At 61.4% G+C, this 57,286-nt stretch carries 53 protein-coding genes and 1 pseudogene (1 of these 54 cut by a window edge); 22 read left to right on the plus strand and 32 right to left on the minus strand.

The window, feature by feature from the left end; genetic code table 11:
* A partial coding sequence (locus VMA09_13910) for an amidase family protein (GenBank protein ID HUA34698.1) occupies positions 1–907 on the plus strand: 907 nt, incomplete at its 5' end.
* A gap of 9 nt (positions 908–916) precedes the next feature.
* The gene (gatB, locus tag VMA09_13915) at positions 917–2,353 is read left to right on the plus strand and encodes an Asp-tRNA(Asn)/Glu-tRNA(Gln) amidotransferase subunit GatB (protein ID HUA34699.1); all 1,437 of its coding nucleotides are present in this window, start codon (positions 917–919) and stop codon (positions 2,351–2,353) included.
* Between the two features lie 249 nt (positions 2,354–2,602).
* On the opposite strand, the gene pgi is transcribed toward gatB, so the two are convergent.
* Both pgi and VMA09_13925 read right to left on the minus strand, forming a co-directional pair.
* Complete coding sequence (gene pgi / locus VMA09_13920) at positions 2,603–4,234, minus strand: glucose-6-phosphate isomerase (protein ID HUA34700.1); 1,632 nt, start codon at positions 4,232–4,234, stop codon at positions 2,603–2,605.
* Between the two features lie 83 nt (positions 4,235–4,317).
* Positions 4,318–5,553, minus strand: coding sequence for a dienelactone hydrolase family protein (locus VMA09_13925; protein HUA34701.1), 1,236 nt, complete (start codon positions 5,551–5,553; stop codon positions 4,318–4,320).
* A 217-nt stretch (positions 5,554–5,770) separates the two neighbouring features.
* Between VMA09_13925 and VMA09_13930 the strand changes: the two genes are divergently transcribed.
* Positions 5,771–7,102: an MFS transporter gene (locus tag VMA09_13930; GenBank protein HUA34702.1), complete on the plus strand. Its 1,332-nt coding sequence runs from the start codon at positions 5,771–5,773 to the stop codon at positions 7,100–7,102.
* On the opposite strand, the gene VMA09_13935 is transcribed toward VMA09_13930, so the two are convergent.
* Positions 7,099–7,599: a gluconokinase gene (locus VMA09_13935; GenBank protein ID HUA34703.1), complete on the minus strand. Its 501-nt coding sequence runs from the start codon at positions 7,597–7,599 to the stop codon at positions 7,099–7,101. The genes VMA09_13930 and VMA09_13935 overlap by 4 nt on opposite strands.
* A 21-nt stretch (positions 7,600–7,620) precedes the next feature.
* On the opposite strand from VMA09_13935, the pseudogene VMA09_13940 reads away from it, so the two are divergent.
* Positions 7,621–8,487 (plus strand): annotated as a pseudogene (locus VMA09_13940) (alpha/beta hydrolase).
* A 148-nt stretch (positions 8,488–8,635) separates the two neighbouring features.
* On the opposite strand, the gene VMA09_13945 reads toward VMA09_13940, so the two are convergent.
* The 6 genes from VMA09_13945 to VMA09_13970 form a co-directional block, all read right to left on the minus strand.
* Entirely contained in the window at positions 8,636–9,271 is a 636-nt protein-coding gene (locus tag VMA09_13945) for a DUF1566 domain-containing protein (protein HUA34704.1), read from the minus strand.
* 46 nt (positions 9,272–9,317) lie between these two features.
* Positions 9,318–9,941, minus strand: a complete 624-nt coding sequence (locus VMA09_13950; protein HUA34705.1) for a DUF1566 domain-containing protein — start codon at positions 9,939–9,941, stop codon at positions 9,318–9,320.
* 165 nt (positions 9,942–10,106) lie between these two features.
* Complete coding sequence (locus VMA09_13955; GenBank protein ID HUA34706.1) at positions 10,107–12,101, minus strand: membrane dipeptidase; 1,995 nt, start codon at positions 12,099–12,101, stop codon at positions 10,107–10,109.
* A 919-nt stretch (positions 12,102–13,020) separates the two neighbouring features.
* A complete protein-coding gene (locus tag VMA09_13960; protein ID HUA34707.1) occupies positions 13,021–13,398 on the minus strand; it encodes a hypothetical protein in 378 nt (125 codons plus the stop codon).
* 3 nt (positions 13,399–13,401) lie between these two features.
* Complete coding sequence (locus VMA09_13965) at positions 13,402–14,463, minus strand: alpha/beta fold hydrolase (GenBank protein ID HUA34708.1); 1,062 nt, start codon at positions 14,461–14,463, stop codon at positions 13,402–13,404.
* The gene (locus tag VMA09_13970; protein HUA34709.1) at positions 14,450–15,025 is read right to left on the minus strand and encodes a hypothetical protein; all 576 of its coding nucleotides are present in this window, start codon (positions 15,023–15,025) and stop codon (positions 14,450–14,452) included. Before VMA09_13970 ends, VMA09_13965 begins: the two co-directional genes overlap by 14 nt.
* A 310-nt stretch (positions 15,026–15,335) precedes the next feature.
* On the opposite strand from VMA09_13970, the gene VMA09_13975 reads away from it, so the two are divergent.
* The 5 genes from VMA09_13975 (at position 15,336) to VMA09_13995 (ending at position 20,914) form a co-directional block, all read left to right on the plus strand.
* On the plus strand, positions 15,336–15,932 hold the full coding sequence (locus VMA09_13975) for a Crp/Fnr family transcriptional regulator (GenBank protein ID HUA34710.1): 597 nt from the start codon (positions 15,336–15,338) through the stop codon (positions 15,930–15,932).
* Between the two features lie 20 nt (positions 15,933–15,952).
* Positions 15,953–16,786, plus strand: a complete 834-nt coding sequence (locus tag VMA09_13980; GenBank protein ID HUA34711.1) for an alpha/beta hydrolase — start codon at positions 15,953–15,955, stop codon at positions 16,784–16,786.
* A gap of 200 nt (positions 16,787–16,986) precedes the next feature.
* Positions 16,987–18,444: an FAD-dependent oxidoreductase gene (locus tag VMA09_13985; GenBank protein HUA34712.1), complete on the plus strand. Its 1,458-nt coding sequence runs from the start codon at positions 16,987–16,989 to the stop codon at positions 18,442–18,444.
* Positions 18,441–19,277: a hypothetical protein gene (locus VMA09_13990; protein HUA34713.1), complete on the plus strand. Its 837-nt coding sequence runs from the start codon at positions 18,441–18,443 to the stop codon at positions 19,275–19,277. Before VMA09_13985 ends, VMA09_13990 begins: the two co-directional genes overlap by 4 nt.
* A 347-nt stretch (positions 19,278–19,624) precedes the next feature.
* The gene (locus VMA09_13995; protein ID HUA34714.1) at positions 19,625–20,914 is read left to right on the plus strand and encodes an LLM class flavin-dependent oxidoreductase; all 1,290 of its coding nucleotides are present in this window, start codon (positions 19,625–19,627) and stop codon (positions 20,912–20,914) included.
* Positions 20,915–21,073: 159 nt separating this feature from the next.
* Here VMA09_13995 and VMA09_14000 read toward each other — a convergent pair whose 3' ends face one another.
* From VMA09_14000 to VMA09_14010, 3 genes are read right to left on the minus strand one after another with little or no spacing between them, the layout of a single operon-like run.
* The gene (locus tag VMA09_14000; GenBank protein ID HUA34715.1) at positions 21,074–22,090 is read right to left on the minus strand and encodes an alcohol dehydrogenase catalytic domain-containing protein; all 1,017 of its coding nucleotides are present in this window, start codon (positions 22,088–22,090) and stop codon (positions 21,074–21,076) included.
* Between the two features lie 55 nt (positions 22,091–22,145).
* The gene (gene gloA, locus VMA09_14005) at positions 22,146–22,529 is read right to left on the minus strand and encodes a lactoylglutathione lyase (GenBank protein ID HUA34716.1); all 384 of its coding nucleotides are present in this window, start codon (positions 22,527–22,529) and stop codon (positions 22,146–22,148) included.
* A gap of 1 nt (position 22,530) precedes the next feature.
* A complete protein-coding gene (locus VMA09_14010) occupies positions 22,531–22,815 on the minus strand; it encodes a UPF0175 family protein (protein HUA34717.1) in 285 nt (94 codons plus the stop codon).
* A 159-nt stretch (positions 22,816–22,974) separates the two neighbouring features.
* Between VMA09_14010 and VMA09_14015 the strand changes: the two genes are divergently transcribed.
* Both VMA09_14015 and VMA09_14020 read left to right on the plus strand, forming a co-directional pair.
* The gene (locus VMA09_14015) at positions 22,975–24,159 is read left to right on the plus strand and encodes an acyl-CoA dehydrogenase family protein (GenBank protein ID HUA34718.1); all 1,185 of its coding nucleotides are present in this window, start codon (positions 22,975–22,977) and stop codon (positions 24,157–24,159) included.
* A gap of 37 nt (positions 24,160–24,196) precedes the next feature.
* Complete coding sequence (locus tag VMA09_14020; protein ID HUA34719.1) at positions 24,197–25,378, plus strand: acyl-CoA dehydrogenase family protein; 1,182 nt, start codon at positions 24,197–24,199, stop codon at positions 25,376–25,378.
* Between the two features lie 208 nt (positions 25,379–25,586).
* Here VMA09_14020 and VMA09_14025 read toward each other — a convergent pair whose 3' ends face one another.
* Positions 25,587–26,912, minus strand: a complete 1,326-nt coding sequence (locus VMA09_14025) for an aminotransferase class I/II-fold pyridoxal phosphate-dependent enzyme (GenBank protein HUA34720.1) — start codon at positions 26,910–26,912, stop codon at positions 25,587–25,589.
* Positions 26,913–26,943: 31 nt separating this feature from the next.
* Here VMA09_14025 and VMA09_14030 point away from each other — a divergent pair, with 31 nt between their 5' ends.
* The 5 genes from VMA09_14030 to VMA09_14050 all read left to right on the plus strand — a co-directional run bounded on the left by VMA09_14030 (position 26,944) and on the right by VMA09_14050 (position 30,642).
* Positions 26,944–27,624 (plus strand): pyridoxamine 5'-phosphate oxidase family protein, encoded by a 681-nt coding sequence (locus VMA09_14030; GenBank protein ID HUA34721.1) that lies wholly within the window; start codon positions 26,944–26,946, stop codon positions 27,622–27,624.
* Positions 27,621–28,055, plus strand: a complete 435-nt coding sequence (locus VMA09_14035; GenBank protein HUA34722.1) for a GNAT family N-acetyltransferase — start codon at positions 27,621–27,623, stop codon at positions 28,053–28,055. The genes VMA09_14030 and VMA09_14035 overlap by 4 nt, the downstream gene beginning before the upstream one ends.
* 16 nt (positions 28,056–28,071) lie before the next feature.
* The gene (locus tag VMA09_14040) at positions 28,072–28,689 is read left to right on the plus strand and encodes an FMN-binding negative transcriptional regulator (protein HUA34723.1); all 618 of its coding nucleotides are present in this window, start codon (positions 28,072–28,074) and stop codon (positions 28,687–28,689) included.
* Between the two features lie 124 nt (positions 28,690–28,813).
* A complete protein-coding gene (locus tag VMA09_14045) occupies positions 28,814–30,010 on the plus strand; it encodes an acyl-CoA dehydrogenase (protein ID HUA34724.1) in 1,197 nt (398 codons plus the stop codon).
* Positions 30,011–30,090: 80 nt separating this feature from the next.
* Complete coding sequence (locus VMA09_14050; GenBank protein ID HUA34725.1) at positions 30,091–30,642, plus strand: GNAT family protein; 552 nt, start codon at positions 30,091–30,093, stop codon at positions 30,640–30,642.
* Here the strand turns inward: VMA09_14050 and VMA09_14055 are convergent.
* Together VMA09_14055 and VMA09_14060 are read right to left on the minus strand one after the other, a co-directional pair.
* Positions 30,626–33,874: an Ig-like domain-containing protein gene (locus VMA09_14055; GenBank protein HUA34726.1), complete on the minus strand. Its 3,249-nt coding sequence runs from the start codon at positions 33,872–33,874 to the stop codon at positions 30,626–30,628. The genes VMA09_14050 and VMA09_14055 overlap by 17 nt on opposite strands.
* A gap of 191 nt (positions 33,875–34,065) precedes the next feature.
* Positions 34,066–34,983 carry a glutathione S-transferase family protein gene (locus VMA09_14060; protein HUA34727.1) on the minus strand — a complete coding sequence of 306 codons (918 nt, stop codon included), beginning with the start codon at positions 34,981–34,983 and terminating at the stop codon, positions 34,066–34,068.
* A 121-nt stretch (positions 34,984–35,104) separates the two neighbouring features.
* On the opposite strand from VMA09_14060, the gene VMA09_14065 reads away from it, so the two are divergent.
* Positions 35,105–35,758: a nitroreductase family protein gene (locus VMA09_14065; GenBank protein HUA34728.1), complete on the plus strand. Its 654-nt coding sequence runs from the start codon at positions 35,105–35,107 to the stop codon at positions 35,756–35,758.
* An 80-nt stretch (positions 35,759–35,838) separates the two neighbouring features.
* On the opposite strand, the gene VMA09_14070 is transcribed toward VMA09_14065, so the two are convergent.
* Positions 35,839–36,915: a lysophospholipid acyltransferase family protein gene (locus tag VMA09_14070; protein HUA34729.1), complete on the minus strand. Its 1,077-nt coding sequence runs from the start codon at positions 36,913–36,915 to the stop codon at positions 35,839–35,841.
* Entirely contained in the window at positions 36,915–38,150 is a 1,236-nt protein-coding gene (gene glgC / locus VMA09_14075; protein ID HUA34730.1) for a glucose-1-phosphate adenylyltransferase, read from the minus strand. The genes VMA09_14070 and glgC overlap by 1 nt, the downstream gene beginning before the upstream one ends.
* Positions 38,151–38,512: 362 nt before the next feature.
* On the opposite strand from glgC, the gene VMA09_14080 reads away from it, so the two are divergent.
* A complete protein-coding gene (locus tag VMA09_14080; protein ID HUA34731.1) occupies positions 38,513–38,818 on the plus strand; it encodes a hypothetical protein in 306 nt (101 codons plus the stop codon).
* Positions 38,819–38,943: 125 nt separating this feature from the next.
* Here the strand turns inward: VMA09_14080 and VMA09_14085 are convergent, their stop codons facing one another.
* From VMA09_14085 to rpsF, 6 genes are all read right to left on the minus strand, one after another.
* Positions 38,944–39,585, minus strand: coding sequence for a glutathione S-transferase family protein (locus tag VMA09_14085; GenBank protein ID HUA34732.1), 642 nt, complete (start codon positions 39,583–39,585; stop codon positions 38,944–38,946).
* Positions 39,586–39,596: 11 nt separating this feature from the next.
* Positions 39,597–40,052, minus strand: coding sequence for a 50S ribosomal protein L9 (rplI, locus tag VMA09_14090; GenBank protein ID HUA34733.1), 456 nt, complete (start codon positions 40,050–40,052; stop codon positions 39,597–39,599).
* 40 nt (positions 40,053–40,092) lie between these two features.
* Positions 40,093–41,046 carry a DUF2232 domain-containing protein gene (locus tag VMA09_14095; protein HUA34734.1) on the minus strand — a complete coding sequence of 318 codons (954 nt, stop codon included), beginning with the start codon at positions 41,044–41,046 and terminating at the stop codon, positions 40,093–40,095.
* A gap of 13 nt (positions 41,047–41,059) precedes the next feature.
* Positions 41,060–41,290 (minus strand): 30S ribosomal protein S18, encoded by a 231-nt coding sequence (gene rpsR / locus VMA09_14100; GenBank protein ID HUA34735.1) that lies wholly within the window; start codon positions 41,288–41,290, stop codon positions 41,060–41,062.
* Positions 41,291–41,474: 184 nt separating this feature from the next.
* Entirely contained in the window at positions 41,475–41,774 is a 300-nt protein-coding gene (locus tag VMA09_14105) for a single-stranded DNA-binding protein (protein HUA34736.1), read from the minus strand.
* The gene (gene rpsF, locus VMA09_14110; GenBank protein ID HUA34737.1) at positions 41,755–42,246 is read right to left on the minus strand and encodes a 30S ribosomal protein S6; all 492 of its coding nucleotides are present in this window, start codon (positions 42,244–42,246) and stop codon (positions 41,755–41,757) included. The genes VMA09_14105 and rpsF overlap by 20 nt, the downstream gene beginning before the upstream one ends.
* Before the next feature lie 257 nt (positions 42,247–42,503).
* Here rpsF and VMA09_14115 point away from each other — a divergent pair, with 257 nt between their 5' ends.
* Positions 42,504–43,643 carry a cyclase family protein gene (locus tag VMA09_14115; protein ID HUA34738.1) on the plus strand — a complete coding sequence of 380 codons (1,140 nt, stop codon included), beginning with the start codon at positions 42,504–42,506 and terminating at the stop codon, positions 43,641–43,643.
* 59 nt (positions 43,644–43,702) lie between these two features.
* Here VMA09_14115 and VMA09_14120 read toward each other — a convergent pair whose 3' ends face one another.
* Both VMA09_14120 and VMA09_14125 read right to left on the minus strand, forming a co-directional pair.
* Positions 43,703–44,884 carry an NAD(P)/FAD-dependent oxidoreductase gene (locus VMA09_14120; protein ID HUA34739.1) on the minus strand — a complete coding sequence of 394 codons (1,182 nt, stop codon included), beginning with the start codon at positions 44,882–44,884 and terminating at the stop codon, positions 43,703–43,705.
* A gap of 99 nt (positions 44,885–44,983) precedes the next feature.
* Positions 44,984–46,276 carry a DUF1329 domain-containing protein gene (locus VMA09_14125; GenBank protein HUA34740.1) on the minus strand — a complete coding sequence of 431 codons (1,293 nt, stop codon included), beginning with the start codon at positions 46,274–46,276 and terminating at the stop codon, positions 44,984–44,986.
* Positions 46,277–46,443: 167 nt separating this feature from the next.
* Here VMA09_14125 and VMA09_14130 point away from each other — a divergent pair, with 167 nt between their 5' ends.
* The gene (locus VMA09_14130) at positions 46,444–47,733 is read left to right on the plus strand and encodes an MFS transporter (protein HUA34741.1); all 1,290 of its coding nucleotides are present in this window, start codon (positions 46,444–46,446) and stop codon (positions 47,731–47,733) included.
* On the opposite strand, the gene VMA09_14135 is transcribed toward VMA09_14130, so the two are convergent.
* The 5 genes from VMA09_14135 to VMA09_14155 form a co-directional block, all read right to left on the minus strand.
* The gene (locus VMA09_14135; protein ID HUA34742.1) at positions 47,711–48,820 is read right to left on the minus strand and encodes a hypothetical protein; all 1,110 of its coding nucleotides are present in this window, start codon (positions 48,818–48,820) and stop codon (positions 47,711–47,713) included. The two genes, VMA09_14130 and VMA09_14135, sit on opposite strands and share 23 nt — an antisense overlap.
* Before the next feature lie 113 nt (positions 48,821–48,933).
* Complete coding sequence (locus VMA09_14140) at positions 48,934–50,442, minus strand: choice-of-anchor Q domain-containing protein (GenBank protein HUA34743.1); 1,509 nt, start codon at positions 50,440–50,442, stop codon at positions 48,934–48,936.
* Between the two features lie 125 nt (positions 50,443–50,567).
* Positions 50,568–51,449, minus strand: coding sequence for a DNA-binding domain-containing protein (locus VMA09_14145; GenBank protein ID HUA34744.1), 882 nt, complete (start codon positions 51,447–51,449; stop codon positions 50,568–50,570).
* On the minus strand, positions 51,361–52,251 hold the full coding sequence (locus VMA09_14150; protein ID HUA34745.1) for a DUF692 domain-containing protein: 891 nt from the start codon (positions 52,249–52,251) through the stop codon (positions 51,361–51,363). The genes VMA09_14145 and VMA09_14150 overlap by 89 nt, the downstream gene beginning before the upstream one ends.
* Positions 52,252–52,288: 37 nt before the next feature.
* Positions 52,289–52,549 carry a hypothetical protein gene (locus VMA09_14155; GenBank protein HUA34746.1) on the minus strand — a complete coding sequence of 87 codons (261 nt, stop codon included), beginning with the start codon at positions 52,547–52,549 and terminating at the stop codon, positions 52,289–52,291.
* A 217-nt stretch (positions 52,550–52,766) separates the two neighbouring features.
* On the opposite strand from VMA09_14155, the gene VMA09_14160 reads away from it, so the two are divergent.
* Both VMA09_14160 and VMA09_14165 read left to right on the plus strand, forming a co-directional pair.
* On the plus strand, positions 52,767–53,342 hold the full coding sequence (locus VMA09_14160; GenBank protein HUA34747.1) for a sigma-70 family RNA polymerase sigma factor: 576 nt from the start codon (positions 52,767–52,769) through the stop codon (positions 53,340–53,342).
* A gap of 90 nt (positions 53,343–53,432) precedes the next feature.
* Entirely contained in the window at positions 53,433–54,242 is an 810-nt protein-coding gene (locus VMA09_14165) for a zf-HC2 domain-containing protein (protein ID HUA34748.1), read from the plus strand.
* Between the two features lie 35 nt (positions 54,243–54,277).
* Here the strand turns inward: VMA09_14165 and purF are convergent, their stop codons facing one another.
* Both purF and purL read right to left on the minus strand, forming a co-directional pair.
* On the minus strand, positions 54,278–55,747 hold the full coding sequence (purF, locus tag VMA09_14170) for an amidophosphoribosyltransferase (protein HUA34749.1): 1,470 nt from the start codon (positions 55,745–55,747) through the stop codon (positions 54,278–54,280).
* A protein-coding gene (purL, locus tag VMA09_14175; protein ID HUA34750.1) for a phosphoribosylformylglycinamidine synthase subunit PurL crosses the window boundary here: on the minus strand, positions 55,740–57,286 show its 3' portion. The gene runs 685 nt beyond the window's last position; the window shows 1,547 of its 2,232 coding nt (coding positions 686–2,232); the start codon falls outside the window, past its right edge; the stop codon is at positions 55,740–55,742. Before purL ends, purF begins: the two co-directional genes overlap by 8 nt.

A 57,286-nucleotide genomic window follows, 5' to 3' on the forward strand; every position in this document is an offset into this window, starting at 1 on the left:
GTTCTGCGGCGTGGTCGGGATAAAGCCGACCTACAGCCGCGTCAGCCGCTTCGGCGTCATCGCCTACGCCTCGTCGCTCGACCAGGTCGGCCCCTTCGCGAACACTGTCCGCGATGCAGCGATCATCCTGCGCACGCTGGCGGGCGTCGATCCGATGGACTCGACATGCTCAGCGCGCCCGGTGCCCGACTACGAGAAGGCGCTCACCGGCGACGTGAAGGGACTGCGCATCGGCGTGCCGAAAGAATATTTCATCGACGGGATGGCGCCCGAGGTCGAGCAGGCCGTGCGCGCCGCGCTCAAGCAATACGAATCGCTCGGCGCGACGCTGCACGAGATTTCGCTGCCGCATTCGAGCTACGCGATCGCGGCTTACTATCTGATCGCAACCGCCGAGGCGAGCGCCAACCTCGCGCGCTACGACGGTATCCGCTACGGCCTGCGCGCCGAGGCGCCCGATCACATCACGCTTTACGAAGAGACACGCGCGCAGGGCTTCGGCGCCGAGGTCAAACGCCGCATCATGCTCGGCACCTTCGCACTTTCGACCGGTTACTACGATGCCTACTATCTGAAGGCGCAGAAGGTCCGCACGCTGATCCGCCGCGACTTCGAGCGCGCCTTCGAGAACTGCGATGTGATCATGACTCCAGTCGCACCGACCACGGCATTCAAGCTGGGCGAAAAGATGGACGATCCGCTGACTATGTATTTGTCCGACATCTTCACAATCTCAGTAAATCTCGCCGGGCTGCCCGGGATGTCGATACCGTGCGGCTATGACGGCAAAAATCTCCCGATCGGACTGCAACTGATCGGGCCGCCATTCAGCGAGGAAACGATTTTGCGCGCCGGCGATGCCTACGAGCGCTCCGGCGCCTTCACCAAACGCGAGCCCGCGATCTGAGTAATGACTATGGCGACGAATCGCGAAAAATATGAAGCGGTAATCGGACTCGAAGTCCATACTCATCTGCTGACCAGGTCGAAGATGTTCTGCGGATGCTCGACGGAGTTCGGCCGCGAGCCCAACGCGAACACCTGCCCGGTGTGCGTGGCGATGCCCGGCGTGCTTCCTGTTTTAAATGAAGAGGTGGTAAAAATCGCGATTCGCGCAGGCCTCGCGGCGCATTGCGAGATCGCGCCCTACTCCATCTTCGATCGCAAAAGTTATTTCTATCCCGATCTGCCCAAGGGCTACCAGATTAGTCAGTACGAAACGCCAATCTGCAAAGGCGGCTACGTCGACCTGCCGACTGAGAATGGCGACTCGCGCCGGATTCGGCTGGTGCGTATCCATCTCGAGGAGGACGCGGGAAAGAACATCCATGAAGAAGGCGCAAGCCTCGTCGATCTGAATCGCTCCGGCGTACCGCTCGTGGAAATCGTCAGCGAGCCTGATATCCGCACCGGCGCGGAGGCTGCCGCGTATGTGCAGGAGCTGCGTGCGATCCTGCGCTATATCGACGCCTCCGACGGCCGCATGGAAGAAGGCAGCTTACGATGCGACTGCAACGTCTCGGTGCGACCGCGCGGACAGAAGGAATACGGCGTCAAGACTGAGATCAAAAATCTCAATTCGTTCCGTTTCGTTGAAAAAGCGATTGAGTATGAGATCGATCGCCAAATTGACGTTATCGAATCCGGCGGCAAGGTAACGCAGGAAACGCATTTATGGGACCCCGTGCGCGAAGTGACGCGCCCGATGCGCTCGAAGGAGTATGCGAATGACTATCGCTACTTCCCCGAGCCCGATTTGCCGCCGCTGGTTGTGGCGCCAGATCTGGTCGAGGCGATTCGCACTGAGATGCCCGAGCTGCCGGCCGATCGCCGCGCGCGCTACGTCAAAGAAGGTCTGACCGCATACGAAGCCGGAGTGCTGACCAGCGAGCGCGAGGTCGCTGACTATTTCGAAGCGGCGCTGCCGGGACTCAAGAACCGCAAGACCGCGGCCAACTGGGTAATGACCGAAGTGCTGCGCCTTCGCGAGCCGGGCAAATCGCTGGCCGAATCAGTTCCTGCCGCGAAAGAAGTAGGCGCCCTGCTCAAGATGGTCGAGGAGGCAAAGATCAGCCTCAACGCCGCCAAGACTGCCTTCGCCGCGATGGTGAAAAACGGCAACTCAGCGGAAGCGACGGTTAGCGAGTTCGGTTTGCTGCAAGTAAGCGACGAAGGCCCGATCATCGAAGCAATCGACAAGATAATCGCATCGGAGCCCGCCAAGGTCGCCGAGTATCGCGCTGGCCGCGACAAGCTATTCGGCTTCTTCGTAGGCCAGGCCATGAAAGCCATGGGCGGCAAGGCCAATCCCAAGGTGATTAACGATCTGATGAAAAAGAAACTCGCGGGCTGAGCCGTTCGCTCATAACCAACAGTCACACGCACAACCCGCTCCTGGTCTGATCCCCTCTCCTTATCCTAGGAGAGGGCTAGAGAGAGGTGAAACACTGGAATCCTCACGCGCGCGGGCCTTCCAGTAAAATACAGACTACCCTCACCCGGCATCGAAGGCGCGCAGCGCGCCGTCTTAATGGCGGGCAGGGACGCCCGTCGGGACGCCCGCCCCACTATATTTTCTCAGTCAGTCAGAAATTAGACAGCTTTATGCCGATTTGCTCGCCCGATATCTTCTAATCAACGTGTTCGTCGAGCTGTCGTGCTTTAGATCTGGATCGCCCTTGCTCTCCAGCTCGGGGATGATTCTTTGGGCCAGCACTTTGCCGAGCTCCACGCCCCACTGATCGAACGAATCGATGTTCCAGATCGCGCCTTGCGTGAACACGCTGTGTTCGTATAACGCGACCAGCTTGCCGAGCATCTCGGGTGTTAGCTGATCGGCGAGAATCGTCGTCGAGGGGCGATTGCCTTCGAACACGCGATGCGGCACGAGCTTATCTGCCGTGCCTTCGGCCTTTACTTGTTCCGGAGTCTTGCCGAAGGCGAGCGCTTCGGCTTGCGCGAATACGTTCGATAACAACAAGTCATGATGGCGTCCGACGTGGTTCAGCGGTTTGCAGAAGCCGATAAAATCGCACGGGATGATTTTGGTGCCCTGGTGGATGAGCTGGTAGAACGAATGCTGTCCGTTGGTCCCCGGCTCGCCCCAGAAAATCGGCCCAGTCTGATAGTCAACAGCGGTGCCGTCGAGGGTGACGTGCTTGCCGTTCGATTCCATCGTTAGCTGTTGCAGATAGGCCGGAAACCGCTTCAGGTATTGCTCGTACGGCAGCACCGCGACCGTCTGCGCGTCGAAGAAATCGTTGTACCACAGCGCGAGCAGGCCCATCAGCACCGGCAGGTTGCGATCGAACGGCGCGGTGCGGAAATGCTCGTCGATGGCGTGAAACCCCGCGAGCATCGCGCTGAAATTCTCCGGCCCGACCGCGATCATCGTCGAAAGCCCGATCGCCGAGTCCATCGAATAGCGCCCGCCGACCCAGTCCCAGAAGCCGAACATGTTCGCGGTGTCGATGCCGAACTTGGTCACCTCGGCCGCATTGGTCGAGACCGCGACAAAATGCTTCGCGATCGCTTTTTCATCCTTGAGCGTGCCAAGCGCCCAGCCGCGCGCGGTGTGCGCGTTGGTCATCGTCTCGAGCGTGGTGAAGGTTTTCGACGATACGATAAAGAGCGTCTCGGTCGGGTCGAGATCGCGCGTCGCCTCGGCGAAGTCGGTTCCGTCGACGTTGGAGACGAAGCGCACCGTGAGATTGCGATCGCTGTAGAAGCGCAGCGCCTCGTACGCCATTACCGGACCGAGGTCCGAGCCGCCGATTCCAATGTTGATGATGTTGCGGATGCGCTTGCCGGTATGCCCCGTCCACGAACCGTCGCGGATACGCCGCGAGAACACCGCCATCCGATCGAGCACTTCGTGCACGTCAGGCACGACGTCTTTGCCATCGACAAGGATCTTCTCGCCGCGCGGCGCGCGCAGTGCAACGTGCAGCACGGCGCGATTCTCAGTGATGTTGATCTTGTCGCCGCGGAACATCGCGTCGATCTTCGCGCGCAGGCCGCATTCTTCGGCGAGCGCGATGAGCAGCTTGATGGTCTCGCCGGTGGCGCGATGCTTCGAGTAGTCCATATAGAGCCCGACCGCTTCCAGAGCCATCGTCTCGCCACGCTTGGGATCGTCGGCGAAGAGCTGGCGCAGATGCGTGTCGCGAATCTTGCCGTGATGCGCCTGAAGCGCTTTCCATGCGGAACGTTGCGTAAGCGGCGTCGAGGCCATCGTTAGCTCCTTTGCGTCAGGCGGACTTCCGACCCTTCTGATCTACTCCGATGCCATCCGCGTCGCACGTTTTAATTGCATCGCTACGGCTTCCCTTCGCTTTCCTTCCACCGCGCCAGCATCTGGTTGGACGCGGGGCTGTTTTCGTCGCGTGCCTTATGCGCGCATTCGATGCCGGCAATCGGCAAATCGTTTCGCTCGAGCAGACCGATCTGTTTGAGGGCCGTGCCCATGTCCCAATAGATGTGCTCGTGCGCGATTTTATCGCCGCGGAACTGGATGATCACGACGGTTGGAACTTCGATGTACTTGCCGGTCGGCGCGATGCCCGGCAGGAGCCAATCGATCTCGCGATCGTGGGTGCAGCAGAACAGCAGCTCATCGACGACCGAGTCGGGACCGACGGTGCGCGAGATCGATACGATCCGCGTGTCAGCCGGGAGCGTCGCGATGAAATGATATTTGTAAAATCGATGCAGCTGGCGGCGTCCGATGCCGCCGGTGAGCGTCGGGATATGATTCACGTACGGCTCCGCGACCATCGTCGCGATCGTCGCATCGGCATCGCGCGTGGCGAATTCGTAGTCGCCGTGAGTTTCCCAGATTGCGTTGAGATCGTAGCGCGGTCCCATCACGCGCCGTAGCAGTCCGATCGTGCGCGAGCGCGCGAGCTGCGCCGCGACGCGATCGTAATTGGGACGCATCGAATTGTTGAAGGCGTGATCGGCGCCGCGATAGACAAAAAACTCCGCGTCGTCATGAGCTGCAAAGGCGGCCCGAATCTTCTCGCGAAGCGGCGCGGGCGCGAAGCGGTCGTTTTCCGGAAAGTGAAACAAGATTGGACAGTTGATTGCGGCGGCTTCATCGAGATGCGCGTCGAGGCTCACACCGTAGTACGAAATCGCCGCATCGACATCGAGCCGCGCCGCCGACAAATACGCCATCAGCCCGCCGAGGCAGTATCCGAGCGCCGCGGCCTTGCCGCGCAACTCGGGACGCGCGCGCAAAGCGGCCAGCGCCGCGCCTATATCGCGAACGCCCTGGTCGATGTCGAACTGGGAGCGCAGCTCGCGAGCGCGCGCAACGCTCGGGTCGTCGTAGCCGAGCTGCACGCCCGGTTGCAGGCGCCAGAACAAATCCGGCGCGATCACGACGTAGCCTTCCTCGGCGTATGAGTCCGCGACGTTCCGCATATGCCCGTTCACGCCGAAGATTTCCTGCAGCAGCAGGATGCCGGGACCGCTGCCCGCAGGCGGAAGACTGAGATACGCATCGAATGATCCGTGGTTCGTTTCAACCTTGATGGTTATGCCGTTCATCGATTTCTCCCCGCGCTGTTCGTTGCGATTTGCTCTAGCACGCAAAGCGGCCACGCCCTATTCCGGCGCCTCGCTCGAGAGACTTCCCCCTGGACGAGCAGTGCCTCCCGTAATTGAATGATAAACCAGGTTCCGCCGAAGGCAGCTTGCGGAGCCATCCTTAATTTGAGAAAGCTTATCGGCGTCTTCACGTCGTCCGAGGCGCAGTAGTAGCTCAATGCGCGCAGCACAATCAGATCTGGACAACGCTCCGCTTCCTGCAGGCTTCACGCCTCCGACGCGCCGCTACCTCTACGCGCTGTTCGCGATGCTGATGTCGGCCACGATCTTCGAGGGCTACGACATCACGATTTTCCACCTCTGCACGCCTGACATCGCCAAGACGTTCCATCTCAGCGATCCCGTGATCGGCCTGATGGCGACGGTCGTGCGCATCGGCGGGATGGTCTCGTTCTTCGTCGTGATCCTCGCCGATCGCCATGGCCGCAAGCCTATCATCTCGGCGACCGTCCTCTGCTACAGCCTGTTTACGCTCCTAACCGCGCTGTCAACCGGCGTACTTGGGTTCACCATCTTCCAAAGCTCAGCCCAGGTTTTCCTCGCCGCCGAGTTCGGCGTCGCCGTGACGATGATCAGCGAGGAGTTTCCCGACGAGCTGCGCGGCCGTGCGCTCGGCGGACTGCATATGGTCGCGTTCTTCGGCGTGACCGCCGCGGGGCTGATTTATGGCGTGATGTCGGAGTCGCGCTGGGGCTGGCGCGGGATGTACCTGCTCGGTCTTGCGCCGCTTGCTCTGATCGCCTTCCTGCGCCGCGGGATGCGCGAAACGGCCCGCTTCCGCGCGGTGCAGGAAGAGCGTACGGCGGCAGGCTATGAGATGCCGGAGTTTTGGGCCTCGATCCGGATGTGCATCAAGCCGTTCCTCGGCCAGTATCGCGGCCGCCTGTTGCTCATTTCGACGATGTGGAACTCGATCGGTCTTATCGGAGGTCCGACTGTCACTTACTTCAGCCTCTACGCGCGCCGCGATCAGCATTGGACCGCGCCCGAGGTCAGCACCGCGTTCATCCTTGCCTACGTCGCCGGGTCGATTGGTTCGATGTTGTCAGGGTTCCTGATGGACCGCGTCGGGCGGCGCTTCACGACCGCGGCTTTCTACATCGGCGCGGGCGCCTCGATGTACGTGCTGTTCCAGAGCACGGACTATTGGACGATGCTCATCGCAGAGATGGCGACGATGTTCGCGTACCAGGCGGCGCGCACCGCGACATCGGCACTATCGACGGAGCTGTTCCCGACGGAGATTCGCGCGACCGGCTATTCGCTGTGCGTGCAGGTCGTGGGACAAATCGGCTGGGCGCTCTCGCCCGTCGTGATCGGACTGCTCTCAAAACCGATGGGCGGGCTCGGCAACGCGGCGTCCGTGCTCGCATTCGGACCGCTGGTTGGCGTGGTCCTCGTCTTTGTCGCGGTGCCTGAGACGCGGGGCCGGACGCTCGAAGAGCTGTCGCCGTCAACGCAGATCATCGCGCGCCGCCAGCCCGACTAGATTCCCAGCTTCGCTCTGATATCAGCGACCGCCTGCTCCGGCGTGTGCGAGACGTCGATCGTGATCGCGTCGTCAGGCTCTTCGAGCGTCGCAAACTGACTGCCGAGCAGTGCGGAATCGAAGAAGTGCCTGCTACGCGCCGCGAGCCGCTGTGCGATCAGCTCGCGCGATGCTTTCAGGTAAGCGACTTTCACCCGCACCGCGTCGACGACGATCTCGTGGCGATAGGCGCGCTTCAACGCCGAGCATGCGACGATCAGATTCGTGTCGTCGCGCAGGAATCGCTCGATGAGCGCGCGGATCGCCGCGAGCCATGGCGCTCGATCGGCGTCCGTCAGCGCGATCCCCTGATGCATCTTGCGCTTGTTCTCCGCGAGATGAAGATCGTCGCCGTCGCGAAATTCCCATCCGAGTTCCCTCGCCAGCATCGTGCCGAGCGTAGTCTTGCCCGAACCGGACACGCCCATCAGCACGACGACGATTGAAGGCCCTGCCATGATGCGCAAGATTGTCGCACGACGGAGGAAATCATGGCGACCGAATTCAGTCATCATTATGCCGAGCTGAAAGGCGTGCGGCTTCATTACGTGACGATGGGACAAGGCGCGCCGGTCGTGCTGATCCACGGATGGCCGCAGAGCTGGTACGAATGGCGGCGCGTGATGCCGCTGCTTGCGGACGCTTACACGCTCGTCGCGCCCGACATGCGCGGGCTTGGCGATTCGTCGCGGCCTTCGAGCGGCTACGAGAAGAAGATTGTCGCCAACGACCTCTGGTTGTTAATGCACGAGCATCTCGGGCATCAGCGCTTCGCCGTCGTCGGCCACGATTGGGGCGCGCCGGTCGCGTTCCGGCTCGCGGCGGATCACGCCGATGCCGTGACGCATCTCTGCCTGCTCGACGTGCCGGTGCCAGGCGATCAGCCGTCGGGCGGAGCGCTCGGCGGCACGCCGCGATGGCATCATCAGTTTAACCGCGTGCCCGACCTTCCCGAGGCGCTGACCTACGGCCGCGAGCGAATCTTCCTCGAGTTCTTTTTCATGAACGGCACCAACCAGGCAGGCACGTTCAGCGACGCGGATATCCGCGAATACGTGCGCACCTACTCGCAACCGGGCGCGATGCGCGCCGGGTTCAACTACTACCGCGCGATGCATCAGGACGTCGCCGACAATCGCGCGACGTTCGCAACCGGATTCAAACTGCCGATGCCGACGCTCGGTCTCGGCGGCGGCGGCTCGCGCGGCCGCGGCGAACTGGTCATCGAATCGCTAAGACGCGTAGCCCTGAAATCCGAAGGCGGCTCGATCCCAGACTGCGGCCACTTCATCCCCGAAGAAAAACCCCAGGAGCTGGCCGACCGGCTCCGCGCGTTTTTGAAGTGATGAACAGCTATGTAGTGATCAATTTTTCGTAAAACCGCCGAAGAGCCGAACTAGAAGTCGATGAGTCGCCGCTTGTTGTGGCGCATTTAGCGCGCTCGGGCGCGCACTCAATCAAATGCTCAATGGACGGCTCACCGACTGTCCGACCTCACTGGCTGCAACGCACGGCACGGACGGCGAAGTTCGAGGTCTTAAATCCTTGAGCGAGACCAGGAAAGTTGAGCCCGCGGCTGAGCTCGAAGTGCACGTCCCACACGAAAGAGTTCTCGTCTTCAACGGTAGTTCCCGACCAATAAGCACGGCGCTGCGTGGGTCCGAACGTGGGATCGATGCACGTGCCTCCAGGACCACATCCGGGCGCAGTCTTATCGATAATCCCCTGGAGCTCCACGCTTGTCGGTAAGCGCCAATCGCAGTAGTTCGCAAAGCAACCAGTGATGCTGCTGCCATCACTGGATTGGTTGAAGTCGAGGGTTCCCAAAAAATTCGCGAATACCGTCCCGTCCGGGTCTGTGCTCAGGAGGCCTGACCACGAGTAATTGTTGTTGACATCGTGAATGTTCGGGGTTTTAGGCTTGACGCCCACTACTCCGGTCTTCTGCTCCCACATCAGACCGGTCTGATTGTCGGTGACCGTACCGTTTCCGTTGTCCTGGAAGCGCGGCCCTACGAGCGGCCCTGCGGGCGGGGGGCACATCGGAGGCGGTTCTATCTGGGCGTATCCCGCTGCGGCCCACAGCAATGCAGCGCACACTGCGATGAGCGTCAGACTGGTTTTTCTCATGACTCTTCTCCCGCGCAAATGCTCTGCGGACAACTCACCGAATTTCCTACTTCACCGCGCCGCAGCGCACCGCTCGGACGTAGAAGGAGGCGTTCTTATCGTTGCGCTCGGTATCGCCGACGCCGAAATCCACGCCCCACGCGTCGCTCAAACCGTTCGCGAAGGTAGAGCTCGACCAGTAAAAGCGGCGCTGCGTTGGCCCGAATGTGCCGTCGATGCATGCGCTATTGGCGCCACAGCCAGACGCGTTATTGTCGACGATAGCTTGGAGTTCCACGATCGTCGGCAAGCGCCAATCGCAGTAATTCGCAAAGCAACCCGTGCTGGTATGGCCGTTATTGGATTGGCCGTAGTTGAGGGTTCCAACAAAACTCCCGAAAGCCGTACCGCCTGGATTGGTGCTCGGGGCGCGAGACCAACTGTATCTGTTGTTGGCATCGTGTACGTTCGGGGTTCGAGGTATGACTCCTGGTACTCCCGTCTTCTTCTCCCACATCAAACCGGTCTGATTGTCGGTGATAGTGCCATTGCCATTATCCTGGTAGCGCGGCCCTACGAGCGGCCCGGATGGCTGAGGGCACGTAAGCGACGAATCGGTCTGGGCGTGTACTGCACCCACCCAGAGCAACGCCGCGCATAAGGCGATAAACGTCAGACTGGTCTTTGTCATTGCACTTCCAAATTGGCGCCAAATGTTTGTCTACGCATGGCAAAGCTAACAGGTCGAGTCGAGAGAGACTATCTCTGCCGATGAGCTGAATTGATTGAGCAAGCTAACTCCAGACACCAACCGGAGATCCGCATGCTTTCTCAGCCACACCTTTACGACGCCCGCTTATTGGCCTTCCGCAGCCTCATTCAGGCATTTTTCCCAAACGTTGATATATGCTTCGGCGGAATGGAACAGGGGTTCGAGCGCCGCGTCACTCAAGCCAATGACCTTGAGATCGGCGACCAAGTCCGGGAGCAAACCGATATGCGCCAGGCCGTCAACGTTGAAGTCAAAAGCCTTGGTGCCGGTTACCTGTTTATCAAAGGTGCCAAAGCCAGCAATGGTGAAGGGATAGGAGAGCCTACTACTATCTCGCCACTGCAGAAGTTGCTCATTTGTGTTGTTGCCGCACGAGTGATCGCCAAAGCGCGGTCCGACGTGGCCGGCAACTCCATTAAAATCGCTGCCAAAAGCTACAGGGCCGCCCATGACATCCACGGCATACCTATATGCTTGCGCCCAGGTCTTTGAGGAGTGGAGACAATTGTCCGGCACGCGGCTCGATGGGTAGCCAACCTCAACCTGCTCGTCTTTTCTGTCCGTGTCCTGAACATCATCTTTGAGCATGACCGCGACCATGCCGCCGAGCTTCCTGATCCTGTCCAACTGAGCACGCGTCCGCATGCGCTCGTGCCGGCCCCCATTGCCCGAGTAGTGCTGATGGTAAAGATCGAAGTAAAGAGTATGGCTGGCTACTATCGGATAGTTTTGCTGCTCCGCCCAGCTCAGCGTGTTCTCGATCGACTTACTCGACATGTGGTCAATATCGATAATCATTCCCTTGCTTTTTAACGCGTCGAACAAAGTCCCCGAGAGGGGAAGTAATCCATTCTTGTTACAACTGGGAAGGCCAGGTGGATAAAATGGTACATCGGCTATTTTACCGGCAAAGCCTATGGCATAAAGCGCTTGCATGACGGTGCGGTCGAGCCAGAAGCCATAGCCCGAATTGCCACAGTCCATGGTTTGCCACCAGCTTCCAACCGCAGCGCCTTGCCCCACTCCGATCGCATCCTGCCACGTCGCGGCAGCGCCGAAACCATTATCGAAATTGTGCACCGGAAATACGGCACGAACACCCTTGGCGTAATATTTGTCCACCGCGGCGATTACAGACGCATTAGTGCAGGGCCCGTTGAGCGAACAGCCGAATAGTTTGTCGACTTCGATACCCAGCACGACCGCCAGTTTCCCTGCACGAATCACTGCGCGCGCTTGGTCGGGAGTTGTGACGATCCGGAACCATCCCTGTCCCGGCCCGCCGCTTTGTTGGTCAAGGAAGGCTTCGAATTGATAAGCGGCCTGGAGTTGCGCTTCCACGGGAGGTAGGGGCAACTGCGGCGCCGTTTCCCCCGCCTTGAGCTGAAAGTGATCATCATAGAGATCCATTTCATTGAGGCGATCCGGCGGCAGCATCGAGACCGAGCAATCAATGCCCCTGAGGTGCTTGTTGCTCAGACACAAGGCCTCGTTCGTGACGGCCTGCATGACCATCAACCGCAGCCCTCCTTGCCAGGCCCGCTCCAGCCATTTGTAGTAAACCTGTTGATGGACGGTGGTGGTCCACGTCGGCCAGCCATTGAAGAGAGGTACACCCAGATTGGAGCCTGGTCTGTCCTCGGTGCCGAATCCCACGGGATCATCGAGCGGCGTATGGTCGCCGTGGAAGAGTTTCGATCCGCAGTTCGGAAGAAACTTTGGGCAAAACGGAAGGCTCACTTCCGGGTTATGCAGTTCGGTACCATCTTTTTGAACCAGATCGAGATTGGTGCCGTAGTCCTGCTTGAGTGCTTGATTAATCCCTCCCTGCGCATCGTAGGCCTCGCCGACAACGACCCCACCGCCATGCCCGAGGTTCGCAAACATATGGACATGGATGTCCGCATAACCCCGCAACGGATCATCCTGCGGAGGGGAGTCCGCGGGAGTTCCGTTGGTGCTCGGTTCGTCGATGCTGGCGAACGGAAGTTGGGCACAGGTTCCTGATGAGGAAGCCAGCGGTATATCGATCCCCGCGCCACAGGTGCAATCGCCCGTGCAGCCAGGGATTTCGCTCAAACCAGCATCACACGGGGAGCCGCGTTCCAGGACACAGCACGCCCGTTGCCCCACGCCACCGCAAGGAGTGGCTTTTATACAAGAGGTGATAGAGCTGAGAAGTCCGCCAGGATTGAGCCCACCACAGAGGCAGTTCTCTGGACAACCGGCTACTTGGGTCAGGCCAAGCTGGCAAGCAGGGCCCTCGAGATCGACACAGCAGGCGCGTTGTCCCACGCCTCCGCACGGAGCCGGTAGCACACAATGATTTGTGGCGTAGATGGGAAACCCCAAAACACGGCCACATAAGCAAGCGTCGGTGGATCCTGCGTCGCACCCAGCAACCTCAATCAAGCCGCGCCCACACGCCCGACCTTCCTGAATGCAGCACGCGCGCTGCCCGTTGCCCCCGCATTGCGCTGCCGCAGATGCCACATGCAGAGCAGCGAAGAGGACCAGCCACACAAAAATGCTCGCAAGCAGAGCATGTATGGACAGACGATCCTTTGAATTCCGTGGGCAGAGTTCCGCACGGGTTGCCTCCATTCCCCTCTTCTCCGACTTCTTGCGCTTCATTTTGCGCAATCGCACTCAGTTCGAAACACCTTAAGAAATAAGCGAAAGACTGCGGAAGTACAATAAAGTTTCAGATGCGGGAGTGCGAGACGTTTGACCGCGTCAGGATCTGTTAAGCCCTATTAAGATGGAACCTTGAAGGCGGCGTCGTGGAGAAGCCTGGACATCCATCGCAGCTAAGGGAACCGTCGAACGACCGGGAGTAATGCTTTTCGATCCGAGCCCAGAAGTGCGGTGAAGCGAGCGGCGCTGCCGTCGTCGACACGGAAGTGAGAAAAAGCGGCGAGCCTCAACGAGGCTCGCCGCTTTCTGCGAGTGAGTAATCATTTCGCGGCGGGGGCCGAGAAATATGGTTGCTATTCGACTAGTTCAGGCGCCACAGGGAGCGGGCGGCTTCGGCCGAGCGCTCTACCATCTTCTTGCCGAACTCCTGCTGGGCGGCGAAGATCGGCGCGAGCGGGGTTTCCTTGGCCCACGCCGTGGCCGAGGCCTGGAAGTCCAGCAACTGGTGCGCGATCTTCTCGTTGGTGTCGATATACCAGGCGGCAAACTTCTTCGCGCCCTCTACCGTGAAGAACTTCTCCGACATCTCACTCATGCTTTCAAACATGCTTGCCTTTTCCGACATCACTTTCCCTCCGGATTTCTTATGGCCCGCGCGCCGCTTGCCTGCGTGCCCGTTATTGCCGGTTTCGCCCGGCGGCGGCTGTCGCGGATGCGACCGACTGTGTTGATTAGCCATTCTTTATAAATCACGCGCGGATAGCCAGTTGGCAATCTGCGGCCAAAGCCGTTTTAACGAATCGGAACTAATCGCCGCGCCCATGTGCCCGGTCGGAAAATGCAGATCCGACTTGTCGGCGCTGCCGACCTTGTCGAGCAGCGGCTCGCTCGCGCGGGGATTGACGATATCGTCGTGGTCGCCAATCACGTTGAGAATCGGGCAAACGATCTTGCTCAGGTCGACGGTCGCGCCGCCGAGCTTCATCATCCCGTTCATCAGCGAATTGGTCTTCGTCATCTCGACGCTCTCGACGAAGATCTTCCCTGCCATCGGCACGTCGCTATGCAGCCAGCGCTCGAAGAGGCGGAAGGTGTCGATGTACCCCGGCCGCGACGACTGGCGATAAGCGCCGACGAACTTGTCGAGCGCGTGATGCGCGGGCGCCAGCGTGTTGAAGAACGAGTTCATCATGTTGGCCGGCAGATTGCCGTAGATCGACGCGATCGCCTCAGCACTCGCCTGGCTCATCGTGGCGCTCAGATGCTCAATCGGCAGATCGCGCTTGCTCGAGTCGAACGGGATCGTGAGCGAAATCAGGTTGCTCACCGTGTTCGGATGGAGCGCAGCGTACATCACGGAAAGCAACGCGCCGAAGCAGTAGCCGAGGATCGAGATGCGCTCGATGCCGCTGTGGATCTGGATCGCGCGCACGGCATTGCGGATATCGATATTCACGTAGGCATCGAACCCGCGCCATTTGTCGGACTGCCGCGGCGGAATCCAATCGATCAGATAAACGTCGAAGCCCTGGTTAACCAGAAACTCGACGACGCTCCTGCCCTTCTGCAAATCGAGGATGAAGGGCCGCTTGATGAGGGAGTACACGAGCAGGATCGGCGTGCGGCGCGCCGTGCCGCGCGCTTCGTAGCAGCGCAGGCGCACGAGGCCTGACTCGAAGATCACGCGCGAGGGCGTCGCGGGCTCGGGATCGTCCATCGGGATGCCGAAGCCGGCGCGCACCGCGTCGAGCGTGCGCATCGCACCTTCCATCCAGAATGAGGCGACAGCGCTAATTGCGGACATCGTTCAGAGCCTCCGGAATCGGCCATCCCGCCCACACCGAAACCTGGTTAACGCCGACGCTGGTCGCGGGGATGATCGGCGACGTGATGTGCTCGCGAGTCGGGCGGCGAATCTCGACCTGGCGAGAGGCCTGCTCCGCCGCGCGAGCTGCTGAGAGCTCCTCGCGCAGCGAGCGGATATCCTCGCGCACCGCTTCGACCTCGTTGGCGGTCGGCAGTCCCACCGTCGGCCACAGCGACGAAAAGAACGCGCCCGCGACCGCATTGGAGAAGCGCTGCCATCGCACGAAAGTGTCCAGCGAGCGACCCGCGACCTCGCCGAAGCGCGGATTCGTATAGAGCTGCTTGGTCGCTTCGTTCGCCACATCGACCAGGGCGTCGTAGGCTTTCCATCCCGCCTCGTACATCTGGCGCTCATCGGCCTGCGACACCAAACGCTTGGCCGCAGTCACGGGCAGCTCCAGGGCGGCCTCGGCAAACTTGACGAGCGCGGAAGCGACTGGCGAGGTCTCGACAGCAGGAGCGCCTTTGATCGGAGTTCCGTTTGAAACCTGGTTAGCCACTTCAATTACCTCCGAAAGAACCTTGTTGAACAGTTGTTGAATCGACCTCACTAAAGAAACAGTAATGCACGGGCTAGGGCAAGCATTAGTGTTACTTACACTTGTCGCGGCGGTGACAATTCAGGCAATACGGCTTAAAGAGTTGCAGAATCGGTCACCTTGGCGACATCAGCGCCGACTATGCTAGGTAGGGATCATGGGCGTCGGATTGGCAATCGATCCTCGTATCCTTAGCAGGCTACGGACGCTTTCCTGGCTCAATCAGGAGCAGATAAACAGATTGGCCGCGGAAGCCGCACTTATCCGAGCTATGCGTGGCAATTCTATCTTTGCCGAGGGCGACGAATCGACGCGTATCTATATTCTGCTCTCCGGCGCTGCGAAACTTCAGCTCATTCAGAATCGCGAGCAGCGCGTGCTCGTAGGTTTGCTCGGCCCCGGCGAGGTCTTCGGCCTCACCTCGCTATTGCCGCAAGCGACGCGCACCTTTCATTGCGAGGCCTTCACCGATTGCACCGCGGCGGCATTCAAGCCTGAGATATTCGTCGACACGGTCCTCGGCGTGCCGCTCGATCGCGCGAGCAAGATGCTCGAGATGACGGTCGGGCGATGGTGGAGCATGATCATCCGCTATTCCGGCTTCGTCGGGATGGGACTGCGCGAGCGGCTGGCAGGTGCGCTGTTCGAGGTCGCTTCGAAGTTCGGTGTGCAGGACTCGCGCGGCACTCTGGTCACGCTCAAGCTGACGCATGCGGACCTGGCCGAACTGGTGGGAGCATCGCGCCAGCGCACGACGGAGCAACTCATTGAGTTCGAGCGCGAAGGTATGATCATCCGCGACGGCCGGCGCCTCGTCATCGTTCCGGATAAGATTGTCGAAGTGGCGCAGCCGGTCGCGGCCGCCTGATCCCCGCAGGAACATCTTCAATGGCTACCGACAAATTCGTAGAAGCGAACGGCCTTCGACTGCATTATCTCGATCATGGCGGCGACGGGCTGCCATGGCTCGGGTGTATTCACGGGCTGTCCGGCAATGCGCACAATTTCGACCGGCTCGCACCAAAGCTCACGGCCAGGTATCACGTGATCGCGCTCGACGTGCGCGGCCGCGGCGACAGCGCATGGGGCGCGCCCACGGAATATCTGCCGCAGCATTATGTGAACGATGCCGCGCAAATGTTCGACGCGATTGGCATCCAGCGTCTGACGCTTATCGGCACTTCGATGGGCGGCACGATCTCGATGATGTACGCGGGTGGATGGTCGAATCGCGTCGATAAGCTGGTGCTCAACGACATCGGACCCGACATAGATCCCGCCGGTGCGGCGCGGATCACTGCATACTTCGGCGAGGCTCCGCAGCGCTTCGCCGATATTGCCGAGGTCGCGGCGTACTATCGCGCCAACTATCCCGCGCTTGCGAACCTGCCGGAAAACGAGTTGCAGGAGCAGGTGCAATGGTCCGTGAAGCCCGCGCCTGAGGGCGGTCTCGTGTGGAAGCTCGACCCCGCGATCCGACGGCCGATCCGCGGCGGCACCGCGCAGCAGCGGCTGGATTTGTGGGTGCCGTTCGCGCGAATCACGGCGCCGATCCTGGTCCTCCGCGGCGCCACGAGCGACATCCTCTCGGCGCGGACGGCGGCTTTGATGCGCTCGACGCACGAGGGCGTCGAGGTGGTCGAGATTTCCGGGGTCGGCCACGCGCCGTCGATGCTCGAGGCTGAATCTCAGGCGGCACTCGGCAGATTTCTCGGTCTTTAGCCGCTCTAAACCGCCCCTCGCCGCATTGCCGTGGCGAAATCACGTAAGCCGCAGAATTGCGCAAAAGGCCTCTGACATGCGGATTCGCGCCCGTGTACAATCACTAGCGATGCCGGCTGCATGCAACCATAGCGGATTGGTCACCGTATTTTACGCATGCTTTTCAACTGCCGGCGCAAGAGGGGTACTTTGTGAATCGGATGCGAGTGGGGATTGTGGGTGGAGGTCTGGGCGGGCTGCTGACGGCCTATATGCTCGAACGAAGATCGCCGCGGCCATGTGACATCACGATCTTCGAAGCCAGCGCGCGGCTGGGCGGCAAAATCATCACACGTCAATTTGAGTCGGCGCCCGTCCGTTACGAAGCGGGCGCGGCCGAGTTGTATGACTATTCGCAGCTCGGACCCGATCCGCTGCGCGAGTTGATTTCTGAGCTCGGACTCAGCGTCACCAATATCGACGGTCGCGCGGTGATAATCGGCGATCGCATCCTGCGCTCGCAAACCGATATCGCGCGCGAGTTCGGACCGTCCGCGCTCAACGCACTCAACAAGTTCAACTCGATGGCGCGCGCGGCGATTAGCCCGGCCGAATACTACGAATCAGATTGGAAAGCCGACAACAAGGATTCGCTGTCGCGCGCGAGCTTTCGCGATTTGCTGGCAAAAGTCGGCGACGACAACGTCCGCCGCTATGTCGAAGTCGCGGTGCACAGCGACCTCGCCACCGAGCCTCATCTGACCAACGCGATGTACGGGCTGCAGAACTACCTGATGAACGAAGCCGACTACATGCGGCTCTACGTCATCGATGGCGGAATCGAGCGGCTGCCGCGCGCGCTCGCGGAACGAATCGGCGCGCAGGTCAGGCTCAATCATCCAGTCACGAAAATCGAACGCGGCGCCGATCGCACCTATCGCATCTCGTCGCGCAGTCATGGCGAGGCCCGGAGCGATAACTTCGACTATGTCGTCGTGGCGTTGCCTAACAACTGGTTACCGCTCGTCAACTTCGGTGGCGCGACGCTCGGCGACGCGATGCATCGGCATCACAAGTTCTACGACTACCCCGCGCACTACCTGCGCGTGAGCGTGCTGTTTGAGCGCCCGTTCTGGCGCACGCAGCTCCGCGAATCGTACTTTATGCTCGACGCGTTCGGCGGATGCTGCGTCTATGACGAAAGCTCGCGCATCGCGGACAGTCCGTACGGCGTGCTCGGATGGCTGCTGGCGGGCGACGCGGCGCTGGCGATGAGCAATCTCGCCGACGCGGTGCTCATCGACGCGGTACTCGACTCGCTACCCACTTCGTTGCGCGACGACGCGCGCCAGTATCTACGCGAAGGCCGCGTGCATCGCTTCGCTGGCGCGGTAAATGGCCTGCCCGGTGGTTACCCGGCGCGCGAGCCCGATTCGCGCCACCTGCCGGAGCCTGAAAATCATCGCGAGCTGTTCGTGGTCGGGGACTATCTCTTCGATTCGACGATTAACGGCGTGCTCGACTCGGCCGATGTTGTCGCGGAGTTCATCGCAGACGATCTGCGCAACCAGGCACGCCTTAGCGTCGCGTCGACACCCGCTGCAGCCACACAGGTTCAGGCGACCGAGCCCCTTCCCGAGATGCCTGTCGCTGCCGCGGCGAGGGCTGAAGCGTCATGAGCACGGCAATTCACAAAGTCGCCGAGATCGCGTCGGCGCGCGGCGCATCGGCCGTTTTCAAGCGCCTAACGTTTATCGCTGAGGCGGAGCCCGGATTGCGGCAACTGCGCGAGTATCGCAATCCGCGGAACTGCATCGCAATCGAGGAAGACTTCGATGCGAACGCGACGATTTCGGAGAAATCTGAGCTTCTCCTCGCTATGATACCGACCGAAGCAGCCGCGGAAACGAAGAAAGTCAGAGACACGTGGATGTCGAGCGGCGACGTGGGTCCGATAACGTTCACCGCGTGTGGATTGAAAATCGAATGGCGCCCCGGCCGCGCGATCGTGCAAGGTCCGCCCGCGGGATTCGATGCCGCCGCAAAGGCGCTCGCGGATTTCACTTTCTATGAAGGCGAGCTGCGCGCGCTCGAGCGCGAGATCGAAAGCCGCGAACCGCAGGCGCAACTCGATGCGTCCTACGCCCTTCGAATTCGCCATAGAGATCGCAAGCATTGGCAGCGCTTCGCAGAGCTGATCGAACATTTCTATCGCATGCGTCTTAGCTACGCGCGCCTCGAGCCGCAGCTCACGATCCCCTCGTCAGACCTGCCTCGCGATGCGAAGCAGCTCATGACGCGCCTCTGCGAAGAAGCAAATGTAGAGGACCGCCTCGAAGCATTCTCAAACCGCCTCGAAGCCTGCGAAGATCTCTACGAAGGCGCGACCGATCGCATCGCGGAATACAAATGGTACTTCGGCGGCCAATGGCTGGAGATCACGATCGTCGGTCTGCTGGTCCTGGAAGTCGTCCTGCTCGGCTTCGACATGTACCTCCGCCACTTCAAGTAGGTCGCGCTTTCTTATCTCCGGACAAACCCTATCTCGAGAGCGCCAACGCGATCAGAACAGTACCCGAATCGAAGGCCGCCCGGGAACCAGACCCCGCAACATTAGAATGACCGAAGGATGGCGGCCATCCGATCGGAGAAGTCAGATCCAAAACACAGTGGAGTGGGCGTCCCTGCCCGCCCTATTATTTTTCAGAAGGCAGTTCTCAACCCATCGAACGCGAACGTTGGTCCGCGATCGATCATTGGATAGCTACGAAGCGTTTGGCGCTTACTACCGGTTCCAACTAGGATCGCCGGCAGACTGCCGGATCATTACGATGCGGCCGGCAGGCGAGGAGCGCGCGCATGCGATTTCACTGGTTTGCCGAGGTCACCTATCCGCATCTGCCGGATGATTTCCGGGAGAAGTATCCGTCCGCGTGGGTGACGCCACCGGCGCATCTTTGCGATCCGCGCAAGGCTGGCGAGATGTACCGGATGTTCATCCGCCTGATGCAACTCGCTGACGAAGTCGGCTTCGACGGCCTGACCGTCAACGAGCATCATCAGACTCCGCTAGCCGTGACGCCCTCGCCCAACCTGCTCGCGGCGAGCCTCGCCTCGACCACGAGAAACGCGGCCATCACGATCGTCGGCAATTCGCTTGCGCTCTACAACCCGCCGACCCGTATCGCCGAAGAGTATGCCTACATCGATTGCCTCTCCGGCGGACGTCTCACTGCGGGATTCGTGCTCGGCACCGCGATGGACTCGACATTCGCGTACGGCATGACGCCGGTCGAGATGCGCGAGCGCTTCGAGGAAGCGCGCCAACTCATCCTGCGCGCGTGGAGCGAGCCTGAGCCGTTCGCGTTCAATGGCAAATACACCAAGCTTCGTTACGTCAATATCTGGCCGCGGCCGGTGCAGAAGAAACTGCCGGTCTGGGTTCCGGGCGGAGGCGGCAGCGTCGAGACCTGGGACCTCGTGATCGACAACGACTACTGCTATGGCCATCTGTCGTTCTCCGGCCTCTACTCATCGAAGCCACTCGTCGATGCGTTCTGGGAATACGTTGCCAAACGCGGCGGCACGATGAATCCGCATCGCATGGCGTTCACGCAAATCGTATGCGTCGCCAACACCGATGCTGAAGCCGAAAAGCAGTACTACGAGGCCGTTCGCTATTTTCATCGCAACGGCGCGCCGAGCATGGGCTTTCTGAATCCTCCCGGCTACACGACGATTCGCTCGATGAAATCGATGGGCGAGCAGTTGAAGGTCGGCCAGAGCAAGCTCACGGCCGAAGATCGTCTGCGCGCGGGCCGCGGCGAAATGAGCTTCTGGGAGTATGACGAGAAGGGCTACATCATCGCAGGCACGCCGCAGCGTGTGCGCCAGCGCCTGCGCGAGTTGATCAAGGATTTGCGCGTCGGCCAGCTAATCGCGACGCCGCACATGGGCAATCTTCCCGAGGAAGTAGGCGCCGAAAACACGCGCCTCTTCGGCCTAGAAGTCGCGCCATACCTGCGCGATCTGTGGGCCGACGAGCCGGATCACTGGACTTCCGAGATCAGCCAGAAGCTCGTCGCCGCGAATGCTCCTCGAGTGCGAACCGAGACCGCGTCGACAGCAGAATCGATGCCGGCGAAGTAGTGCGCCTGCGCAGGCGATCTGCCTGAATATAGTCGGGCGGGCGTCCCTGCCCCCCGCTGAGATGCGCGCTCTTCCCGCGCTTCCATTCTGCAGCGTCGAAGGCGCGCAACGCGCCGACTTGACGGCGGGCAATTTCCGCGAACTTTTTCCGAACCAACCCTAGTACGGAAACTCGACCATTACCTTGGCTTGCGAGCCTGGGGTGCGCAGCGCTTCGAACATCGCGGGGATTTGCGCGAGTTCGATGACGTCGGTGATCATCGGCTTGGCGTCGATCAGTCCGTTCGCGAGCGCCTCGACCGTGTCCTGGAACTCAGCGTGCGTGTAGGCCATCGCGAAGTCCATCCGCACTTCTTTGCCAATGCAGTTGAGCGGCGTGATCGTGTCGGATTCGAGGCACACCCCGATCACGACGATCTGCCCGTGCCGCGCGACGAACTTCACCGCCTCCATCAAGGTGCTCTTCACGCCGATACATTCGAATACCAGCGCAGGATCATGGCCGATCAACTCGCGCATGATGTGGATCGCGTTATGGTCATGCGGATTTATGACGGCGTCGGCGCCGAGCTTCATTGCGAGCTCGGCGCGGCCCGGCGCCAATTCCGATACAACGATCGGTCCCGCGCCTTTCGCCTTGGCCCACAAGAGAGTCGCGAGACCTATCGGCCCCGCGCCCATCACCAGGCATCCCTTGCCCGGTTTGATCACGGCGCGGTTTACGCCATGCAATCCCACCGCGAGCGGCTCGACCAGCGCGCCTTCTCGGGAGCTTACATGGTCGGGCAGGCGCAGCAGGCTGCGCTCGCCGCACAGCACGTACTCGGCGTATGCGCCGGGAAGATGACCGAGGCCGAGTGAGCGCATGTGCCGGCAATGCATCGCATCGCCGGTGCGGCAGTGATCGCATTCTCCGCACGAGATGTACGGGAGAGCGGTTACGCGTTCGCCGATCTTGAAATCGCGCACGCCCGCGCCGAGTTCCGCGATCTCGCCGCAGAACTCGTGGCCCATGATGGTGCCGGGCATCGCCAGCCCATGCTGTACCAGATGCAGATCGGAGCCGCAGATTCCGCAGTTGTGAACCTTCAGAACAACTTCCCCCGAGCCCGGTACAGGCTCGGGCGCGTCAAGCAGGGTCATCTCATTGACGGCATGAAATGCAGCAGCCTTCATGGTAATCGCGCCTCCCCACGCGAGTCGCCCCCGCTTTTGATTTTGCGGCTATCTCTCAGCGGCGTTCGATCAACTCGATTTTGTAGCCGTTGGGATCCTCGATGAAGGCAATCTTCGTCGTCCCATGGGCCATCGGTCCCGGCTCGCGCGTAATCTTCACGCCGCTGTTACGCAACTCGTCGCACGCCTTATAGATGTCAGGCACGCCTACCGCAAGATGTCCAAAGGCAGTACCCAGATCGTACTTGTTTTTGCCGTAGTTGTAGGTGAGCTCGACCACGGTGCCGTGATCCTCGTTGTCGTAGCCGACGAAAGCCAGGGTGAATTCGCCGCTCGGAAAATCCTGCTGGCGCAGCAGCTTCATCCCGAGCTTGCTGGTGTAGAAATCGAGCGATTCCTTGAGGTCGTTCACCCGGAGCATCGTATGCAGTAAGCGCATGTCAGTTGTCCTTTCGCCGAATTGGTTTACGGCGCGCCGCGATCGCATCGACCAGTCCACCGCGAATCTCGGCAAAGAGGTCCTCGGTCGATGCGATTCCTGCCGCCTTCATTTTCTCTACCAGTTCCCATCGCGTGCAGCCGAGCGCCTGGGCCGCCTCGTGCTCGTGAATCCGCCTGGCGCGCACGAGCTCCAAAATCGCTAGCTCGCGCATCCGACCGACAAATTCGGCCTCGGGGAACTGCGTGTCGAAAACTCCGTCCGGCAGTTCGATCTTGATATCCATCGCCGCGAAACGAGCTTCATCGATCCTCGCGGGACTGTCAAACCGGCGCTTGGCGCGGATGGCCCCGATGTTTTAGGTTAGCGGTCGGGCTAGTAGCGCTAACTTTGAACGCGGGGACTTTTCGCGCCGGCCGCGCGAGTGCCTCGATGGGGAAATATCATGGACTTCGATTTCACGCCCGAGGATGAAGCGTTTCGCCAGGAGTTCCGCTCGTGGCTCGAGGCCAACAAGGGTGGCGCTCCGCGCCCGCGCGACATCTTTTCGACCGAGACCAAGGAAGCCTGGGACGAACAGGTGGCATGGGCGAAGAAGCTCGCTTCGGGCGGATGGCTCGCCGTCAACTGGCCCAAGGAATACGGCGGCCGCGGCGCGACTGTCCTGCAGACGATCGTTTACAACGAAGAGCTCTCGCGCGTTAACCTCGCGGCGCCGATGGTCGGCATGGGCGTGAGCCTGCTCGGCCCGACGCTCCTGCATTGGGGCAACGAGGAGCAGAAGCAGCGCTACATCCCGAAGATCCTCAAGGCCGAGGAAATCTGGTGCCAGGGCTACAGCGAGCCCGGCTCGGGATCGGATCTCGCCTCGCTCCAGACCCGCGCGGTCGAGGACGGCGACGACTTCGTCGTCAACGGGCAGAAGGTCTGGACCTCGATGGCGCAGTACGCCGACATGATCTTTCTGCTCGTCCGCACCGATCCCCAGGCGCCCAAGCATAAGGGCATCAGTTATCTATTGGTTGACATGCACAGTCCCGGTGTCACGGTCCGTCCGCTAGTGCAGATGACGGGCAACAAGGGCTTCAACGAGGTCTTCTTCGAGGACGTGCGCGTGCCGAAGAAGAATCTCGTCGGCGAGAAGAACCAGGGATGGCAGGTCGCGATCACGACGCTGATGTTCGAGCGCTCGGGCGGCGGCGGCGATCGCGGCGCGACCGGCACCTGCGAGGATCTCGCTCATCTGGCGAAAAGACTGCCGCGCAACGGCGGCAGCGCGTGGGACGACGACAGCGTGCGGCAGAAAATCGCCGAGTTCTATTGCGAAGCCAACGCGCTCCGCTACACCGGCTATCGCCAGCTCACGCGGCGTATCAAGGGATTGCCTCCCGGACCTGAAGGCTCGATGATGAAGCTCTGCAGCACGGAGCTGAATCACCGCATGATGCTGTTCGCGATGGAATTGCTCGGGCCGTATAGCCAGATCGAGTATTACGCCGAGCATTCTCTGGATCACGGCAAGTGGTTGTTCAGGATGCTCGCGTCGCGCGGCGGCACGATCGCGGCCGGCAGCAATCAGATTCAGCACAACATTATCGGCGAGCGCGTCCTCGGCCTGCCCAAGGGCTGATAGTCGCGGCCACCGATCTCACGAGGTAAGACATCGGATGGATTTCAACTACACGCCCGAAGACGAAGCGTTCCGTAAAGAGCTGCGCACCTGGCTCGAAGCCAACAAGGGTCACGCACCCGGTTCCGTCAATATGATGGCCGAGGAATCCGACGACGGATGGCAGGACCGCGTGCGCTGGCACAAGAAGCTCAACGAGGGCGGATGGGTCGCCGTCAACTGGCCCAAGGAATATGGCGGCCGCGGCGCGACCGTAATGCAACGTCTCATCTTCCGGGAAGAGATGAATCGTCTCGGGCTCGCCGAGCCGTTCATCGGCATGGGCATCAGCCTGCTCGGCCCGACGCTCATGCATTGGGGCGACGAGGAGCAGCGAGCGCGCTACCTGCCAAAGATCCTGAAGGGCGAGGAAGTCTGGTGCCAGGGCTATTCCGAGCCGGGCGCGGGTTCCGATCTCGCAGGGCTCCAGACGCGCGCAGTCGAGGACGGCGATGACTTCGTCGTCAACGGGCAGAAGGTCTGGACCTCGATGGCGCAGCATGCGGACCTGATTTTCCTGCTCGTCCGCACCGATCCCGCGGCGCCCAAGCACAAGGGCATCAGCTATCTGCTGGTTGACATGCGTAGCCCGGGAATCACCGTGCGGCCGCTCGTGCAGATCACGGGGTCGAAGGGTTTCAACGAGGTTTTCTTCGAAGACGTACGCGTGCCGAAGAAGAATCTCGTCGGCGGTTTGAACAACGGATGGAACGTCGCAATCACGACGCTGATGTTCGAGCGCGGCGGCGGTGGCGGCGAAGGCTACATGGGCGAGGTGCATGAGCTGGTCGAGCTCGCCAAGCGCGTGCCGCGCAACGGCAGCACGGCGTGGGACGACGCAGGCGTGAGACAGAAAGCGGCAGAGTTCGCGGCCGACGCGCTCGCGCTCAAGTACACCGGCTATCGCCAGCTCACGCGGCAGTTGAAGGGCCTGCCGCCCGGCCCCGAAGGCTCGATGATGAAGCTGTGCGGCACAGAGCTCGCGCTAAGAATCGCGATCTACGCGATGGAACTGCTCGGCCCCTACAGCCAAATCGAATTCGGCGCCGACTTCGCAATCGACAAGGGCAAGTGGTCGTTCCGCATGCTCTCCGCCCGCGGCCCCACAATCTACGCCGGGACGAATCAGATCCAACACAACATCATAGGCGAAAGAGTCCTCGGCCTGCCCAAGGGTTGATCCCTCGATTCTAAACTTGCGCGCTCACCTTCTTAAACCCTCTCACGTTAAGTCACGGGAGAGGGCGGTTAGGCGCGCAAAGCGCGCCTAACAGGTGAGGGTGCAGGATCGCCCGATGCCCGCCGAAAGTGAATTAACGCGCACTCAGAGTGAGCATTCGCCTGCATCTCAACAACCCAGAACCCTCACCTGCCTGACGCGCGCATCATCACGCGAGGCGGGCGTGGCTTTGGGGGCGTAGCGAGGCGGCGAAATCGGCGGCGATGCGGACAGCCTCGGCGGGTTCGAGCGATGCTACCGTTATTCTGATGCCGGGAGCGCTCTTGATGCGGTAGATTTCGCCGGCGCGCACGGCCCATCTTTTGCGCGCGAGGGCCTGCACGATCGCGGTTTCTTCTGCGACTGGAATCCAGACATTCAGACCGGAGCGGCCGTATGCTTCGATGCCGTGCGTGTTGAGCGCCGCGATCATGGCGCGGCGGCGTTCTGCGTAGGTGTCGGCGGCGTGCTTCATCGCGCGCCAGGTTTTCGGCTCCGACCACATATTCACGACGATTCGCTGCAGGATCCGGCTGACCCATCGCGGGCCTATCCTGAGGCGGCCTTCGACGCGGGCGACTGTGCGCGCGTCGCCGATCAAAGTCGCGAGGCGAAGATCGGGGCCGAGTGATTTCGAAACCGAGCGCACGATCGCCCAGCGCTCGAGCCCTGCCGTCGTCGTCAAGGCAGGCGCGCCCGCGACCGGCCCCGCGTGATCGTCCTCGATGACAACGACCCCCGGATGTCGCGCGAGAACGCGCTGAAGTTCCATTGCGCGTTTGCGGTCGAGCGCGGCACCTGTGGGATTCTGTGCGCGCGGGGTGACAATGCAGGCCTTAGCCTTCGCCTTGAGCGCGCGATCGAGTTCACGCGGGAGCATGCCGAACTCATCCATCGCGACCGGCTCGGCGATGAGGCCGAGCGACGCAATGAGATCGAGCACGCCGGTATAGCTCGGATCCTCGAGCGCGACGACATCGCCGGGGCTCAGGTAGCTCGACAGCACGCGCTCGATGCCGTCGAGCGCTCCGCTCACCACCGCGATCGAATCCACGGCAATGCCATCTTCGCGGAACTGTTTGCGCGCCGCTTCAACCAGTTCGGGCAGATTCTCGGTATCGCCATAGCGGCCTGGGTCCGCATCCAAAGCAGAAATCGCCGGACCGAGCGGCGGCAGCAACTTGGGATCCGGCCCACCCTCAGCGAGATTGCGCACTCCTGGCGGCGGCGAGGCGTCAGCGGGCGTGAGCAGCGGCGGGCGGCGATTCACTACCGTGCCGCGCCGGCCCGCGCCGCGCACGAGGCCGCGCACTCGCAGCGCATTGTACGCGGCGTTGACCGTGGTCGGACTTACGTGCAGGCGGCGCGCGAGATCGCGCACCGTCGGCAACTGCTCGCCGGTCGCGAGGCGGCCCGCGTGGATCGCATCTTCGATACTCGCCGCGATCGCATTGCTTGACTGGCCACGAATCTGATAACGTACTGATACATTCATTAGTTTGTATTGTAACAAAAGGATGAGTGAGATGGAAGCGGTCACACCTACCGAACGAACCCGGCTCCGGCGGCTCCCCAAGCGCGCCGCCTACGAGCGCGTGACGATCAATTCAATCCTTGACGAGGCGCTCATCTGCCATATCGGCTTCGTGCAGGACGGGCAGCCCTTCACGATTCCGACGCTCCACGTGCGCCAGGACGATCAGCTCTACGTGCACGGTTCGGCCGCGAGCCGGATGCTGAAGACCGCCAGCGACACGATGCCGATTTGCGTCACGGTCACGCTTATCGATGGACTGGTGCTGGCACGCTCGGCGTTCCATCACTCGGTCAACTATCGATCGGTAGTAATTCTGGGCACCGCAGTGCGGGTTGACGATCGCGAAGCGAAGGTCGGGATGCTGCGCGCGATGGTCGAGAAGCTGGTGCCATATCGGTGGCAGAACACGCGGCCGCCGACAGACCAGGAGCTCGCGGCGACGATGGTCCTGCGGCTGCCGATCGAGGAGGCGTCGGCCAAGGTGCGTGTCGGACAAGCAATGGACGACGAAGGGGACTATGCCCTACCCCATTGGGCGGGAGTCATTCCGCTGCATCTCAGGGCTGGCACGCCGATCCCGGATCCGCGGATGACGGCGGATATCGCAACGCCGATGCACGTGCTCGACTTCGCGCGCAATTCGCCGGCGGTGCGCAACGGCACGAAGTGAGCGCAATCGAAATTACGACCGACCGCGCGCGCATGGATGTCGATGCGATCCGCGCTTTTCTCGCCCGCTCGTATTGGGCGAACGGGATTGCACGCGAGGTCGTGGCGCGCGCGGTCGCTAACTCTTTGTGTTTCGGCGCCTTCGCCGGCGCCGCGCAGATTGGCTTCGTGCGCGTTGTGACAGATTGTGCGACCTTCGCGTACGTCGCCGACGTGTACGTGCTCGAAGCATATCGCGGGCGCGGAATTTCCAAGGCGCTGATGGCCGCCGTCCGGGCCCATCCGGATTTGCAGGGCCTGCGCCGATGGCATCTCGCGACCCGCGACGCGCACGGTCTCTATCGCCAGTTTGGTTTCACCGCGCTCGAGAATCCCGATCGCCACATGGAGAGCGTCGACCCCGAGGTCTATTCGCGGATGGGCGAGCGATAGCCCGGAGCGGATTGGAATGTATACTCCAAAAGCCTTCGAGGTTTCCGATACACAGACGATCTACCGCTTTGTCGAGGCGCACAGTTTCGCCACGCTAGTGTCTAACTCGCGCGACGGAATCGTCGCGACGCATGTGCCGATGCTGCTCGATCAATCGAGCCCCTCGTCTGCCGTTCTTGTCGGTCATCTTGCGCGCGCCAACTCGCAGTGGCGTGACCTCGAACACGATTCGCGCGTGCTTGCGATTTTCAATGGCCCGCATGCTTACATTTCGCCGTCGTGGTATGCGGCGGCGCCTGCGGTTCCAACCTGGAACTACGGCGCGGTGCATATCCACGGGAGCGCGCGTGTCTTCGACGATTCGCACGCGCTGGTGCGCCTACTGGATCGCATGATCGCGAAGTACGACCCGAACCTCGCGGGCCGGATTCCGGACGACTTCCGCGACAAGCTGCTCAGAGCGATCGTCGGCATCGCGATTGCCATCGATCGGATCGAGGCAAAGTTCAAGCTGAGTCAAAATCGTTCGCTCGACGATCAACGCGGAATGCTCGCCGGACTTGAAGCCGCAGGCGACACAGGCTCGCACGTGCTGGCCGCGTTCGCGCGCAGCTATCTCGGTCTTTCCGCGTAAGCGGCGCTTGCGCGGCTTTTCGGCGCTCGCTTATATAACACTTGTTAGGGGCCGGAACGCGGCCGAGCCTCGTGCTCGACAAAAACGCCGCGACCGGCACCGGACTCGGAGGGATATCAAACCAATGGATTTCAAATTCAGCGCCGACGATGAGGCGTTTCGCCAGGAGTTTCGCGGCTGGCTTCAGAAGAACAAGCCCAAGGCGGCGTCGGAAGACAACGCCATGGACGAGATGCACGAGGGCGGCACCGACGAATGGAAGCGGCGCCTCGATTGGCATCGCAAGATGCACGCGGGCGGCTGGGTCGGACTAAGCTGGCCCAAGGAATACGGTGGCCGCGGCGCAACCATCACGCAGCAGCTCATCTACAACGAGGAACTCGCCAAGGCCAACACGCCGATGCTGGTGAACGGCCTCGGCATCATGCTCGTCGGCCCGACCATCATCCATTGGGGGACCGAGGAGCAGAAGAAACGTTACGTCCCGAAGATCCTCTCGGCCGAGGAGATCTGGTGCCAGGGATATTCCGAGCCCAGTTCCGGCTCCGACGTGGCGTCCCTCCAGACCCGTGCGGTCGAGGACGGCGATGACTTCGTTATCAACGGCCAGAAGGTCTGGACCTCCGATGCGCATCACGCCGACATGTGCATCCTGCTAACGCGCACCGATCCGCAGGCGCCCAAGCACAAGGGCATCAGCTACATCCTGGTTGACATGCATAGTCCGGGAGTCACCGTGCGCCCGCTGGTGCAGATCACGGGCGACGCGAACTTCAACGAGGTCTTCTTCGAGGACGTACGCGTGCCGAAGAAGAATCTCATCGGCGAGAAAAACCAGGGCTGGCAGGTCGCGATCACCACGCTGATGTTCGAGCGCTCGGGAATCGGCGGCGGCCGCGACCTGATGGGCCAGGTGCGCGAGCTGCGCGACCTCGCGAAAATGGTCAAGTTCAACGGCGGCACGGCGTGGGACGACGACAGCGTGCAGCAGAAGATCGCGGGCTTCGCTTGCGAGGCCGCCGCGCTCAAGTACACCGGTTATCGCCAGCTCACGCGACGGCTCAAGGGACTGCCGCCAGGACCGGAAGGCTCGGTGCTGAAGCTCTGTACCAGCGAGCTGAACCTCCGGATGAACAAGCTCGCGATGGAAATCCTCGGGCCCTACAGCCAGATCGAATTTCACGCCCCGATGGCGATCGATCGGGGCAAATGGTCGTACCGGATGCTCGCATCGCGCGCGCTCACGATCGCCGGAGGCACGAGCGAGATCCAGCACAATATCATCGGCGAACGAGTACTCATGCTGCCCAAAGGCAACTAGCGAGACCTGGAAAGAGAAAATGCTGAAGGGCAGCCCAGGTGGCTGCCCTTCTTGTTTTTGTGACGGCTAGGGGGAATGCGATGGAAGGAAAACTGGTCAGACTACGCGGAATCGAGCGCTCAGATATCGATGCAATCATGAAGTGGATTGTCGACGAGGAGGTGACGAACTTTCTCGGCGGCGAGATGTTGCTCGGACCGATGTCGCGGCTTGCCGAGGAGCGCTTCATCGAGCATGCGTCCGAAGTGCAGCCGAACTCGCGTCTGTTCGTGATCGAGACATTGACTGACCGGTGTTATCTCGGCTCGACCGACCTGCACGCGATCAACTGGGTCAATCGCAGCGCCGAAGTCGGGATCGTGATCGGCGACAAGCCGAGTTGGGGCAAAGGCTACGGCACCGATGCGATGCGCGTGCTGCTGCGCTTCGCCTTCGACAAGCTCAATCTCAATCGCGTGAGCCTGCGGGTGTTCGAATACAACCCGCGCGGCATCGCCTCGTACGAGAAATGCGGCTTCAAGCGCGAGGGCGTGCTGCGCCAGGACAAGTACCTTGGCGGCAAGTATTTCGACACGATCGTGATGGGCATCCTGGCGCATGAGTATCGCGCGCTGGCTAGTTCGACACCGTGACGGTGATGATCGCGGTACCGAGCAGGTTGCCGCTGGAATCCTTGGCGTCAACTTCGATGGTATGTTGGCCGTTACTATAAGTCGTCGTGTTCCAACTGAAAGTGAGCGGCGGCGACGACGTGATGTAGTTGCCGTCGATCACGAGATTCACCCACGACACCGGCGGATTCTGATCGGTAACAACGATATTCACCGTGCCTGACACGGTCGCGTTGTTCGCGGGCGAAGTGATCGCCACGACCGGAGTTGCCGTAGCGGTCGGAGTAGGCGTTTGGGTTGCCGTGGGCGTCGGCGTCGCGGTGCGAGTCGGCGTTGGAGTCGGTCCGCCGTTCTGGACGGTCACCGTGATGATTGCGCTGCCGAGCATCGTGCCGCTCGAATTCTTGGCGTCAACTTCAATCGTATGCGGGCCGTTGCTATAGCTCGTCGTATTCCAGCTGAAAGTGAGCGGCGGCGACGAGGCGATGTAGTTGCCGTCGATTACGAGGTTAACCCACGAAACAGGGGGCTCCTGCGCCGTAACAACGATGCTGACAGTGCCCGAGACAGTCGCATTGTTGGCCGGCGACGTGATCGCAACCACGGTCGGCGTCGCAGTCGGCGTCGGCGTTGAGGTTGCTGTGGCGGTGGCGGTTGACGTCGCGCTGGCGGTTGGCGTCGGGGTCGGCGTATGACTTGGTGTGGCCGTGGCGGTCGGCGTTGGAGTTGGGGTGTGACTCGGCGTGCTGGTCGGCGTCGAAGTCGCGGTTGAGGAAGCAGTCGGGGTCGGCGTGGCGGTTCTTGTTGCAGTGGCAGTCGCGGTGGCAGTTGGGGTTGGCGTGGGACCGCCGGTCGGAGTTGCGGTTGGCGTCGGCGTTCCGCCGTTGGTTAACTGGTAGATACCGCGGCCATGCGTTGCGGCGAAGATCGTGCCCGCCGAGTTCTGTTCGAGGTCAAACACGGGCACTGCGGGCGGCATTCCAGCCGTGAGTTGCGCCCAATCGTTGCCGCCGTCAGTCGATTGGTACATGCCGGTGTCGGTTCCCGCATAAATCGTCTGGCCTGTAGAATCGGTTCGATCGACGAGCAGCTTCAACACCGGAACATCGGGGAGCGCATTGGAGGGCGGCGGCGTATCGAGGTTTGGATTGCCGTCGGCGGAAGCCCACGTCCTGCCGAAGTCCGATGACACGAAAATATGGCCGGTGCCGGTCAGCGCCGTGTAACCCGAAAGCCCCAGGTATGCTATCTGGCTGTTGAACGGATTGATCGCGATTGTGGTCGCCTGCGTGCTGTCGGGAAACACCCAGGCAGGAAGATTCGGCGTGACGTTGGTCCAGGTCACGCCGCTGTTCAGGTTCGCCTGCGTGGTGTTGTAAACCTGGAACGGCGTCGGCCTGAAGGTGCTGTTCGTTTCCATCGCGATCGCCCAGGCGTCGGCGTTGTTTGAGGGCGCGACCTCGATATCAGCCAAGGCACACGCGCCGTTGGGGCATCCGCCGCTGAGGTCCTGCGTCGTCTGCCGCGCCCAGGTGTTCAGACCGTCGGTCGAGACATAGACCGAGTGCGCGCCGAACAGGACGCGCTGTGCAGTTGCCGGATCGCTCGCCAGGGGAGGGAACTGGGCCGCTCCTTTATCGGCCGCCGCTCGCATCGCATTGTCGAGGTTCGTGGTCGGCGTCGTCGAGGTCCAGGTGTTGCCGCCGTCGCTAGAGCGCGAAATCACCGGCCCTGCGGAAGCGGTCGCGAACGTATGGTACGCGAAGAGCGGATTCTTCAAATCGAACAACGCGAAGCCGCCGTCATTATTGTCGACCTGCGCCATCGCGAGCGAGCCGCCGCGATTGCCGCTGATGCGCGTGGTGCCGTTGTCCTCGAATCCCATCAGCAGCGTTGTGCTGTCAGTAGGATGAGGTCCGATCGCTTGCGCCTGCGCAACAGCCAGCGTGGTGTTGAGCGCGCCGAAGGTCGAGCTCGGCGAGTCGAAGCGAAAAAGCCCGCCATCGTTGCCAAGATAAAAGCTATGCGTACTCAGCGGGTCGAACGAGATCGCATGCTGATCGCCATGGGTGCCGCCGCTCGCGGCGAGGAACGTCCAGGTGCTGCCGGAGTTGGTTGATTTGTAGATTCCAACGCCGCCGAAAATCACGGTGTCGCCGGTAGTGTCGCCGGTATCGATCGCGAGCGCCTGGTTGAAGTACGAGAGCGAGAAGTTGGCGGAACTGGTGCCGTCGATCGTGACGCTGCCGACTCTGGCGCTCGGCACGGTTTCGGTCTGCCACGTCACTCCCGCGTTGGTCGATTTGAAAAATCCCGAATACTCGTCCCAGTCGGGAGCGCCGACCATCACATAGACGGTTCCGCTGTTCGCAGCGACGGTTTCGCGTCCGAGATTGCTGCCGAGACCGGGAAGGCTTATCCGCGACCAAGTCGTGCCCGAATTGGTCGAGCGGAAAAGTCCGCCGCCGAGAATCGTCACGTAGACATCGGCAGGCGTGACGGGATCGACCGCGACCGACTGCGCCGGGCACGGATTCATCTGAAAATAAGGACACGAGCCAAACGTCCCGAGCGGATAGGTCTGCCAGGTAGTGCCGCCGTCGGTTGAGTGCCACAGACCAAGCTGCGAGACGCTCCCTTGCATCCAGCTCGCGCCCGAGCGGCTCGAGCTCGAGCCGAACGTCGATGCCGCGTAGATGAAGCGTGGGTTCTCCGAGGTGTCGACCGCGATGCTTGCGATCGACTGATCGGCGAGCGAGCTCGCGGCGAGTTGCGTCCAGGTGCTGCCGAGATTGCTCGACACGAAAATGCCCTGTCCGTAGTACGAGTCCGCCGCCATGTTGCCCTCGCCCGTAGCGACATAGAGCGTGGGACTCGGCGAGGTAGTCGTGTCGAGCGCGAGCGCGCCGATTGCGAGCGTCGGCTGAGTATCGAAGATCGGAGTAAACGGCGCCGTCGAGTTCGGGCGCATCCAGACGCCGCCGTTGGCCGTGCCCACGAAGAGCCGTCCTGAGCTGGTGGGATCGGCGACGACAGCGGTCACTCGCCCGGTCGCGGATGACAACGCGGAGCCAAGCGGCACGCCGCCGAAAGTCGGGATCTCATTCGTGATCGGTTCAGGCCCAAGGAATTGCCAAGTGAGTGCTTGCGCAAAGGGCCCGGGTCCTGGCGTCGCCGCGACGATCGCCAGGACCCCTACCACCAGCAACAGCGCAGCCCCGATCCCCCACCACCGGCGGGCATAGGAACGCACCACAACCCGATCCCCCTTTCGACCGATGTTCCTATAGTCAATTTACGGAGAGTGAGTAGTAAAAACAATTAGGTACTTTCTAGTAGTGAGTACCTAAAGTGACTATCTAGAATAGCCACTGGTATTCAAAGAAAAGCGGAACCGGCTAGCGACGGCTCCGCTTTATCAGCGACTTGCTATGATTGTCCTTGTCAGACGGCTTTGATGCGGAAGCCCACCTTCGGAAAATGATTCACGATCGTGCCGACTTCGGCGTCGTTCCTCTCGATCGCGATCTCGTGAATCGTGCTTACCACCACTTTGCCGGTGACAGGATCGAAGCCGTAGTCATCGGGCGTCACACTCACCGTCATCCCGGGCTTGAGGCCGTTGGGATCGGTTTCATCGAATTGCTCGCGCGTCGCGGGCTTGCTGTCGCGCGCGATTTTGAGAGCCTCGTCTGGTTCCATCGGCGTGACGCTTCCCACGCCCATCTTTTCGACCCGATCGAACCACTTCATCAGGCTTGGATATCGCTCGGCCAGCGCGAATGACGAAGGCTCGGCGCGCAGGAACCATACGCAGTGGAAATACGCGGCGTCGGCAAGGCTGAAGCTCCCGCCCAGCACAAACTGCCGGTCCGATACCTGATGGTCGAGCAGCTCGAGGAACGCGCGCACCTGGTTGCGAGCGTCGGGCGCCGTCGCCGTAAGCTCGGTGAAATTGGAGCCGGTGCCGGCCATCATCCTGGAGCGATCTTCGATGAACTCTTTTGGCACCGATGCCGCGAGCTTCTCGAAGATCACGGGCGTCGTGGAAAAGAAGAAGCGCCGATCGGCAAAAAGCGCGACCGAGTTGCAGATACCCTCGGTGTTGCCGGGATACATCGTAGGCTCCGGATAGAGTTCATCGATCCTGCGCACGATGATCTGCGAGTCGCACCACACGTCGGCGCCGATCTGCAGGACCGGGATGCGCCGGTAACCGCCAGTGAGCGGGATAAGCTTGGGCTTGGGCATGATGACCGGCTGATCGACCGAGCGCCAGGCCACCTTCTTGAGCGCGAGAATTTTGCGAACCTTCTCCGAAAAGGGAGAATTCGGATATTGATGCAGAATGATTTCGGCCATTAAATCCTCCGTCCCGGCCGCGCCGGTGCGTACTTCATATCCGATCGCGCCGGGTGCACGGAAGCCCGGACTTTTCGCGCGGCTATCCGCATAATCTACGAAAGCTGATAGGTTCGCGGCCATGTTTGGACAACCAGAATTCGATCTCTTCGAAGCGATTTACACGACGCGATCGATGCGGCGGCTCAAGCCCGATCCCGTTCCCGATGCGGTTATTCAGAAGGTCATCGAGGCCGCCACGATGGGGCCCAGTGGCAGTAATCGTCAGCCGTGGATCTTTCTCGTCGTCACCGAGCCGGAGATGAAACAGTTCGTGGCCGAGCGCTACCTGAAAGCGTGGGAGGTGTACTTCACGCCGGCCGCGCGCGAGATCGTGGCAAACGATCCGCAGAGCCCGCGCGGACGGATCCTGCGCTCAGCGAAATACCTCGCGGAGCACTGCGCCGAAGTTCCCGTGATGCTGTTCGCGTGCGTGAAAAAGTACAACGATTCGCGGCGCAAGGGCGAGCCGATGACCAACGCACTGTTCCCGGCGATCCAGAACCTGTGTCTGGCGGCGCGCGCCTACGGCCTCGGCTCATCGATCACGCAGCTTCATTCGATGCACGCCAAGGAGATCGACGCACGGCTCGGCGTGCCGCCCGAGTACGCGAATATCGCGCTCATACCGATCGGCTATCCGAAGGGACGCTGGGCACGGCCGGAGCGCAAGCCGGCATCGTCAGTGACGTTCTGGGAAAAGTGGAACAACCGCCGCACCGACCTCGGGCGATGATACGCGGCTGAAGTCATTGCGGGCGTGTCACGTCGAGCGTCGCTCCTGTCCCTGGAGAGAGATTCTTAAGGAGTCGTTTTCTACTTGTCGTAGATTGGCGCCATGCCGCGCGGGCGGGTGCGGTAGCGGCGATGAATCCAGAGGAACTGCTCGGGATATTGGCGCACAACTTCCTCGACGGCTTTGACGAAGCGCGCCGTGTTCTCATGGGCATCGGCTTCGGCATCCGCGGTCCGCTGCTGGTGAACCTCGTCGAAGATCACGATCTTGTGCGTGCGCATGTCCGGCTGACGTACGATAAACACCGGCATCACGGGCGCGCCTGAAATCCGCGCGACGCGCGCCACACCAGTGGTAGTCGCGGCGGGCTCGTCGAAGAATGGCACCCACGTCGCTTCGGATCGCTTGGCGTTCTGATCGAACGGGATGCCGATGAGCTGGCTCTTGTGCAGGCTGCGAAGCAGGATCCGCGCCGCCTTGTGCTTGCGGATGATCTCGACGCCAGCGCGCTCGCGGATAAATGTCATTACCGCTTCGCCGGCCAGGAAGCGCTGCGTGTGATGCACGAGCGAAATCTGGTAGCCGTGCATCGCGTGCGCCGGACCCAGTAGTTCGAAATTGCCGAAGTGCGCGGTCAGGACCAAGATGCCCTTGCCGCGATAGCGATGCTGGAGCCCGACCCAGGTCTGGAAATTCTCGTAGCCGACGCGGTCCCTGAGCCGGCGCCATCCGAAACCGCCGAGGCGAACGTATTCGGCGCCGGTGCGGCCGAGATTTTCATACGAGGCTTTGAGGATCGCGGCGCGCTCCGCTTCGCTCTTGTCGGGGAATGCGATCGCGAGGTTCTGCATCCCGATCTTCGTGTGGCGCTGGTCGAGACGACATACGAGGCGCCCTGCCCTGACTCCCAGCCATGCGAGCACGGAATCCGGCATCAGGCTGAGGACGTGCAACGTCGCGATCATCAGCCAGAACTGGATCTTATCCTTTACGCCAAGCTGCAGATCGGAGCGGCGAATCGGACGCCATATCGTCTCCGGCACCGGGGCAAGCTCGGGGCCGCCGTTCGCGGCGTGCGCAGCGCCGTCGGTCCCGTTGCGTGATGCGTCTGACTCGTGGAGCGAGTCGTATTGTTGTCCAGCGCTATCGGTCGCCATCAGAGGACTGAGCGCTCGCGTTTTGGTCCCTTGGGAATCACCACCAGCCCCGACTCCGTCACGAAAAAGCGTTGGCGATCTCGATCGAGATCGTAGCCGATTTCCTCTCCCTCCGGGATATGAACGTTCTTGTCGATAATCGCCCGGCGCACGCGCGCGTGCCGCCCAATCTCGACGTAGTCCATTATCACCGAATCCTCAACCGTACTGTACGAATGTATAAACACCGAGCGGCCGAGCACCGAGTTACGCACAGTGCCGCCCGAGACGATGCATCCCTCGGAAACCGCCGAATGCAGCGCCACGCCGCGGCGGCCGCCTTCATCAAACACGAACTTCGCCGGCGGCTGCTGGTAGTAGGCGGTGCGCAGCGGCCAATACGGATTGTAGAGATTCAGATGAGGCCGCGCATCGCGCAGGTCCATATTGGCATCGTAGTACGAATCGATCGTACCGACATCGCGCCAGTAGCTGAGATTGACCTCGGAGTCGCCGCGGATGCGGTTGGTCATGAAGTTGTATGCGTATACCGGCACGCGCTCGATCAGCGCCGGGATCAGGTCGCGGCCAAAATCGTGATGGCTGCCGGTCTTGGTCGAATCCTCGATTAGCGCTTCGCGCAGCACGTCGGGATCGAATAGATAGTTGCCCATCGAGGCCAGGCACTTGCCGGGCGCCCCGGGCATCGGCTGCGGCGAGGCAGGCTTCTCCTCGAAACCGGAAATCCTGAGGCCCGAGTCCACATCGAGAATGCCGAACTGATCGCCCTCTTCGACCGGCACTGGGAGTGTCGCAACGCTGACGGCGGCCTTGCGGTCCATGTGGAACTCGATCATCTGCTCGATGTCCATCCGGTAGATATGATCGGCGCCGAAAACCGCTACGAGGTCCGGCTTCGTATCTTCAATCAGATTGAGGTTCTGGAAGATCGCGTCGGCAGTGCCCTGGTACCACGACTCGCCCATCCGCATCTGCGCGGGCACAGGGATCACGAAATGGTCGGGCAGCATGCCACCGAATTGCCATCCGTCCTTGAGATGCTCGATCAGCGACTGCGAGCGCCATTGGACGAGAACATAGATCGAGTAGATGCCGGAGTTGACGAGATTGGACAGAACGAAGTCGATGATACGGTACTTGCCGCCGAACGGGACTGCAGGTTTGGCACGGTCGCGAGTCAGAGGATGCAGCCGGGTGCCTTGGCCTCCCGCCATCACGAGCGCAAGCGTTCTCATTGAGGAAATCCCCGCGGCATCAGCAGTGAAGAAGGCAGCGAGCGCCGCAAGTATAAGCGGTTTGAAAGTCGCGGAAAAGCCATACCTGAAAGACGCGCAAATCCTGGACCGGATTTGCTCGAACTCGAAACTTGACCCAAAACCGCATGAAAAATGTCGCAGCGACGCATATCCGTTACAGTGCGAACACCTCTTCGGAAGAATTTACGTTGATTTTATTTAGATTTTCCGCAAATCGCCAATGAAGCCGCTGAGGCACGTAGATTGCTTGAAACTTTCCCCAAGTGATTACGTCTAAGAAATCGACACTCGGCGTACTAGGCCGATCGAAGGCTTAGGGCCTCCCGGTAGGAGGGAGTAAGATGCAAACAGCAGTCAGCAAACACGAGACCAGCACCACCAACCAGGGCATCGTCTATCGCACCGCATGCCAGAACCCCGGCTGCGGCGTTCAGTTCGATCTGAGAATTACGCCCGCAAACGCAGGGCTTTTGAGCGGCACGATGGCGTGCCCGCGATGCAAACGTCATGGCGGATTCCTTAAGCCCCAAGGCCGTATCGGCGACAAACTCTTCGCCGCCAAGCTCATGTTCAGGCTCACGGGCGTTGGACCGAGCATCCGTGACGAAGAAGATTTATTCGGCGAGACCCCCGAGAGCCGCTATTAATTGCTGCGGTGATCCATTAATGTTGTCAGTCCGTCACTCGATCCGTTAACCCATCAGTAATGCGACGCGCCGCCCGATCACTCGGGCGGCGCGTCCGTTTTTCTAAACCTCGCCTCGAAGTTCGATCAGCCGCCGGCGACGACTTCGACCGAAACGCCCTCGAGGTTGTGGATGCTCGGCCGCTCGATCATCCGCTTCAGCCAGGCATCAACGTTCGCGCGATTGTTTCCAGCCACGTCGATTCCAAGATCCTTGAGCACCAGCAATCGCGGCGCGAAACCGATATCTGCCACTGAAAACTCGCCCGCCAGGAACTGCTGACCCTTGAGCTCGTTGTTGAGGTAGTCCAGGATCCGTTCGACCGATTGATGCAGCCGGGTGAGGCGATTCTGATCGCGCTCGCCCTCGGCCTTCGAGGCTTCGGCGATGAGTTGGCCGACCTGCGGCGTGAATGACGTATCCGCAAAATCCTCAAAGATTCGCGCGCGCGAGCGCATTCCACTCGAGCCGATCGCCGGCAGCACGGGCGGCTCGGGATACTCATCCTCGAGGTACTCATTGATAATCGTCGAATCGTAAATCGTCGAATCTTCATCGACCAGCACCGGAACCCGGCCGAACGGATTCAGCCGCAGGAACTCGGGACGCCGATGCTCGCTCTGCGTCAGGTCGACCGGGACCAGATCGTAGCTGAGGCTCTTTTCAGCCAGCACGATTCTGACCTTCTGGCCGTAGGGGCAGGACAAGAAGTCGTAGAGTTTGATCATTCGCCGCGTCCTTATTCCGCTTGCGCCGCCACGACAACTTTCAAGCTCGCCTCGACATCGGCATCAAGCTTGACCGGCACGGTGTAATCTCCCAGCTGCTTCAACGGTTCAGGCAGCACGATTTTGCGCCGCTCGATATCGAGACCCTTTTCGCGCAAGGCGCGTTCGAGGTCGATATTGGTGACCGAGCCGAAGAGCTTGCCCTCTTCGCCCGCGCGGGCGGCGATCGTGAGCGTGATTGCCTCGATCTTGTCCTTGATCGACGAGGCCGCGATTTTCTGCGCCTCGCGCTTGCGCATCGCGATCCCCTTCTGATGCTCAAACGCGCGCAGGTTGTTCTCGTCGGCCTCTGACGCGAGATTGCGCGGCAACAGGTAGTTACGGGCATAGCCGGCGCGCACCTTTATCACGTCACCGGTCCGGCCGAGATTGGGTACATCTTCGTTGAGAATTATTTGCACGTTCATGTCTCTTTCCGCCTGATGTCGTTTGCCAAGAAAGCCGCGCCTAGAAAAAATCGCCGAAGCTGCCGGCCTCCTGGCTCGGCGGCTTAAGCCGCCGGAAATCAATCCACATGTCGAAAACCCCCGCGATACAGACCAGAGCCGCCACCACGACGTGCGCGAGCAGGAAATAAATTACGATCCGCACGATCGCCGGCACTCCCAGACTCTGGAAGTAAAATCGAATTATCGCCAGCCCCTGGCAGAAGTAGATCGCCATCGTGACCAAGAAGCCGTTGAGCGCAATATCGCTTGCGGCACCGATTGGAATGAAGATCCCGAATCCGGTCGCGAGCAGCGGCCAGATGAGCCACTCCGGCGTCGACCATCGCGACAGGTCGGCGAAAAGGCTGTAGCTAAGACGCTGCGGCCCGGTCCATCGCCAGAAAAGCCGCAAATTGAACAGGATCGAGACGCCCGCGACCAACAGCGCCAGCGCCGGGATCAGCTTCATCGTCAGCGTGACCACGCTCGCCTGCGTATCGGCGGGGATCGACGCATCGACGCCCACGTACTTGTAGAGTTCCTGCCCGCGCTGCATGCCCTCGGTGAGCTGCGCGCGCATCGCCGCGATAAGTGCATCGGGACCGCCCAGCAGCACGACCGCGGCAACTGCGGATGCCGCAAACATCGCGCCCGCAGCGACCGCCGTTATCACCTCGAACGAGAAATGGCGCTCCAACATGTAGCAGACGATCGCCGTCGCGAGGCCAAACGTCAGCAGATAGGTGACGCCGCCATACACACCTGAGCCAAGCACCACGAGGCCCGTTGCAAGCACAACCGACAAGACTCCGCGCAGGATCGGATTCGAACGCCCGACGGCATAAATCAGGATCGGCGCCGGCGCGAACAGCATCGCGATTCCGCCCACCACCGGAATCGCGCCGCCGGCGAGAAACAACGCCGCCGCCAACGCGACCGCGCGAATCATCCCGATTATTGCCTTGCGCGTCACTCGCCCGTCGCCTTTACACTCCGAGCGTCGAAAACGGCAGCAGCGCAATCACCCGCGCTCGCTTGATCGCGATCGCGAGCTGCCGCTGATGCTTCGCACAGTTGCCCGAGGTCCGGCTCGGCACGATCTTGCCACCTTCGGTGATAAAGCTCTGCAGCGTGCGCACGTCCTTGTAATCGACCTTGAGGGTCTTGTCCGCGCAGAAACGGCACACCTTGCGCCGTCCGCCCGGCCGCCGGCGCATTCCGCCGCCCCGGCCTTCGCCGCCGCGTCCTTCGCCCGCTCCCCCCTGGCCTTCGCCGCGGGGGCCGCGCCCGCCGCCGCCTTCAGAGCGGGGACGATCCCCGCCTCGTTCGCTTCTTTCTTCGTCTGCCATTTCCGATCCTTACATTGTAGCCCTTTTTAAAGTTAAAGGGCTGATTGATGTCTTAAGAATCCGCCGGGTCTATCGATTCCGCGACTACTTCGAATGCCGTCTCGGGCCGCTGCGCAGCCGCCGAGACCCGGAGCGCCCTCAGCCTCCCGACGACCCTCACCGGCCGTCCCGGCTCAATAAGCGCCTTGATTGCCGTCGCCTTGGATCCCGTCAGCAGCACCGACAGGCTGAGTTCCTCACCCGCCTGACCGCATTCCACCAGCAGCCGCAGGAACGGCGCGCCCGAAGGCGATACGCGAAATTCGGGCGTGCTCAGGACCCGGCCTTCGAGCTCAATTCGATTCGCTGCCACCCTCGGGCTCGGCGACGTCCTCGGCGCTCGCTTCCATCATAAGCTCTTCGGGCGCGTCCTCGATCTTTTCCTTTTCCTGCTGAGCCGCTGCCAGAGCCGCCATCCGAGCCTCGGCTGCTGCCTTGGCCTCGGCGATCCTGCGATTGCGCGCATCGATTTCCTCGCGCGCCTTGGCCGCGTCAGCATTGTCGTCGAGCATCACGGACAGGTAGCGCAGCACGGGGTCGGCCAGCTTCAGGTTACGCTCAACCTCGTTCATCACGGGCCCGGTCGCAACGTAGTCGAGGCGCACGTAATGGCCGCGGCGCTCACCCTTGATTCGATAGGCGAGTTCGCGCGAACCCCATTCCTCGGTCTCAATCGGCTCACCGCCGCCCGAGGAGATAATCCCCTCGAAGCGTTTGATAGTGTCCTTGATTTGTGGTTCGCCCTGGTCGGGGCGAAGAATGAAGATAGTTTCGTAACGGCGCAAATTGCGCAGACCTCCTTGTGGATTTAGCCCCAAGGTTGGAGCAAGGAGCAATCCGGCAGGATAACATCACGAGGAATGGCTAACAAGGCGGTTCGACGTATCGATGCTGGTCGAGTTTAGATCATCGGCAAATTCAGATTTGGCCCACGCGCTGTGCTTCGAGCCCTCCGCAGCCATGTGATTCGGACTTGCGATTGGCTTGCGACCTGTTAGAGAAGAAACGAGGCATCCCCGGCAAAAATCAGGAGGTGGTATCGGTGGCGAAATCCAAACCCAAGGCCAAGAAGGCCGCACCCAAGGCCCGCAAGATAGCTCCCAAACCCAAGAAGAAAATGGTAACCAAGGCGCCGAAGCCCAAGGCGAAAGTAGCGGCACGCCCCAAGACGATCGCGAAACCAAAGGCTGCCGCACGTCCTGCGGCGGCGCCGCGAGCAAAGGCGCCGTCGGGTCCGAAGATCCCCAGTTATAGCGAACTCCCCGTCCGCGCCGGCGCTCCCGAGGGCGCGGCGTGGGGCGTTTTTGGCGACGACGATGAAGTCGGAACCATCAACCTGATGACGCCGGAACGCGTCGTATGGGCCGCGCAATCCATCAAGAACGGCAAGGTTTTCGCGCTCAATCTGCCCATCAACATTCCCGATCCGCCGCTCTTCACCCGTGGCAAGCATCAGCACACCGTCAAGATTTTCCCCAACGCCGAATACGTGCTCGACGACTATCTCGACAACTTCTATCCGCAGGCGTCGTCGCAATGGGACGCGCTCGCCCACGTCAAGCATCCCGTTGACGGCGCTTACAACGGAATCCCCGACTATGAAATCACCGGCCGCGGCGGCACGCGCCTCGGTATCGACAACATGGCGCGGCGCGGAATCGCCGGCCGCGGCGTGCTGGCCGATATCGATCGCTACTACGAGAAGGTCGGCAAGAGCATCGACTTCATCCGCGCGATGTCGATTCCGCTCGAGGATCTCCAGGACACGCTCGACGCGCAGAAGACCAGGATCGCGGCGGGTGACATCCTGTTGATCCGCATCGGATGGACCAAGTTCTACATGTCGGCCAGCCCGGAGCTCAAAGAGGAACTGGCGCGTGAGACGGTCGTGCCGGGAATCGAGGGCAGCGAGCGCACCGCGCGATGGCTATGGGACAACCATGTCGCGGCCGTCGCCTCGGATTCGCCTGCACTCGAGGCGCTGCCGAAGTCCGAAGGCGAAGAATTCCTGCACTTCAGGATGCTCTCGTACTTCGGCATGCCGATCGGCGAGATGTGGAATCTCGAAGGCCTCGCCGCGGATTGCGCAGCAGATGGCCGCTATGAGTTCTTCATTACCTCGGCGCCGCTGAATATCCCCGGCGGCGTAGGCTCCCCGCCGAATGCGCTCGCTATCAAATAGTCGAATCGCCCATAACAAAGTTTCTGAACCCCTCTCCCGTTAAGTCACGGGAGAGGGATTTAAGAGATGGAACGAAGGAATCGCTCCTCCAGCGGATTGTAGCCCGCGCCGACGAGCGCCGCGCTGCGCATCGTCTTGCGAGACTGCATCAGACCCATCGCGCGGTTGCGCGCTGTTCGCGCGAGGCCCGATTTGTACGAGGCCATCGAGCCCATCCAGCGCGCGGTAGTCTGAATGCGCGTTGCGAATCGCTGGCGGATCTCCTGGTACGTCGCTGCAACCTCGGCGAGGCTCGCGCCATATTCCGCGGCTTCGGCCAGCAGCCTGACCAGCACGATCGCATCGACCATCGCGGAGTTAGCGCCCTGCCCGAGATTCGGCGTCATCGCATGAGCGGCATCGCCGACTACGAAGACCGGAGGCCGCGCCCATTCGCGGCATCGTATTTCATGCAGCTCGTCGTAATTGACGCGGCTCCAATCCGCGACCGAATTGAGCAAGCCGGCTACTTCGTCGCCGAACGCGCTCCAGCCCGCGATCCATTCATTGAGATGCTCACTGCGTGTTTCTTCCCACCCGCCTGGCGGAGCGTTGCAAAAAAAGTACGTGCGCTCTCCCGGCAACGGGCAGATACCGAAGCGGCGTCCGTCAACGCCCCACAGCTCGCGAATCGAGGACTTGTCAACGGAGCGCTCGGCGATCCCACGCAGATAGGCCTGATTGATGTCGATTACCTTCGCCGCGATTCCCGCCGCCGCGCGTGTCGCCGAGCGATATCCATCGCAGGCGAGGACGACATCGGCCTCGCACGCCATGCCGCTTTCGAATTCGAGCTCGCCGCGTCCGTTGTTGGATGCGAACCCCATCAAGCGCTGGCCGAACTCGATCTTTACGCCGGCACACTGCGCTTCGCTGAGCAGGTACTCCTGCAGCTCGTAGCGCATCACGACGGCGCATCGATTGAAGGGAATCGCGAGATCGGCGTAATCAACGCTGCCAACGACGCACCCTTCCGGCAGCACTGAGAACAGCTTCTGCACGGTGTTCATCCTCGCGGCGAATCCGCGATAGAGCCCGAGCGCGTCGAGCACGCGCAAGCCATTGCTGTGAATCAGAATCCCGCCGCCGATGCGCCGAAAGTCCCGCGCCTGCTCGAACACCAGCGGCTCGAGACCGAGCCGGCGCGCCGCGATTGCGGCAGTCAGACCCGCCGGCCCCCCACCAACGATGGCGATTCTCATGAATCGGGATTACCCGCCGGCTTCTGAGTCAGCAAGTGCCGGCGGGAGGATATTTGGATGGCAGCCAGCGATTAAATGACGAACTGACAGCGTCGCCCGTCAATGACCCGCCTTGCGCATTGCCTCCGTCGTGAAGAAGTCGCGATCGACGGCGCCCATATTGATATACCAGCATTCGCGCTCGGGCATGTCGGCGCCCGGCAGATAACAAGTGGTCACCATCCCGGTCTGCACGTCGACGCTCGAACCCGCGATATTGAACTGGCGCTTGAATGGATACACCGCAACCTTGGCATCGGGCACCGGCCGGTCGCGATACGTAAAGAGATAGATCTGCGTCTTCCAGAGCTCGCCCTTCTGATCGTAGCTGTCAGTGTAGGGCGTGAACCACGCCTCGCCGTCGACGTAAACGATCGTTTTCGACTGGAGCACGTTGGCCGCGCGACCGGGACGGGGCGTCACCTCGACGACGTACTGATGACGCATCTCCCAGTCATCGCCGCAGGTCGTCGCGCCGCCGTCGGTTGCGCAGGGCTGGGCCGGAACGGTGCGCGCATGCGCACACGCAAGCATCTCCTTGTCACCGAGATATTTGAACTTGTACTCCTGCGGCTTGGCCGCGAATCCTCCGACGTGGTCGGCATCCCAGGTCGAAAGGCCCGCCGATGTGCTCATGATTGATTCGTCGAGACGGCGGATGCGTCTAACGCTTGCAAGGTAAACCCACGCGTCGTCGGCGCGATTCGCATCCCAGTAGCGAAAACGAAGTCCCCCCGTGCCGCGATCTTCGGCTGGCGCGAGGACAGGATAAAGCGCGCTGCGCGCCCAGATGCCGGTGCTCTGAAAATCGGGATCGGCTGGCATCGGCTCCACTTCGGTGCGGCCGATCTCCGAGTATCCGGCCGCGTGCGCGGCCTCGGTCTGCTTCAGGATCTCCTGCTGCGCGCCGGGGTTTTGCTTGACGACCTGGCATTCGAAGTAACGCAGATCGAGATCGTCGGTCGCGATCGGCTTGAAGTACTGGTTCCACATGATCTTCTGGCCGATATCGGGATCGTTCGCATCGAGGATCGGAAACGGCTGGCCCGCGACGTAGCCTTCGAGATTGACGTGGTCAGCCGCGAGGCGCACCTGGCTCGAATATTTCTCGGTCGCGGTCTGGTAAGGCGGCGGCCAATCGATCCGCGAGGGCGCAACGATATGCATCCCCATCCCCCGCGAGACGGCATAAAAAGTTCCCGGACTGACGAGGGCACGCACTTTCTCCGCATTCTGCATCGTGATCGTGTCGCCCGGCGCAACCTGCGCCGACGCCGATCGCGTCAGGAAGGAAAGCAGAATGAGCAACACCGCGCCAAGGCGCCAGGGTTTCGCAATCGTGCAAGTTGCCACTTTGTCTTATGCTCCTATACAACTCCCGCCGATGGCGCCAAACCCTATAGAAGCGCCCCCGCATTTGCAAATCGTTTCTGCGGGTGGTGCTACAATCGAGAGAAGGCTTGCCTCGTTTTGGATGCTGTGGCGTGAGTATCGAGACTACCTCTGTTTGCGCCTGATTGATGAACGTTGCGGCTGAACCATTTTCGTCCGAGCGCGAGAGCGTTTTTGCGCGGCGCGATTTCCGGCTCTACTTCGGCGCGTTCTTTCTCGCGGCGCTCGCGTTTGGCGCGCAGTCGGTCGCGGTAAGCTGGCAGATCTACGACATCGCGCGCGATCCGCTGGCGCTCGGCTACGCCGGCCTCGCGCAGTTCGTCCCGATGATGCTGCTGTCGCTGCCGGCGGGAGACTTTGCCGATCGCTTCAACCGCCGCACGATTCTTGTCTGCGGATTTTTCGTCCAGTCGATCTGCTCGACGCTGTTCCTGGCGCTCACGATCACGAAGTACCACGTGCTGTGGCCGTTCTATGCTCTCCTCGCGATGTTCGGCGCGGCGCGCGTGTTCACCAATCCGGCGGCCAACTCGTTTCTACCGCTGCTCGTGCCACAGGATCAGTTTCCGCAAGCGGTGGCCTGGGTGTCGTCATCGCGGATGACGGCGTCGATCGCAGGACCCGCGCTCGGCGGCGCGCTGTATGCGCTCGGCGCGGGTGCGGTCTATGCCGTCTGCCTGGCGATCTTCGTGAGCGGCGCGATCGCCGTTGCGGTGATTCACACCGTCAGCACGCGGGAACCAGCGAGCGAGGAGATCTCGTCGTTCGAGCGTCTGACGGCCGGTATCAGTTACGTGAGAGCGCATCCGCTGATCTTGGGCGCAATCTCGCTCGACCTGTTCGCAGTTCTGCTCGGTGGCGCGACTGCGCTGCTGCCCGTCTATGCGCGCGACATCCTGCACGTCGGGCCGGGAGGCCTGGGTCTTCTGCGGAGCGCGCCCGGAGCCGGCGCGGCGATGCTCGGGATCATGCTGGTAAGGCTGCCGCTCAAGCGTCGCGCCGGGCTTACGATGTTCGGATGCGTCGCACTGTTCGGCGTGGCGACGATAGTTTTCGGGCTGTCGCGCAGTTTCCCGCTCTCGCTGGCTGCTCTCTTCGTGCTCGGCGCGTCCGACATGATCAGCGTGTACGTGCGGCAGACTCTGATTCAGCTCGCGACGCCAGACTCGATGCGCGGCCGTGTCAGCGCGGTCAGCTTCCTCTTTATCGGCGCGTCGAACGAGCTCGGCGAATTCGAATCTGGACTGACGGCGTCATGGTTTGGCACCGTGCCTTCGGTTGTGCTCGGCGGCCTCGGCACATTGACGGTGGTTGCGCTCTGGGCCTGGATGTTCCCGAGCTTGCGCAAGGTCAGCGACATCTCGGCCGTGACACCCGAAGAGGCCGCGGGCGCAGCTACAGAGCTTTCCGGTAAGTGACGAAGTTGCCGGTGACGCGGCCGCCCAGGCTCTCCGCCGTGCGCCGCGACGCCCAGTTGTCATCGAGCACCAGAGTGTAGCCCGCGTAGCGCATCCCCTGCTGCGCCATCGAGAGGAACGATCGCGCAGCCATCGCGAGCGCGATCCCGCGGCCGCGCGCTTTCTCGACGACGCCGATATTGATCAGCGCTCCGCGCGTGCCGCCGCCGCGTGACGGATGAAGCCGAAAACCACGCCGCACCTGTGCCAGCGCGCCGCTCAGATCGGGCACCGAAAACACTGCGCCGACCACTTCGCCGCCGACAATCGCAAGCATCGAAAGATCGGCGACCGGAGTTTCCCACAGCGACATCAGCATCGGGCGCACCTCGGCGCGCGTGATCGGGTTCCAGCCCCAATGCTTGTCGAAGGCCTGGTTGGTGACATCGGTCCACGCGTCGATCGCGGCGAGGAAGCCGTATTCGCGCCAGCTTCGAATCGCGACGTTCGAGGCGCTCGCACCTTCGATCGCACGGCGGTAGCGCGCCTGGTTTTCGGGCGTGAGCTCGGCGGTGTAATCGACCTGCCCCTTCTCGGTTTCGAAGCCCGCGTTCTTGAAGTAGCGATGGAAGTAGGCGTGATTGCCGCGCAGCAGGAACGACGGCAACTGTCCGTAATTGTCGATCGAGTAGGGATAGTCGAGGAACGCGGCAAAGCCACTGCGCGCATTCTTCATGTCGCGGCGGCGGAGCCATTCGCACGCCTCTTCGAGCATCAGCGCGACCGCGTCGTCCTCGCCGTCGAGCGCCTCGAAGTGGATGAGCTGGCCGAGCTGCTCGTGCCAGTGTTCGATGTAGCGGCGATTGACGACCGCGCTGATTCGGGCGACGAGGCGGCCGTTGCGCCGCGCGCAGAAGGGCTCGAGCTCGAGGTAGTTGGAAAGATAGCTGCGCCGCGAAAGCAGCTCGATCTCGTTCTGCACGTCGGGCGGCCACCACGCATCGCAGCCGGAGTAAACCGCAAACGGCAGGCGCGCGAACTCATCAAGCTGGCTACGGGTGTTGGGCCGCTCGATCCGGATTCCGCTAAGAGAAACTGCGCTCGCCATTCCGAATACGCTCGCCTTCCGCTTATAGTACCTTTCCCGCCAAATTCACACGCGCCGCTCGATGCATCGAAAGTGGTCGATGTAACGGCTTCGTAGGGCGCTTCCCCGCGAAATCAGAAGCGCGGGAAGGGTGGCGGTTTCGGGAGCTGCAGGAGCGGCAGGCCCAAGCCGAAGGCCGGACGCGGCCTCGCGCCGTACTCGAAGGCTCCGGCCGAGCAGAAGAGTGGGTGCGCCGGGGCTGGGCGGCCATAATCGCGTTGGTCGGTAGTCAATTCGAGTAAACTTCCAGTCTGCGTATAGCACTGGAGCAGCGGCACGAACGCCACCGCTGGGCTGTTGCCCTGCAGTCCGATCGTCGGCGTCGGGCCGCCGTTGTCCTTGAGCCCGGCGGGATCGAGCCGTGGATCGGTGTTGTTCTGGCTGCTGCCCGAGAACGGACACGAGTCGTCACTGGCGATATTGAATCCCTGGTCGATGAAACGCGGCGGAGGGGCCGGGGTTTCGCAGTTCTTGATGCCTACCATGACATTGCCGCGCAGCAGGGTCGCGGTGTCGAAGTTCATGTTCTTGTAAGTGTAGATGGTCTGCGGGGCGTTGCCGTAGAACGTACAAAAGTCGGCGTTGACTACTCCGTTCATATTGAATATCGCGCCCGCGTTATTTCCGCTGAGGGTGCTGTTGATCGCGGTGACCTTCGCTTTGCCGCTTGAACTGCCGTCGTTGCCGATGCCGAATCGCGCGTTGTTGGAGAATGTACTCCCGGTCACGCGCACTTCGGCCTCGTTCAAGATTCCAGCGTCGTTATTGTCAAACAGCGAGTTGTCGATCGTAGCTATCCCGCCGGTGAGCAGCATGGCTGCGTTCTTGTTCTCCTTGAACGTCGCGCCTTCGATATCGGCCACGGCACCATTGCCAAGGATGATTCCGTTCAAATTGTCAGTAAGTGTGCTGTTGGTGACCTTCAGTCGATTCGAGGCTGAAATGCCGTCCTGATTGTTCAGGAATGTACTTGCGCTGACCGTAGCAGCGCCGCTCGTGGCGACAGCCGTTTGATTGTCAGAGAACGTCGAGTTGTTGATCGAGAGGGCTGCGCCGGAATCATTGATTGCAGGTCCGTTGACACCGCTGAATGTGCAATGCGAGAAGGTCGCGCTCGGCACCGCCGGTGTGGATGTAACCATCAGCACCGCTCCGCCGTTTCCACCAGTAATTTTCACATTGCTCAAAGAGAGCGCGCGGAACCCGTCAAACACCTGGATGAAATAGGCAAGCGCGCCGCCGTTGATCGTGATGCCCTTGGCGGGGTCTCCCTGTATCGTCAGCGAACCTCGGTCGATCACCGGCAAGAAATCCTGTAACGCGATCGTCCCGCCCGCCAGTGAGGGCGCAAAGTCGATCGTATCATCGCCGATGCCGCGAGTATTGCAGGTCGAACCCGCCGCAGGATTACCCTCAGCGGCGTTGATCGCGTCGCGCAGGCTGCAGTCGCCCGCACCAGTAGTGTCATTCAGGGTATTAACCAGGTAGTTCGTCGCGTGCGCGTTCGATGCAGTCGAGGCGATGAATGCGGTGACGAAAATCGCGACTGCGGCTCGCAAAATAAACGTAACAACTCGAGACATCCCGGCTCCCCTTCGGCAGAAAGTGAGCAATACTACTAGAGCAAGTAGTGCCCAGTAAATCGCCCGTAAGACCGCAAAAGTGAGTCGTTCGCGACGGTCCGGTCCCGCGCGAAAATCAGCTCCGCCTATCGTCCTGATGCGGTGCGCGATCGCCAGGCAGAGCTCTGCACGAGCATCAGGACTCCCTCGCCCAGCCATCGCTGGAGCATCTTCGCGATCGTTTCAGCGGCGCCGGGTTCACCGACTTCGTCTGCGATGATACGGCAGACCCGGTCGAACCGTGCGCCTTGTGCGAGGGCTTTCAGCGGGGCGCGCTCGGGATTATCGAGCTTGCGATGGAAGACATGATCGTTGCGGCGCCACGCGATGATCGCGCAGGCGCCCCTGGCTGGCTTCCTCGATTTGTGACCACTTTCGATCGCGTCGGCGAGTTTCGAAACGTTCCAGTTGAGTTCGAGGATCGTGATGGCGGGTATCGTGCGCATCCTTAGCGTCGGCCATTGCGCCGGCGGAATCGATTTCATCGTCGCGTCGTCGAGCGGCTTTGCGTCGGGGGCGAGCAGGACGTCGAGCATCGCGCGCTCGAGCGTCGCGAGGTCGGCGAGCCACGGCTTCTTGCCGCTCTGCGGACGAGCGCGCAGGTACTTCGCCAGATGCTGTCCGCAGTGCGCGATCGATGGCTCCGTGGGCGGATACTCGACGAGGTAGCCGGTAATCAAGTTGTAAAAATCGACTTCGCCGAGGATCGCTGCCGTTGCCGGATAGTCCTCGCGCAGGACATCCAACAGCCGGTAGAAGTACATGTTGGCGTAGATATCGAGGCGCTCCTCGGATGAGAGGCGCTCGTCGGTCGCGACGATTGCGTCGAGGCCGAGGCGTGTCGGCGCGCGCTCGGCGGCGAGGCCCTGGGCTACGCCCTCAGGCGCTGTGAGGAGCCGCGAAAGCAGGCGCTGCAGCGCGTCGAGGCGCGCGGGCGCGAGGCGGCGGCGCGTTGATCGCTTGATCATGGATTTGCCGCGCGCGATTCGCGGTCGCGGCCAGCTCGACAATAGTCGGGATGTTGTCGTCCCATTCGATTAGCGTCGATACGCTTCCGAACCGGCGGCTCGCATATTCATAGAGATCCCATACATCATCGCACACCGGATGATCGTGCGTGTCGAGCAGATGCGTGCCGCGATCGGTATGGCCCGCGAGATGGAACTGCGCGACGCGATCGCGCGGGATCGCGTCGATGTAGGAGCGCGCGTCGAAGCGATGGTTAAACGCGTTGACGTAGATATTGTTGATGTCGAGCAGGATCGCGCAATCCGCCGCCTCGGCGACTTCGGCGACGAACTGCCATTCGGGAATCGTCGAGTCGCGCAGCTTCATGTAGCTCGAGATGTTCTCGAACAGGACGCGGCGCTCGAGGATGTCCTGCACCTCGCGGATCCGGCGTGCGACGAACGCGAGTGTCTCCTCGTTGTATGGAATCGGGAGCAGGTCGTGCAGATTGCGCCCGCCGACTCCCGTCCAGCACAAGTGATCGGAAATCCACGCCGGCTCGAACTCGCGCGCAAGCCGCTTGAGATCGCGCAGGTAGCGGCGATTCAGTGGATCGGCCGATCCGATCGACATCGACACGCCATGCATCACGATCGGGTAGTGCTCCCGAACCTTGGCAAGGACGTGCAGCGGCGGCCCGCCCGCGACCATGAAGTTCTCCGAGATGACCTCGAACCAGTCCATCCTGGGCCGCTTCTCGACGATCTCGGTGTGATGCTGCCGACGCATCCCGACGCCAAATCCCAGAAACGGAAACTTCATGCGATTCATCGTGATCGAGGCACCCGTCCGCGCGAGATTACATCTTCTCGGGCTTGCCCCCCACGTCCTTGCATTCCTTGGCGCTGGCTTTCTTCACCCAGCCTTTGCCTTTGCACGCATTCTGCCCGGCGCAGGAGCTTGTCTCGGTCTGGCAAGCGCTTTGTCCCTTGCATGAGTTGCCGCCGACGCATTTGACCGTCTTTGCGGCCTGCGAGTCGTCGGCGCGAGCGGGAGCGTGAGCGAAGAGGAGCGCGACGCCGACAGCGAGCACGGCTCCCGTTATGGTCGATTTTTTCATTCGATGGTCTCCTGACGATGCCGATGTACTTGCAGCTTCCGAGCGCGCCGCCATCAGACGAGGCTACACTAGCGGCATCTGGCCTCAAATACGTAACCCATAGCGTACCGGATTGCACAGTTTTTCATTATCGATGCAAAAATCCAGAATTTTGGGAACTATTCGTTTTGCCTGCGGATTTTAACATCAGCAGGTGATATGACTTTACTGCTCAAATATGGCGGACAAGGGCGGCACTCCAGATCGGCGAGGACGCTTCGAGCAGGAGGCGCTGCCCCATCTCGACGCGCTCTATACGATGGCGGTGCGGCTCAGCCGCAATCCCGACGACGCCAACGATTTGGTACAGGAAACCATCCTGCGCGCTTATCGCTTCTTCGATCAGTTCGAAAACGGCACCAACTGCCGCGCCTGGCTGCTGACCATCCTGTTCAACAACTTCCGCAACGGTTATCGGCGCGCAACGCGCGAGCAGCCCGCCGCATCGACCGAGGACTTCGATCGCAGGGTGGAAGCGGAAAGCCTCCACGGCGACGTGCCCAACGGCGATCCGCAGGTGATGCTGTCGGCGGTCGGCATGGATCGCGAGGTCGAAGCTGCGCTCGACGCGCTGCCGCCGGAATTTCGCGAGGTGCTGCTGCTCGTCGATGTACAGGAATTGAGTTACCAGGAAATTTCCAAGGTGCTGAACATTCCGATCGGTACGGTAAAATCAAGGGTGTCGCGCGGGCGAGCGATTCTGCGCGAGGCACTGACTAACTATGCAAAGGAGCGAGGAATCTTACGATCTTGACTCAGCGATGGCGCGACGCCTACTCGTCATTAACTTGACGGCTGGCGTCGCGCGCTGTGCGAGACCGTGGGGGAAGGCCTGAAAGACAACTTGGATTGCGGCACCTACATAGCCGACTATTTGACGCCTCACGCTGACGGCGAGCTAAGGGGCGCGGAACTCGCGCGCGCCGAAGCTCACGTTGCGAAGTGTCCACAGTGTGCCGCGGCGCTGGCCGAGGAGCGCGAGCTCAAGGCGATGTTGCATGTGCGGGCGGGGATGCTGCGGACGCCGCCCCAGGTCCGCGGCTCGATCCTGGCTGCGCTCGACGCCGCGGATCGGCGTGAGACAACGCCCAGGCGCGCTCCAGCTCCGAGCCGGCGGCCGGCGATTGTTCGCGGGTTGCGTTACGCGATACCGATCGCGCTCGCGGCCGCGATCGCTTTCTTCGTCATCATCCTGAGAAATCCGACGCCCGCCGAATCTTACCCGGCCTTCGATTACGCGACCGACCATTACGATCAGTTCCTAGGTCGATTCGATCCCAATGTTCCGTCCGACTCGCCCGGCGATATCGCGGCGGCCTACATCGATCACAAGATGCCGGGCTACCTGTGGAACTTCCAGCCGAGTGGTTACAAGCTGCTCGGCGGGCGCATCGAGAAGATGCCCGACGGCCGCTTTGTTACGAATACCTTCTACCGCAGCGACGACGGCGCGATCCTGTGCAGCTTCGTCGCATCGTCAGGATTAAAGCTGCCTCCCCGAGATGCGGACGAACTCGGAGTGCATCATTTCTTCGAGTATCGCGGCCATACGATTTGCATGAGCTATTTGCCCGGCGGCAAGTACGTCTGCATCCTGGTCTCGCGCAAGCCGATGAAGGCGTTCATGCAGGACATCGCGGCGTCGGAACTCTGACGCGGAATCAGTTCAGACTTTAGAAAAGCTCACTGTTAGCGGCGGTCGGCCTTGCCGTTCTCGCTCGCATAGAAGAGCGGCAACTGCGAAGGCCCACTCGAGCGCGGAATCTCGATCGGATAGTTGCCGGTGAAGCACGCGTCGCAGTAGCCCTCGCGCCCTTCCATGAAGGAATACAGCCCTTCCCAGCTCAGATAGCCGAGGGAGTCGGCCGTGATATAGCGGCGGATCTGCTCGATAGAATGCGATGACGCGAGCAACTCCTCGCGCGTGGGCGTATCGATTCCGTAAAAGCACGAGTGCGTCGTCGGCGGCGCCGCGATTCGCATATGAACTTCGCGCGCGCCCGCCTGACGGAGCATCGGGATGACTTTTCTCAGCGTTGTGCCGCGCACCAGCGAATCCTCGATCAGCACGATTCGCTTGCCGCGCAGCAGATCCACGACCGGGTTGAATTTGATCTTCACTCCGAAGTGGCGAATCGACTGGCGCGGCTCGATAAACGTGCGGCCCACGTAATGGCTCCGCACCAGCGCCATTTCGAAGGGAAGCTTGGCCTGCTCGGCATATCCAAGCGCCGCTGCCGTTCCCGAGTCGGGTACCGGCACGACGACATCGGCCTCGGCCGGGCATTCGCGCGCGAGCGCCCTTCCGTGCTGCTTGCGCACGGAATAAACGTTGCGGCCGTACAGCAGGCTGTCGGGCCGCGAGAAATATACGTACTCGAAGATACAGCGCTTGAGCGGAGCCTCGGGAAATACACGCATCGAGCGCACGCCGTTTTCATCGACGACGACCATCTCGCCGGGCTCGATCTCGCGGATATATTCGGCGCGAACCAGATCGAGTGCGCACGTCTCAGAGGTCACGATCGTCGCGTCATTGAGCTTGCCTAGCACCAGTGGCCGGAAGCCGTGCGGATCGCGCACCGCGATCATCTCATGCTCGGTCAGCACGACCAGCGAGTATGCGCCCCGCACCTGCGCGAGCGCCTCGGCCACGCGGCCCGGCAGCGTCGTGGCGTGCGAGCTCGCGATCAGGTGAATCATCACCTCGCTGTCCGACGACGATTGAAAAACGGTGCCGTTTTCTTCGAGCTGCTCGCGCAGTTCGGCGAAGTTGACGAGGTTGCCATTGTGCGCGAGCGCGAGACCGCCGCGCTTGTGCGTGACGAGGAGTGGCTGACAATTCTGAATCGAGGTCGAGCCCGTGGTCGAATAGCGGTTGTGACCGATCGCGCTCGTGCCTTCGAGGCGGCTTAAAATCTCGGTGTTGAAAATGTCGGCGACGAGACCCATCCCGCGATGCGCGATGAGCGACTTGCCGTTGGACGACACGATGCCCGCCGATTCCTGCCCGCGATGCTGCAGCGCATAGAGCCCCAGGTACGCAAGGTTGGCGGCCTCGGGATGGCCGTGGACGCCGAAGACGCCACACTCTTCGTGGAAGGCGTCAAGGTTCGAATCCTCGACTGAAACTGAAACTTCGAGTTCGTGTTCAGTCACGGCCGCTTAGCCTCCGTGGCAATGCGTCCTCGTAGATCCCGAGAAGCTCGCGTATGGCCTGGTCGATCACGCCGGCAACGCTTAGCTTCGGCGTCGAATCGACTTTGCCAATCACCGAAAATTCAAGCCCGCGACCGGAGAACAATTTCTCAGCGCGGGCCAAATCACCTTCAGCAATCGATACCACGACGGTCGAAGGGCCTTCACCAAAAAGCTCCGCCGGGTCATCCGCGCGCGAACCAAGATCGATTTGCGCGCCGATTAGACCGGCCGGATTGAAGCACGCTTCTGCAAGCGCAACCAGCAATCCGCCATCCGACACGTCGTGAGCCGATTGTATCAACCCTTGCTCAATCGAACCAACAAGGGCCTCGATTAGCATCTTCTCGCGTTCGAGGTCGATGGGCGCGAGCGCGCCACCGTCGAGACTAAACATCGCCTCGTATTCGGTCGCGCTGAGTTGCGGCTTGGCCGTTCGCACGATCGCGACTACGTCGCCACCGCGCTTAAAATGCTGCGTCACGCGCTTGCTGACGTCGCTCATAACACCGAGCACCGCGATGGTCGGCGTCGGCATGATCGCGCGTCCCTCGGTCTCGTTGTAGAAGCTGACGTTGCCGCTCACCACCGGAGCGCCGAAGGCGAGCGACGCATCGCGCAACGCCTCGATGCCGCGGACGAACTGCCACATGATCTCCGGCCGCTCGGGATTGCCGTAGTTGAGACAATTCGTGATCCCGACTGGATGCGCCCCGGCGCACGCGACGTTGCGGACCGCCTCGCACACCGTCGCGATCGCACCGATATACGGATCGCGCTCGCAGGCGCGCGGGTTCGAATCGACCTTGAGCGCGATACCGCGTTTCGAATGCTTGATCCGCAGCACGGCCGCATCGCTTCCCGGGCCCTCGACCGTGTTGCTCAGCACGATCGAATCGTACTGGCGAAAAACCCATCGCTTGCTCGCGACGTTCGGATTATCGAGTAGCGCGTGGAGCGCATCGTCAGGCTTGGGATGGACTTTCGTCGCGCCGACACGAACGGGCGAGGCTTTCGGCGGAGCGTGTGGCCGATCGTACATGGGAGCTTCGTCGGCGAGCGGGCCGACCGGGATATCGGCGACGAGCTGGCCGTGCCATCGCGCGCGCCACCTTTTGTCGTCGATGATCTTGCCGATCACGACGGCATGGAGATCCCACTTCTCGAAAACCTTGGCGAGCTCGTGCTCGCGACCCGGCGCTGCGACGAGGAGCATTCGTTCCTGCGATTCCGAGAGCAGGATTTCGTAGGGCGTGATCGCGCTCTCGCGCAGCGGCACTTTGTCGAGATCCATTTCGATTCCGACGCCTCCGCGCGCCGCCATCTCACTCGACGACGACGTGAGGCCCGCCGCGCCCATGTCCTGGATCGCGACGACTGCTCCCGTGCGGCCGGCCTCGAGGCACGCCTCGATCAGCAGTTTCTCCGTGAACGGATCGCCAACCTGGACGGTCGGCCGCTTCATCTCGCTTTCCTTGTCGAACTCCGCCGACGCGAGCA

Source organism: Candidatus Binataceae bacterium (assembly GCA_035508495.1).
Classification (GTDB): domain Bacteria; phylum Desulfobacterota; class Binatia; order Binatales; family Binataceae; genus JASHPB01.

What these genes read in the sequence shown, in the direction of transcription:
- gatB (HUA34699.1), top strand. Translation starts at nt 917, where the DNA reads ATGGCGACGAATCGCGAAAAATATGAAGCGGTAATCGGACTCGAAGTC.
- pgi (HUA34700.1), bottom strand. Translation starts at nt 4,234, where the DNA reads ATGGCCTCGACGCCGCTTACGCAACGTTCCGCATGGAAAGCGCTTCAG.
- VMA09_13925 (HUA34701.1), bottom strand. Translation starts at nt 5,553, where the DNA reads ATGAACGGCATAACCATCAAGGTTGAAACGAACCACGGATCATTCGAT.
- VMA09_13930 (HUA34702.1), top strand. Translation starts at nt 5,771, where the DNA reads ATGCGCGCAGCACAATCAGATCTGGACAACGCTCCGCTTCCTGCAGGC.
- VMA09_13935 (HUA34703.1), bottom strand. Translation starts at nt 7,599, where the DNA reads ATGGCAGGGCCTTCAATCGTCGTCGTGCTGATGGGCGTGTCCGGTTCG.
- VMA09_13945 (HUA34704.1), bottom strand. Translation starts at nt 9,271, where the DNA reads ATGAGAAAAACCAGTCTGACGCTCATCGCAGTGTGCGCTGCATTGCTG.
- VMA09_13950 (HUA34705.1), bottom strand. Translation starts at nt 9,941, where the DNA reads ATGACAAAGACCAGTCTGACGTTTATCGCCTTATGCGCGGCGTTGCTC.
- VMA09_13960 (HUA34707.1), bottom strand. Translation starts at nt 13,398, where the DNA reads ATGGCTAATCAACACAGTCGGTCGCATCCGCGACAGCCGCCGCCGGGC.
- VMA09_13965 (HUA34708.1), bottom strand. Translation starts at nt 14,463, where the DNA reads ATGTCCGCAATTAGCGCTGTCGCCTCATTCTGGATGGAAGGTGCGATG.
- VMA09_13975 (HUA34710.1), top strand. Translation starts at nt 15,336, where the DNA reads ATGCGTGGCAATTCTATCTTTGCCGAGGGCGACGAATCGACGCGTATC.
- VMA09_13980 (HUA34711.1), top strand. Translation starts at nt 15,953, where the DNA reads ATGGCTACCGACAAATTCGTAGAAGCGAACGGCCTTCGACTGCATTAT.
- VMA09_13985 (HUA34712.1), top strand. Translation starts at nt 16,987, where the DNA reads ATGCGAGTGGGGATTGTGGGTGGAGGTCTGGGCGGGCTGCTGACGGCC.
- VMA09_13990 (HUA34713.1), top strand. Translation starts at nt 18,441, where the DNA reads ATGAGCACGGCAATTCACAAAGTCGCCGAGATCGCGTCGGCGCGCGGC.
- VMA09_13995 (HUA34714.1), top strand. Translation starts at nt 19,625, where the DNA reads ATGCGATTTCACTGGTTTGCCGAGGTCACCTATCCGCATCTGCCGGAT.
- VMA09_14000 (HUA34715.1), bottom strand. Translation starts at nt 22,090, where the DNA reads ATGAAGGCTGCTGCATTTCATGCCGTCAATGAGATGACCCTGCTTGAC.
- gloA (HUA34716.1), bottom strand. Translation starts at nt 22,529, where the DNA reads ATGCGCTTACTGCATACGATGCTCCGGGTGAACGACCTCAAGGAATCG.
- VMA09_14010 (HUA34717.1), bottom strand. Translation starts at nt 22,815, where the DNA reads ATGGATATCAAGATCGAACTGCCGGACGGAGTTTTCGACACGCAGTTC.
- VMA09_14015 (HUA34718.1), top strand. Translation starts at nt 22,975, where the DNA reads ATGGACTTCGATTTCACGCCCGAGGATGAAGCGTTTCGCCAGGAGTTC.
- VMA09_14020 (HUA34719.1), top strand. Translation starts at nt 24,197, where the DNA reads ATGGATTTCAACTACACGCCCGAAGACGAAGCGTTCCGTAAAGAGCTG.
- VMA09_14025 (HUA34720.1), bottom strand. Translation starts at nt 26,912, where the DNA reads ATGAATGTATCAGTACGTTATCAGATTCGTGGCCAGTCAAGCAATGCG.
- VMA09_14030 (HUA34721.1), top strand. Translation starts at nt 26,944, where the DNA reads ATGGAAGCGGTCACACCTACCGAACGAACCCGGCTCCGGCGGCTCCCC.
- VMA09_14040 (HUA34723.1), top strand. Translation starts at nt 28,072, where the DNA reads ATGTATACTCCAAAAGCCTTCGAGGTTTCCGATACACAGACGATCTAC.
- VMA09_14045 (HUA34724.1), top strand. Translation starts at nt 28,814, where the DNA reads ATGGATTTCAAATTCAGCGCCGACGATGAGGCGTTTCGCCAGGAGTTT.
- VMA09_14050 (HUA34725.1), top strand. Translation starts at nt 30,091, where the DNA reads ATGGAAGGAAAACTGGTCAGACTACGCGGAATCGAGCGCTCAGATATC.
- VMA09_14060 (HUA34727.1), bottom strand. Translation starts at nt 34,983, where the DNA reads ATGGCCGAAATCATTCTGCATCAATATCCGAATTCTCCCTTTTCGGAG.
- VMA09_14065 (HUA34728.1), top strand. Translation starts at nt 35,105, where the DNA reads ATGTTTGGACAACCAGAATTCGATCTCTTCGAAGCGATTTACACGACG.
- VMA09_14070 (HUA34729.1), bottom strand. Translation starts at nt 36,915, where the DNA reads ATGGCGACCGATAGCGCTGGACAACAATACGACTCGCTCCACGAGTCA.
- glgC (HUA34730.1), bottom strand. Translation starts at nt 38,150, where the DNA reads ATGAGAACGCTTGCGCTCGTGATGGCGGGAGGCCAAGGCACCCGGCTG.
- VMA09_14080 (HUA34731.1), top strand. Translation starts at nt 38,513, where the DNA reads ATGCAAACAGCAGTCAGCAAACACGAGACCAGCACCACCAACCAGGGC.
- VMA09_14085 (HUA34732.1), bottom strand. Translation starts at nt 39,585, where the DNA reads ATGATCAAACTCTACGACTTCTTGTCCTGCCCCTACGGCCAGAAGGTC.
- rplI (HUA34733.1), bottom strand. Translation starts at nt 40,052, where the DNA reads ATGAACGTGCAAATAATTCTCAACGAAGATGTACCCAATCTCGGCCGG.
- rpsR (HUA34735.1), bottom strand. Translation starts at nt 41,290, where the DNA reads ATGCGCCGGCGGCCGGGCGGACGGCGCAAGGTGTGCCGTTTCTGCGCG.
- VMA09_14120 (HUA34739.1), bottom strand. Translation starts at nt 44,884, where the DNA reads ATGAGAATCGCCATCGTTGGTGGGGGGCCGGCGGGTCTGACTGCCGCA.
- VMA09_14130 (HUA34741.1), top strand. Translation starts at nt 46,444, where the DNA reads ATGAACGTTGCGGCTGAACCATTTTCGTCCGAGCGCGAGAGCGTTTTT.
- VMA09_14135 (HUA34742.1), bottom strand. Translation starts at nt 48,820, where the DNA reads ATGGCGAGCGCAGTTTCTCTTAGCGGAATCCGGATCGAGCGGCCCAAC.
- VMA09_14140 (HUA34743.1), bottom strand. Translation starts at nt 50,442, where the DNA reads ATGTCTCGAGTTGTTACGTTTATTTTGCGAGCCGCAGTCGCGATTTTC.
- VMA09_14145 (HUA34744.1), bottom strand. Translation starts at nt 51,449, where the DNA reads ATGATCAAGCGATCAACGCGCCGCCGCCTCGCGCCCGCGCGCCTCGAC.
- VMA09_14150 (HUA34745.1), bottom strand. Translation starts at nt 52,251, where the DNA reads ATGAAGTTTCCGTTTCTGGGATTTGGCGTCGGGATGCGTCGGCAGCAT.
- VMA09_14155 (HUA34746.1), bottom strand. Translation starts at nt 52,549, where the DNA reads ATGAAAAAATCGACCATAACGGGAGCCGTGCTCGCTGTCGGCGTCGCG.
- VMA09_14160 (HUA34747.1), top strand. Translation starts at nt 52,767, where the DNA reads ATGGCGGACAAGGGCGGCACTCCAGATCGGCGAGGACGCTTCGAGCAG.